The sequence below is a fragment of the Elioraea rosea genome, from assembly GCF_007644105.1.
Taxonomy (GTDB): Bacteria; Pseudomonadota; Alphaproteobacteria; order Acetobacterales; family Acetobacteraceae; genus Elioraea_A; species Elioraea_A rosea.
In genome coordinates, this window is record NZ_VFAC01000002.1 from 113,466 (window position 1) to 171,136 (window position 57,671).

The 57,671-nt window shown below is 68.7% G+C and carries 45 protein-coding genes and 1 pseudogene (2 of these 46 cut by a window edge); 17 read left to right on the top strand and 29 right to left on the bottom strand.

Annotated features, from left to right (window positions below; translation table 11 throughout):
* From FIF60_RS02225 to katG, 5 genes are all read right to left on the bottom strand, one after another.
* Window positions 1–18, bottom strand: the beginning of a protein-coding gene (locus tag FIF60_RS02225) for a monovalent cation/H+ antiporter subunit D (RefSeq protein ID WP_144183408.1). 1,590 nt of this gene lie to the left of the window's left edge; 18 of the gene's 1,608 nt are visible here — the first part of the coding sequence; its start codon is at window positions 16–18; its stop codon lies off the left edge, out of view.
* The gene (locus FIF60_RS02230; protein WP_144183411.1) at window positions 15–359 is read right to left on the bottom strand and encodes a Na+/H+ antiporter subunit C; all 345 of its coding nucleotides are present in this window, start codon (window positions 357–359) and stop codon (window positions 15–17) included. The genes FIF60_RS02225 and FIF60_RS02230 overlap by 4 nt, the downstream gene beginning before the upstream one ends.
* A complete protein-coding gene (locus FIF60_RS02235; RefSeq protein ID WP_144183413.1) occupies window positions 359–3,313 on the bottom strand; it encodes a monovalent cation/H+ antiporter subunit A in 2,955 nt (984 codons plus the stop codon). Before FIF60_RS02235 ends, FIF60_RS02230 begins: the two co-directional genes overlap by 1 nt.
* Before the next feature lie 54 nt (window positions 3,314–3,367).
* Window positions 3,368–3,844, bottom strand: a complete 477-nt coding sequence (locus FIF60_RS02240) for a PTS sugar transporter subunit IIA (protein WP_144183415.1) — start codon at window positions 3,842–3,844, stop codon at window positions 3,368–3,370.
* A 345-nt stretch (window positions 3,845–4,189) separates the two neighbouring features.
* Complete coding sequence (gene katG, locus FIF60_RS02245) at window positions 4,190–6,403, bottom strand: catalase/peroxidase HPI (RefSeq protein WP_144183418.1); 2,214 nt, start codon at window positions 6,401–6,403, stop codon at window positions 4,190–4,192.
* A 250-nt stretch (window positions 6,404–6,653) separates the two neighbouring features.
* Between katG and FIF60_RS02250 the strand changes: the two genes are divergently transcribed.
* The 5 genes from FIF60_RS02250 to FIF60_RS02270 all read left to right on the top strand — a co-directional run bounded on the left by FIF60_RS02250 (window position 6,654) and on the right by FIF60_RS02270 (window position 11,099).
* On the top strand, window positions 6,654–7,556 hold the full coding sequence (locus FIF60_RS02250) for a LysR substrate-binding domain-containing protein (protein WP_144183420.1): 903 nt from the start codon (window positions 6,654–6,656) through the stop codon (window positions 7,554–7,556).
* A gap of 82 nt (window positions 7,557–7,638) precedes the next feature.
* A complete protein-coding gene (locus FIF60_RS02255) occupies window positions 7,639–8,199 on the top strand; it encodes a TetR/AcrR family transcriptional regulator (protein ID WP_158639025.1) in 561 nt (186 codons plus the stop codon).
* Window positions 8,196–9,236 carry an HlyD family efflux transporter periplasmic adaptor subunit gene (locus FIF60_RS02260; RefSeq protein ID WP_144183424.1) on the top strand — a complete coding sequence of 347 codons (1,041 nt, stop codon included), beginning with the start codon at window positions 8,196–8,198 and terminating at the stop codon, window positions 9,234–9,236. The genes FIF60_RS02255 and FIF60_RS02260 overlap by 4 nt, the downstream gene beginning before the upstream one ends.
* Window positions 9,233–10,405: an ABC transporter permease DevC gene (devC, locus tag FIF60_RS02265; RefSeq protein WP_239451458.1), complete on the top strand. Its 1,173-nt coding sequence runs from the start codon at window positions 9,233–9,235 to the stop codon at window positions 10,403–10,405. Before FIF60_RS02260 ends, devC begins: the two co-directional genes overlap by 4 nt.
* A 7-nt stretch (window positions 10,406–10,412) precedes the next feature.
* On the top strand, window positions 10,413–11,099 hold the full coding sequence (locus FIF60_RS02270) for an ATP-binding cassette domain-containing protein (protein WP_144183426.1): 687 nt from the start codon (window positions 10,413–10,415) through the stop codon (window positions 11,097–11,099).
* An 11-nt stretch (window positions 11,100–11,110) separates the two neighbouring features.
* Here FIF60_RS02270 and FIF60_RS02275 read toward each other — a convergent pair whose 3' ends face one another.
* Genes FIF60_RS02275 through FIF60_RS02285 form a run of 3 tightly spaced genes read right to left on the bottom strand, consistent with a single transcriptional unit; the run spans window position 11,111 to window position 14,210 of the window.
* Window positions 11,111–11,893 (bottom strand): N-acyl homoserine lactonase family protein, encoded by a 783-nt coding sequence (locus FIF60_RS02275; protein ID WP_144183428.1) that lies wholly within the window; start codon window positions 11,891–11,893, stop codon window positions 11,111–11,113.
* Window positions 11,890–12,648 carry an SDR family NAD(P)-dependent oxidoreductase gene (locus FIF60_RS02280; protein WP_144183431.1) on the bottom strand — a complete coding sequence of 253 codons (759 nt, stop codon included), beginning with the start codon at window positions 12,646–12,648 and terminating at the stop codon, window positions 11,890–11,892. Before FIF60_RS02280 ends, FIF60_RS02275 begins: the two co-directional genes overlap by 4 nt.
* Window positions 12,648–14,210 (bottom strand): ABC transporter substrate-binding protein, encoded by a 1,563-nt coding sequence (locus tag FIF60_RS02285; RefSeq protein ID WP_158639026.1) that lies wholly within the window; start codon window positions 14,208–14,210, stop codon window positions 12,648–12,650. Before FIF60_RS02285 ends, FIF60_RS02280 begins: the two co-directional genes overlap by 1 nt.
* A gap of 145 nt (window positions 14,211–14,355) precedes the next feature.
* Between FIF60_RS02285 and FIF60_RS02290 the strand changes: the two genes are divergently transcribed.
* From FIF60_RS02290 to FIF60_RS22235, 3 genes and pseudogenes are all read left to right on the top strand, one after another.
* Window positions 14,356–15,309 (top strand): allantoinase PuuE, encoded by a 954-nt coding sequence (locus FIF60_RS02290; protein ID WP_239451459.1) that lies wholly within the window; start codon window positions 14,356–14,358, stop codon window positions 15,307–15,309.
* Window positions 15,310–15,360: 51 nt separating this feature from the next.
* Window positions 15,361–15,867 (top strand): annotated as a pseudogene (locus FIF60_RS22230) (dienelactone hydrolase family protein); the annotation flags it as partial.
* Between the two features lie 106 nt (window positions 15,868–15,973).
* A complete protein-coding gene (locus FIF60_RS22235; protein WP_275426699.1) occupies window positions 15,974–16,258 on the top strand; it encodes a dienelactone hydrolase family protein in 285 nt (94 codons plus the stop codon).
* A gap of 15 nt (window positions 16,259–16,273) precedes the next feature.
* On the opposite strand, the gene FIF60_RS02300 is transcribed toward FIF60_RS22235, so the two are convergent.
* The 6 genes from FIF60_RS02300 to FIF60_RS02325 all read right to left on the bottom strand — a co-directional run bounded on the left by FIF60_RS02300 (window position 16,274) and on the right by FIF60_RS02325 (window position 28,610).
* Window positions 16,274–20,260, bottom strand: a complete 3,987-nt coding sequence (locus tag FIF60_RS02300) for a translocation/assembly module TamB domain-containing protein (RefSeq protein WP_144183435.1) — start codon at window positions 20,258–20,260, stop codon at window positions 16,274–16,276.
* On the bottom strand, window positions 20,260–22,092 hold the full coding sequence (locus FIF60_RS02305; RefSeq protein ID WP_158639027.1) for an autotransporter assembly complex protein TamA: 1,833 nt from the start codon (window positions 22,090–22,092) through the stop codon (window positions 20,260–20,262). The genes FIF60_RS02300 and FIF60_RS02305 overlap by 1 nt, the downstream gene beginning before the upstream one ends.
* A gap of 282 nt (window positions 22,093–22,374) precedes the next feature.
* Window positions 22,375–24,825: a pyrroloquinoline quinone-dependent dehydrogenase gene (locus tag FIF60_RS02310; protein ID WP_144183439.1), complete on the bottom strand. Its 2,451-nt coding sequence runs from the start codon at window positions 24,823–24,825 to the stop codon at window positions 22,375–22,377.
* 100 nt (window positions 24,826–24,925) lie between these two features.
* Window positions 24,926–25,249 carry a hypothetical protein gene (locus tag FIF60_RS02315; RefSeq protein ID WP_144183441.1) on the bottom strand — a complete coding sequence of 108 codons (324 nt, stop codon included), beginning with the start codon at window positions 25,247–25,249 and terminating at the stop codon, window positions 24,926–24,928.
* Entirely contained in the window at window positions 25,246–27,762 is a 2,517-nt protein-coding gene (ctaD, locus tag FIF60_RS02320; protein ID WP_144183443.1) for a cytochrome c oxidase subunit I, read from the bottom strand. The genes FIF60_RS02315 and ctaD overlap by 4 nt, the downstream gene beginning before the upstream one ends.
* On the bottom strand, window positions 27,759–28,610 hold the full coding sequence (locus tag FIF60_RS02325; RefSeq protein WP_239451460.1) for a cytochrome c oxidase subunit II: 852 nt from the start codon (window positions 28,608–28,610) through the stop codon (window positions 27,759–27,761). The genes ctaD and FIF60_RS02325 overlap by 4 nt, the downstream gene beginning before the upstream one ends.
* A 3-nt stretch (window positions 28,611–28,613) precedes the next feature.
* Here FIF60_RS02325 and FIF60_RS02330 point away from each other — a divergent pair, with 3 nt between their 5' ends.
* Complete coding sequence (locus FIF60_RS02330; protein ID WP_239451461.1) at window positions 28,614–29,018, top strand: DUF2231 domain-containing protein; 405 nt, start codon at window positions 28,614–28,616, stop codon at window positions 29,016–29,018.
* Here the strand turns inward: FIF60_RS02330 and FIF60_RS02335 are convergent.
* The 9 genes from FIF60_RS02335 to FIF60_RS02375 all read right to left on the bottom strand — a co-directional run bounded on the left by FIF60_RS02335 (window position 28,988) and on the right by FIF60_RS02375 (window position 41,089).
* On the bottom strand, window positions 28,988–29,485 hold the full coding sequence (locus FIF60_RS02335) for a CopD family protein (protein WP_144183447.1): 498 nt from the start codon (window positions 29,483–29,485) through the stop codon (window positions 28,988–28,990). The two genes, FIF60_RS02330 and FIF60_RS02335, sit on opposite strands and share 31 nt — an antisense overlap.
* Complete coding sequence (locus FIF60_RS02340) at window positions 29,482–30,135, bottom strand: cytochrome c oxidase assembly protein (RefSeq protein WP_239451462.1); 654 nt, start codon at window positions 30,133–30,135, stop codon at window positions 29,482–29,484. The genes FIF60_RS02335 and FIF60_RS02340 overlap by 4 nt, the downstream gene beginning before the upstream one ends.
* A 203-nt stretch (window positions 30,136–30,338) precedes the next feature.
* Window positions 30,339–32,075 carry a hydantoinase B/oxoprolinase family protein gene (locus FIF60_RS02345; protein ID WP_144183449.1) on the bottom strand — a complete coding sequence of 579 codons (1,737 nt, stop codon included), beginning with the start codon at window positions 32,073–32,075 and terminating at the stop codon, window positions 30,339–30,341.
* A gap of 25 nt (window positions 32,076–32,100) precedes the next feature.
* Entirely contained in the window at window positions 32,101–34,146 is a 2,046-nt protein-coding gene (locus tag FIF60_RS02350; protein ID WP_144183451.1) for a hydantoinase/oxoprolinase family protein, read from the bottom strand.
* A 45-nt stretch (window positions 34,147–34,191) separates the two neighbouring features.
* The gene (locus FIF60_RS02355; RefSeq protein WP_204251068.1) at window positions 34,192–35,664 is read right to left on the bottom strand and encodes an NAD(P)/FAD-dependent oxidoreductase; all 1,473 of its coding nucleotides are present in this window, start codon (window positions 35,662–35,664) and stop codon (window positions 34,192–34,194) included.
* Entirely contained in the window at window positions 35,661–37,223 is a 1,563-nt protein-coding gene (locus FIF60_RS02360) for an ABC transporter substrate-binding protein (RefSeq protein ID WP_158639028.1), read from the bottom strand. The genes FIF60_RS02355 and FIF60_RS02360 overlap by 4 nt, the downstream gene beginning before the upstream one ends.
* 76 nt (window positions 37,224–37,299) lie before the next feature.
* Entirely contained in the window at window positions 37,300–38,307 is a 1,008-nt protein-coding gene (locus FIF60_RS02365; RefSeq protein ID WP_144183455.1) for an ABC transporter ATP-binding protein, read from the bottom strand.
* On the bottom strand, window positions 38,304–40,142 hold the full coding sequence (locus FIF60_RS02370; RefSeq protein WP_144183457.1) for a dipeptide/oligopeptide/nickel ABC transporter permease/ATP-binding protein: 1,839 nt from the start codon (window positions 40,140–40,142) through the stop codon (window positions 38,304–38,306). The genes FIF60_RS02365 and FIF60_RS02370 overlap by 4 nt, the downstream gene beginning before the upstream one ends.
* Entirely contained in the window at window positions 40,139–41,089 is a 951-nt protein-coding gene (locus FIF60_RS02375) for an ABC transporter permease (RefSeq protein WP_144183459.1), read from the bottom strand. The genes FIF60_RS02370 and FIF60_RS02375 overlap by 4 nt, the downstream gene beginning before the upstream one ends.
* A gap of 167 nt (window positions 41,090–41,256) precedes the next feature.
* Between FIF60_RS02375 and FIF60_RS02380 the strand changes: the two genes are divergently transcribed.
* Entirely contained in the window at window positions 41,257–42,075 is an 819-nt protein-coding gene (locus FIF60_RS02380) for a creatininase family protein (RefSeq protein WP_144183461.1), read from the top strand.
* A 21-nt stretch (window positions 42,076–42,096) separates the two neighbouring features.
* On the opposite strand, the gene phnE (FIF60_RS02385) is transcribed toward FIF60_RS02380, so the two are convergent.
* From phnE (FIF60_RS02385) to phnD, 4 genes are read right to left on the bottom strand one after another with little or no spacing between them, the layout of a single operon-like run.
* Window positions 42,097–42,939, bottom strand: coding sequence for a phosphonate ABC transporter, permease protein PhnE (gene phnE, locus FIF60_RS02385; protein WP_144183463.1), 843 nt, complete (start codon window positions 42,937–42,939; stop codon window positions 42,097–42,099).
* Window positions 42,936–43,721, bottom strand: coding sequence for a phosphonate ABC transporter, permease protein PhnE (gene phnE, locus FIF60_RS02390; RefSeq protein WP_204251069.1), 786 nt, complete (start codon window positions 43,719–43,721; stop codon window positions 42,936–42,938). The genes phnE (FIF60_RS02385) and phnE (FIF60_RS02390) overlap by 4 nt, the downstream gene beginning before the upstream one ends.
* Window positions 43,718–44,485, bottom strand: a complete 768-nt coding sequence (phnC, locus tag FIF60_RS02395; RefSeq protein WP_144183467.1) for a phosphonate ABC transporter ATP-binding protein — start codon at window positions 44,483–44,485, stop codon at window positions 43,718–43,720. The genes phnE (FIF60_RS02390) and phnC overlap by 4 nt, the downstream gene beginning before the upstream one ends.
* Window positions 44,486–44,501: 16 nt before the next feature.
* Window positions 44,502–45,593, bottom strand: a complete 1,092-nt coding sequence (gene phnD / locus FIF60_RS02400) for a phosphate/phosphite/phosphonate ABC transporter substrate-binding protein (RefSeq protein ID WP_239451463.1) — start codon at window positions 45,591–45,593, stop codon at window positions 44,502–44,504.
* A 268-nt stretch (window positions 45,594–45,861) separates the two neighbouring features.
* Between phnD and FIF60_RS02405 the strand changes: the two genes are divergently transcribed.
* The 7 genes from FIF60_RS02405 to FIF60_RS02435 all read left to right on the top strand — a co-directional run bounded on the left by FIF60_RS02405 (window position 45,862) and on the right by FIF60_RS02435 (window position 55,075).
* Entirely contained in the window at window positions 45,862–47,211 is a 1,350-nt protein-coding gene (locus FIF60_RS02405) for an ABC transporter substrate-binding protein (protein WP_144183470.1), read from the top strand.
* 44 nt (window positions 47,212–47,255) lie between these two features.
* Window positions 47,256–48,974: an ABC transporter permease gene (locus FIF60_RS02410; protein ID WP_144183472.1), complete on the top strand. Its 1,719-nt coding sequence runs from the start codon at window positions 47,256–47,258 to the stop codon at window positions 48,972–48,974.
* Window positions 48,971–50,035 carry an ABC transporter ATP-binding protein gene (locus FIF60_RS02415; protein ID WP_144183474.1) on the top strand — a complete coding sequence of 355 codons (1,065 nt, stop codon included), beginning with the start codon at window positions 48,971–48,973 and terminating at the stop codon, window positions 50,033–50,035. Before FIF60_RS02410 ends, FIF60_RS02415 begins: the two co-directional genes overlap by 4 nt.
* A 17-nt stretch (window positions 50,036–50,052) precedes the next feature.
* Window positions 50,053–51,078, top strand: coding sequence for an ABC transporter substrate-binding protein (locus tag FIF60_RS02420; protein ID WP_144183476.1), 1,026 nt, complete (start codon window positions 50,053–50,055; stop codon window positions 51,076–51,078).
* Between the two features lie 10 nt (window positions 51,079–51,088).
* On the top strand, window positions 51,089–53,281 hold the full coding sequence (locus FIF60_RS02425) for an ABC transporter permease (RefSeq protein WP_144183478.1): 2,193 nt from the start codon (window positions 51,089–51,091) through the stop codon (window positions 53,279–53,281).
* On the top strand, window positions 53,278–54,348 hold the full coding sequence (locus FIF60_RS02430) for an ABC transporter ATP-binding protein (protein ID WP_144183480.1): 1,071 nt from the start codon (window positions 53,278–53,280) through the stop codon (window positions 54,346–54,348). Before FIF60_RS02425 ends, FIF60_RS02430 begins: the two co-directional genes overlap by 4 nt.
* Window positions 54,349–54,478: 130 nt before the next feature.
* Window positions 54,479–55,075, top strand: a complete 597-nt coding sequence (locus FIF60_RS02435) for a GNAT family N-acetyltransferase (protein ID WP_158639029.1) — start codon at window positions 54,479–54,481, stop codon at window positions 55,073–55,075.
* Window positions 55,076–55,088: 13 nt separating this feature from the next.
* Here FIF60_RS02435 and FIF60_RS21865 read toward each other — a convergent pair whose 3' ends face one another.
* Both FIF60_RS21865 and FIF60_RS02440 read right to left on the bottom strand, forming a co-directional pair.
* On the bottom strand, window positions 55,089–56,033 hold the full coding sequence (locus tag FIF60_RS21865) for a hypothetical protein (protein ID WP_162616868.1): 945 nt from the start codon (window positions 56,031–56,033) through the stop codon (window positions 55,089–55,091).
* 544 nt (window positions 56,034–56,577) lie between these two features.
* Window positions 56,578–57,671, bottom strand: the 3' portion of a protein-coding gene (locus FIF60_RS02440) for a prolyl oligopeptidase family serine peptidase (protein WP_204251070.1). It continues 1,081 nt past the right edge of the window; 1,094 of the gene's 2,175 nt are visible here — the last part of the coding sequence; the start codon falls outside the window, past its right edge; its stop codon occupies window positions 56,578–56,580.

A 57,671-nucleotide genomic window follows, 5' to 3' on the forward strand; every position in this document is an offset into this window, starting at 1 on the left:
CGTGGTCCAGTCGCTCACTGGTCGCGCTCTCTGCCGTCGACGTGGTCGGTGCCGGTCAGGCCGCGGGCGGCGAGCAGAACGACCAACAGAAGCGCGGTCGTCGCGAAGCCGATGACGATCGCGGTCAGCACGAGCGCCTGGGGAAGCGGGTCGGCGTACTGGGCGAGGGTTCCCGCCTCGTCGCGGGCGAGCACCGCGGCCGCGCCGCTGCGCAAGCCGCCGGTCGAGAAGATGAACAGGTTGACGGCATAGGACAGCAGCGAGAGACCGATGATCACCTGGAAGGTGCGCGGCCGAAGCAGCAGCCACACCCCCGAGCCCGCCACGATGCCGATGCCGAGCGAGACGACGAGTTCCATCAGCCCCCTCCCCCGACAGCGTCGGCCACGCGCGGCGATGCCTTCGCCTGCGGAAGCGTACGCGGGGTGGACCGCCTGCCGCGGACAGACTGGTGCGCAAGCGCGATCAGCATCAGAAGCGTCGCGCCGACGACGAGCACGAACACCCCGATATCGAAGATCAGCGCGCTCGCCATCGGCACCTTCCCGAGCACCGGCAGGTCAGCGTAGCTGAAGTAGGACGTCATGAAGGGCAGGCCGAAGGCCCAGGCCGCGACGCCGGTGCCGGCTGCAAGCAGGAGCCCGGTGCCGATCCAGGCCGGCGGGCGGAGAAGGCTCAGGCGATCCTCCGTCCACTCCGTGCCGCCGACGATGTACTGCAGGATGATCGCGATCGCGACGACCATGCCGGCAGAGAAGCCGCCGCCAGGCAGGTCGTGCCCCCGCAGGAGCAGGAACGCCGCGGCCACAAGCATCACCGGAAAAAGCAGACGCGTCAGCGTGAAGGGAACCAGCAGCCAATCGGCCACGTGGCGCCCATCGTCCCGCGCGTGCCGGGCCTCGTCCGCCTCCAGCTGGTCGCGCTGCTGCTCCGGAAGCTCGACGCTGTCCGCGGCCGGGCGGAAGCGGCGAAGCAGGGCAAAGGTGGTGAGCGCCACCACGCCGACGACGAAGATCTCCCCGAGCGTGTCGAAGCCGCGGAAATCGACCAGGATCACGTTGACGACGTTCGTGCCGCCGCCCTCGAGGTAGGCGCGCGCCAGGAAGTGCTGCGCGAGCAGCTCCGGCGGCGTGCGCGTCATCACGACATACGCGAGCATCGCCATGCAGCCGCCGGCGGCCGTGGCGATCGCGAGGTCGCGCAGGCGCCTCGTGCGGCCCAGCACCTCTGGTTCGCGTGCGCTCGAGCTCTGCATGCGCTTGGGCAGCCAGCGGAGGCCGAGAAGCAGAAGCACTGTGGTCACGATCTCGACCGTGAGCTGCGTCAGGGCCAGGTCCGGTGCGGAGAACCACACGAAGGTGACGCACACGACCAGCCCGACGCCGCCGAGCAGGATGGTCGCGGCAAGGCGATGGAACTTCGCCTGCCAGGCCGCGCCGAGGGCGCAGGCCGCTCCGACGACCCAGAGCAGCGCGAGAACCGGGTCGATCGGCGCGGGCACCAGGTTTCCGGGGCCGACGCCGCGCACGAATGCCGCCCCCGCCCCGGCGACGATCGCGGCGATCAGGATCAGGCGAAGCTGCGGCTGGAGCCTGCGCGTTCCGGCGATGCGCTCGAGCGTGCGCGCGAGGCGCCAGGAGAGAGTGACCATCGCGCGCTCGAACAGGCGCTGCGCATCGAGGTGGCGGATCAGCGGTGGGCCGTCCATGCCTTCGCGCAGCCTGCGCTGCAGGATCAGATAGATCGTGACCCCCGCGGCCATCGCGACGACGCTCATCAGCAGCGGCAGGTTCACCCCGTGCCAGACGGCGAGGCTGTAATAGGGTGTTGCGTCGCCCAGCACGGCACGGGCGGCGATGTCGAGATAGGGCCCGACCGTGGCAGCCGGCAGCACGCCGACCATGATGCAGGTCAGCACCAGGATCTCGACCGGAAAGCGCATCCACGTCGCGGGCTCATGCGGCGTGCGCGGCAGGTCGGTCGGCGGCGAGCCGAAGAACACGCCATGGATGAAGCGAAGCGAGTAGACGACGCTGAAGGCGCTCGCGAGCATCGCGGCGAGCGGCAGGACGTTCAGCAGCGGGTGAACAGGAGCGGTTGCCGAGAGTGCCTCGGCGAAAAACATCTCCTTGGAGATGAAGCCGTTCAGCAGCGGCACGCCTGCCATCGCCGCGGCGGCGACGAGAGCGAGCCGGGCGGTGAAGGGCATCGGCCCGTTCAGTCCAGAGAGGCGGCGGATGTCTCGCGTGCCGGTCTCGTGGTCGATGATGCCCGCGGCCATGAACAGCGAGCACTTGAAGGCTGCGTGGTTCATGGTGTGAAAGATCGCAGCGATCAGCGCGAGTTCGCTCTTGAGCCCCAGCAGAAGCGTGATCAGGCCGAGATGGCTGATCGTCGAATAGGCGAGCAGCCCCTTCAGGTCGTTCTGGAAGATCGCGATGTAGGCGCCGATCAGCATCGTGATCAGCCCGGCGAGCCCGACCGTCCAGGCCCACGCATCCGTGCCGGCCATGACAGGCCAGAGCCGGGCGAGCAGGAACACCCCCGCCTTCACGAGCGTGGCGGAGTGGAGATAGGCCGACACCGGCGTCGGCGCCGCCATCGCGTGCGGCAGCCAGAAATGGAACGGGAACTGCGCGCTCTTGGTCAGCGCGCCGAGCACGATGAGGATGAGCGCGACGATGTAGAGCGGATGATCGCGGATCGTGTCGCCCGCGGCGAGGACGACATCGAGGTCGTAGCTCCCGACGATATGGCCGAGCACGAGAACGCCGGCGAACAGCGACAGCCCGCCGGTCGCGGTGATGGTCAGCGCCATCCGCGCGCCGTCGCGCGCCGCGGCGGTGTGGTGCCAGTAGCCGATCAGCAGGAAGGAGAGGAAGCTCGTCAGCTCCCAGAACAGGGCGAGTTGAACGAGATGGCCCGACAGGACGAGCCCGGTCATCGCCCCCATGAACGCGAGGAGGAAGGAGAAGAACCTGGGAACGGGGTCTTCGGCCGACATGTAGTAGCGGGCATAGAGCACGACGAGCGCGCCAATGCCCGTGATCAGCCCGGCGAACAACCAGGCGAAGCCGTCCATCCGCAGGACGATCGAGAGGCCGAGCTGCGGCATCCAGGGAAGCTCGGCCCGCAGCACGCCGCCGCCCGAGACGGTACCGTAGGCGCTCCAGACGAGGCCGAGGCAGACGAGGGCGACTGCGCCTGCGAGCATCGAGGCGGTGTCGCGCGCGCGTGTGGGCAGCAGCCCGGCGACGATCGCCGCGACGAACGGAAGGCCGACGAGGCAGGCGAGAACGATCCCGTCAGGCATCGTTTCGGCTGCCCTCCGATCGCTCGGCCCCGCTCGCGTGAGCGCGTGCTGGCATCACTCCCCCTCGCCGGGTGCCGGATGCTCCGCGCCCTGGCCGAACAGCGTGACGACCTCCGCCGGCACAGTCGCCATGCGGAGGCGGTTCAGCGCCTGGGGCTGGCGGAGCGCGCGGCAGGTCTCCGACAACGCCGGCAGGAAGCCTTCCGCATCCGCTTCCGGCCAGAGCACGAGGATGACGAGATCGACGGGCTCATCGTCGCGCGCCTCGTAGTCGATCGGCCGCTGCAGCCGGGCGAACAGCATCATCGGCGGCATGTCGCCCGGAAGCCGCGCGTGCGGCAGCGCCACGCCCCGGCCGAGCGCAGTCGAGCCAAGCGCCTCGCGATCCTGCAGCGCCTTGAGGATCTCCTCCTCAGGCCGGCCGAGGCGCGCCGCTGCGCGTGCAGCGAGCGTCTGCAGTAGGGTACGCTTGCTGGTAGCGGCAAGGCCGAGAACGACGTCCGACGTCGACAGGCGTTCCGAGATCCCCATTCCCTTCCTCCGGCACGCGCAACGCAGCAGGGACTGCCGGCAGCGCGTGCGTCAGCCAGTGATCGCACAACGACGCGGGAAGGACATGCGAAGCCGCGTCGCGCTGGAGCGGCGAGGCAGAGGGAGGTGCATGTCGCCTCGTGTCAGGGTGGGGCTAGCAGCCGGATCACGATCACGCAACTCAGGCATGCGCCAGCAGAGGAGGATCGTCGCCGTGGCCGACCAGAGCAGAAGACCGGCAGCCCAGGCAGAAAAAGAACGGGCGCCCGTTGGGGCGCCCGTGCAGTCAGGAGGAAGCTCGTTCCCAGCCGCTGCCGCGATGCCGTGGTCGGCACACGTGGTCGCTTACCGGGCGAGGTCGAAGCGATCGAGGTTCATCACCTTCGTCCAGGCTGCGACGAAGTTACGCACAAACTGCTCCTTCGCATCGCCCTGCGCATAGACCTCCGACAGCGCGCGGAGCTCGGAGTTGGAGCCGAACACCAGATCGACGCGCGTGCCGGTCCACTTCACCGCACCGGTCGCCCGGTCACGCCCTTCGAACTCCTGCTCGTTCTCCGACGTCGCCTTCCACGCCGTGCCCATGTCGAGCAGGTTGACGAAGAAGTCGTTCGTCAGGGCGCCAGGCTTGTCGGTGAAGACGCCGTGCTTCGAGCCTCCGGCATTCGCCCCCAGCACACGCAGGCCGCCGACGAGAACCGTCATCTCGGGAGCGGTCAGCGTGAGAAGCTGGGCGCGGTCGATCAGAAGCTCCTCGGAGGCCACCGAGTAGGTGGTCCTGAGGTAGTTGCGGAAGCCGTCCGCCGTCGGCTCGAGGACCGAGAAGCTGTCGACGTCGGTCTGCTCCTGCGAGGCGTCGGTCCGGCCCGGCGTGAAGGGAACCTCCACGTCATGGCCGGCCTTCTTGGCCGCCTGCTCGACGCCGACGCAGCCGCCGAGAACGATCAGGTCTGCGAGCGAGACCTTCTTGCCGCCGGCGGCGGAGCCGTTGAACGCCGCTCGGATGCCCTCGAGCACGCCAAGTACCTTCTGAAGCTGGGCAGGCTGGTTCACCGCCCAGTCCTTCTGGGGAGCGAGGCGGATGCGGGCACCATTGGCACCGCCGCGCTTGTCCGAGCCGCGGAAGGTCGAGGCCGACGCCCAGGCCGTGGAGACCAGCTCGGCAACCGAGAGCCCCGAGGCGAGGATCTTCGCCTTCAGGTCACGGATGTCGGCGGCATCGACGAGCGGGTGATCAACCGCCGGGATCGGGTCCTGCCAGATCAGGTCTTCCTTCGGCACCTCGGGCCCGAGATAGCGGACCTTCGGACCCATGTCGCGGTGCGTCAGCTTGAACCAGGCGCGCGCGAAGGCATCGGCGAAGGCAGCCGGGTCCCTGTGGAAGCGGCGCGAGATGGGCTCGTAGATCGGATCCATCCGCATCGCCATGTCGGCCGTCGTCATCATCGGCGGGTGGCGCCTGGACGGGTCATGCGCGTCGGGAACAAGCGTCTGGGCGGCAGGGTCGGTCGGGATCCACTGCCAGGCGCCCGCGGGGCTCTTCGTCAGCTTCCACTCAAAGCCGAACAGCATGTCGAAATAGGCGTTGTCCCACTTCGTCGGCGTCGGCGTCCAAGCCCCCTCGATGCCGCTGGTGATCGTGTCGGCGCCGCGGCCGCTGCCCATGCTGTTGAGCCAGCCGAGGCCCTGCGCCTGGAGCGCCTCGCCTTCCGGCTCGCGCCCGACCTGGGCGACGTCTCCCGCACCGTGGCACTTGCCGAATGTGTGGCCGCCGGCGGTGAGCGCGACCGTCTCCTCGTCGTTCATCGCCATGCGCGCGAAGGTCTCGCGGATGTCGCGCCCCGAGGCGATCGGGTCAGGGTTGCCGTTCGGCCCCTCGGGATTGACGTAGATGAGGCCCATCTGCACCGCCGCGAGCGGGTTCTCGAGCTGGCGGTCGCCGCTGTAGCGCTTGTCGCCGAGCCAGATGTCCTCCGACCCCCAGTAGATGTCCTCCTCCGGCTCCCAGATGTCAGCGCGGCCGGCGCCGAAGCCGAAGGTCTTGAAGCCCATCGACTCGAGCGCGACGTTGCCGGTGAGGATGAAGAGGTCGGCCCAGGAAATCGCGTTGCCGTACTTCTGCTTGATCGGCCAGAGAAGGCGGCGCGCCTTGTCGAGATTGGCGTTGTCGGGCCAGCTGTTCTCGGGCGCGAAGCGCTGCGCGCCGGTCGATGCACCGCCGCGGCCGTCACCAGTGCGGTAGGTGCCCGCCGCGTGCCAGGCCATGCGGATGAAGAACGGGCCGTAATGCCCGAAGTCGGCCGGCCACCAGGCCTGGCTGTCCGTCATCAGCGCGTGGAGGTCCCTCTTCAGGGCTTGGTAGTCGAGCTTCCTGAAGGCCTCGGGATAGTCGAAGCCAGGGCCCATTGGGTTCGACAGCGCGGAATGCTGGCGAAGGATCCTGAGGTTCAGCTGGTTCGGCCACCACTCACGGTTGGTGCGCGACGCGAAGGTCGCGTTCGGCCGTACCCCATGCATCACCGGGCACTTGCCCGCCCCCTGGCCACCCATTCCGTCCATTGCGCTCTCCGTTCCTGGCTGAGTTGCTTCTTGTGGTCAGTGCCGACGACCGAAGTCACGCCGCTGGCGCCATCCGGGCCGACCCGCCGCACGCCAAGCCTCGTCGGCACGGCGACAGGCGCGCCCGCTGCCCTGAGATGGCCGGCCACTGCGTACCGCGCCACGCTACCGTGGTCACGAGAATAAATGGAAGGCCATAGCGGCGAAAGATCTGATAGATATCAACTATCGCTGCAGCGGGCCGACCCTTATGAACCTACGTGATCTGCGCTACATCCTCGCCGTCGCCGAACACCAGCATTTCGGCCGCGCGGCCGAGGCCTGCGGCGTCAGCCAGCCCACGCTGTCGGTCCAGATCCGCAAGATCGAGGACCTGCTCGGCGTGGCGCTGTTCGAGAGGTCGAGCCGCGCCGTCGCCCCGACAGATGCGTGCCAGGCGCTGATCGGTCACGCTCGTACTGCCGTGGCGGAGGCGGACGCGATGCTTGCGGTTGCGTGGACGCTGCGTGACCCGCTGGCCGGCCGCTTCCGCCTCGGCATCATCCCCACACTCGCACCCTATCTTCTGCCGCTCGTCTTCGCACCGCTGCGTGACGCACTGCCCGCGCTCGAGATCGAGCCCTGGGAGGACCAGACGGCCGCGCTTCTCGACCGGCTGCGGGGCCACGAGCTCGACGCGGCCCTGCTCGCGACTGAGGTGGATGGCCCCGAGCTTGCGAGCCGCCCGCTCTTCGCCGAGCCGTTCCTGGCCGCGCTGCCGCCCGAACACCCGCTTGCCGGTCGTGAGCAGGTGGCGGAGGCCGAGCTTGCGAGCGACATGCTCGTCCTCGCGGACGGGCATTGCCTGCGCGACCAGGCACTCGCAGCCTGCGGCCGGGAGGGCACGCTCGGCACACTGCGCGCGGCGAGCCTCGCGACGCTTCTGAACATGGTCGCCGCCGGCTACGGGACGACGCTGATCCCTGGCCTTGCCGCAGGCGCGGCACAGGATGGCGGCATCGTCCTCCGCCCCCTCGCTGCACGAACGGGAAGGACCGTCCGCCTCGTCTGGCGCGCTAGGTTTCCCCGCGGCACGGCCGTCGATGCCGTCGGCGACGTGATCGCGTCACGCCTGCGCGGCTATGCAGAGGGCGCGGCCTCCGACGTGGTGTAGCCCGGCCTGCTCGCGTCACACCATCGCGAGCCGTCCAGCCGGACGGTTGCGGACCGACCGGCTGGACGGTATGTCCAGCCCCATGCTTGCACCAAGAGAGCGTGACGACACGCGCACCCGCCTGCTCGACGCCGCAGAGGCGATCGTTGCCGACCGTGGCGTCGGCGCGCTCACGCTCGATGCCGTGGCCGCGGAGGCCGGCGTGTCGAAGGGTGGGCTCCTGCACCACTACCGATCCAAGGAGGCGCTTCTCACCGCCATCGTCGCGCGGATGACGGAGGAGATGCGGGCGGTGTTCGACAGGCTGCGCGAGGCCGAGCCATCCGGTCCCGGCCGGACGGTACGCGCCTGCATTGCCTGGGCGCTGCAGCCGCGGCCGGAACGGGAGGCGCGCGACCTCCGCATCGCCGCAGCGCTGCTCGCCGCGCACGCCCATCACCCAGCACTCGTCGATCCCGTTCGCGCAGAGCATGCCCGTATCCGCGCCCTGATCGCCGAGGACGGGCTCGACCATGGCCGTGCGCTCGCGGTGCTGACGGCGGCGGACGGGCTGTTCATGGCCAAGATCTTCTCGATCTGGCAGCCAACCGAGGCCGAGGCCGGAGCACTACGCCACGCGCTCGAGGACCTGGCCGTACCATGAAGCGCTCCCTCCTCGCCGCGATGGCGGCACTCGCCGTGGTGCCGCTGGCCGGGCTGTTCCTGATCGGCGAACCGCTTCTCGGCGAGCCGCCGGCACCGGCGCAGGCGGCAGACACGCAGGCCGCGACTGGCGTCGGGGCGCTCGGGCGCGTCGAACCGGCAAGCCGCATCCGCCGCGTCACGCGCGCGGCTGGCGCGGAAGGCGTTCGCATCCTGTCGATCGAGGTCGGCGAGGGCGAAGAGGTCGAGGCCGGCCGCCTGCTCGCGCGGTTCGATGACCTCCCGAAGAAGCAGGCGGCGCTCGAGCGCGCGGAAGCGCAGGTCGCTCTGGCCGATGCGCGTCTCTCGCGCCTCCTCGCCGCCGGGCGTGACACCGAGATCGCCGCCGCCCGCGCGCGTGTCGCGGCAGCGGCGGCTGCCGAGGAAAGCGCGCGCCGCGAGGCCGATCGCGCGGCCAGGCTGCTCCGAAGCGTGGCCGGCAACGAGGCCACATGGGACCGCGCACGCTTCGCAGCCGCCCAGGCCACTGCGGAGCGGACGCGCGCCGAAGCCGACCTCGCGACGCTTCTCTCCCCGCGCGACGAAGACCTTGCCGTGGCCCGCGCCGAACTCACCGCCGCAGAGGCCGCCGCCCGCGAAGCCCGTGCTGACCGCGACACTGCGCAACTGGTCGCCCCGATCGCTGGCCGCGTGCTCAAGGTGCATGCCCGTGCCGGCGAGAAGGTCGGCGAGGACGGCGTGCTCGAGCTTGCCGATCTGGACGCGCTCGACGTCGTTGCGGAAGTGTTCGAAACCGACCTGCCGCGCGTGCGCCAGGGCGCGCGGGCGGAGGTCATCGTTCCCGGCGAGGCGCAGCGCTTCGGCGCGACCGTACGGCAGATCGGCTGGATGGTGGGGCGCAGTGCCGTGGTCTCGGCCGACCCGGTTGCCTCCATCGACGCCCGCGTCGTCGAGGTGCGCCTGGCCCTTGAGCAGCCTGGCATCGAGGCGCTCGCGCGACGAAGCAACATGCAGGTCCAGGTCAGGATCCTGCCGTGAGCACCGCGGCGGCATGGATGCTGCCGATGCGCCTTGCCTGGCGGCAGCTCCGCCACGAACCGGCGCGCTTGCTTGCGGCGCTTTCAGGCGTGCTGTTCGCCTGCCTGCTCATCTTCATGCAGCTCGGCTTCATGGACGCGCTGTTCGACAGCGCGGTGAAGCCGCAGGCCGGCATGCGTGCCGATCTCTACCTGATGCACCGCCAGACGGAAGCGCTGTGGCGAACGCAGCCCTTCCCCCGCGCGCGGCTGATGCAGGCGCTCGGCGTCGAGGGGGTGGACCGCGTCGTCCCCCTCTATGTCGGCAACGCCGCGTGGAAAAACCCCGTCACCAGCCTGAAGCGAACCCTGCTCGTCTTCGGCGCAGCCCCCGAGAGTGGCCTGCTCGACTACGAGGGCCTCGATGACGCCGGGCGAGAGGCCATCCGCCGGGCCGACGTCGTCCTGTTCGACGAACGCAGCAAGCCGGAGTTCGGGCCGATCCCCGCGCTGCTCGCCGAAGGCCCGCTTTTCGTCGAGCTCGCGAACCGCCGCGTCGAGGTGGCCGGCCTGTTCCGGATCGGTGCCACCTTCGGCTCGGAAGGCAATGCGCTGACATCGGAGACGAACTTCCTCCGGCTGTTTCCGAACCGGACCTTCGGGCATGTTGATGTCGGCGCGATCTTCCTCCTCCCGGGTGTCGACGCAGCCGCGGTGAAGGCCCGCATCGCGCCGCTGCTCGCCGAGGACGTCATGCTGATGACGCGCCAGGAGCTCGTCGATTTCGAGCTGCGCTACTGGGCCGAGGCGGCGCCGATCGGGTTCATCTTCGGCATGGGCGTGGTGATCGGCCTCGTCGTCGGCTGCGTGATCGTCTACCAGATCCTGTTCAGCGACATCGCGCGCCATATCGGCGAATACGCGACGCTGAAGGCGATGGGCTACAGTAACGGCTACCTCGCACGCGTGGTGCTCGGCGCCTCGCTGATCCTCGCTGTCGCGGGGTACGTGCCGGGCTGGCTCGCCTCCAAGGCGCTCTACATACTCGCCACCGAGAAGATCTTCATCCCGCTGACGCTCGATCTCGAGAAGAGCATCCTCGTGTTCTGCCTCGTGTTCGGGATGTGCGTCATCTCCGGCCTGCTCGCGATCCGCAAGCTGCGGGACGCGAACCCAGCCGACATGTTCTGAGGCCGGGATGAGCCGCGCGATCGATGCCGAGGGGCTGACGCACCGTTTCGGGGACGGAGAGACGGCCAAGCCCGTCCTGCTCGACCTCACCCTCTCCGTGGAGGCAGGCGAGATCGTGCTGCTCACAGGCCCGTCCGGCTCGGGCAAGACGACGCTGCTGACACTCGTGGGTGGCCTGCGCGCCGTCCAGGACGGGCGTTGCACCGTGCTCGGAACCGAGCTCGCCGGCGCGACGGAAGCCGAGCGCGTGGCCCTGCGTCGCCGCATCGGCTTCATCTTCCAGCACCACAACCTGCTCGGCTTCCTCTCAGCGCGACAGAACGTCGCCATGGCCCTCGAGGTCGATCCGTCGCTGTCGGAGCAGGAGCGGCTGGACCGGGCCGATCTCGCGCTGGACGCTGTCGGCCTGTCGGACAAGCGGGAGGCCTATCCCTCGACGCTCTCCGGCGGGCAGCGCCAGCGCGTGGCGATCGCGCGCGCGCTGGTGCACGAGCCGGGCATCGTGCTCGCCGATGAGCCGACGGCGGCGCTCGACGGGCGTACGGGCGGCGAGGCGATGCGGCTGTTGCGGCGCCTCGCGAAGGACAGGGGCAGGACGATCCTTCTTGTCACGCACGACCCCCGAATCCTCGACATCGCCGACCGTGTGGTCGCGATGGAGGACGGCAGGATCGTCGAGACGGCACGCGCCTGACGGCGCTCGTGTCAGTCGAGCCGGGCGAGCCACCCTTCCGAGCCGGGAGCGGCGGGCGCATGCCCATCGACCACCCATGGGTCATGGCCAGGGATCACCAGCTCCGGCGCGTCGGCAAGCGTGCTTGCCCGGTCGAACGCATCGAGCGCATCGCCGACATGGAACAACACGGGGAACGGCACCCGGCGCTCGAGATTGGCCCGGTGGGCAACCGCATCGGTGGCAAGGCACATCCAGCCTCGGCGCGTCCGCACGCGCGCGATCTGGAGCCCGTCCGTATGGCCGCCGACATGGTGAAGGGTGAGACCAGGCGCGAGCGACACCTCGCCCGCGTGCAGCACGAGCCGCCCCGCATGCAGCAGCGCCGTCGCCGCTGCGATGTCGGCAGGCTCGTAGCCGGCGCGCAGCACCGCGTGCTGCATCGCAGGCCCGTTCACATAGGCAAGCTCGCGCTGCTGGATGTGGAAGCGCGCAGCAGGGAATGCGCCTGGCTGGCCGGCATGATCCCAGTGCAGATGCGTCTGGATCACGGTTCCGACTTCTGCGGCAGAAGTGCCGAGAGCCGACAGCGCTTCGTCGATGCCTCGGATGTCGGCCTTGGCGTACCGCGCGCAGCGCTCCCTGTCCGCCCCCGTATCCATCACCACCACGCCGCCGGGGCCGCGGAGGATGAAGATGTGGTAGGCGACGGGCATCGCACCGTCGCCGCCCGAACCGCCGAGGAAGCACTGTAACGCCCGGCGCGACCGGTCGAGCGCATAGCGGAACGCGAACACCTCCCAGAGATCGCTCATGCGCGGAGCCCCATCAGCGAAAGCCCTCCATCGACCGCGAGCGTCGTGCCGGTGACGTAGCCGGCGAAGTCGCTGCACAGGAAGAGGACGACGCCGGCGACGTCCTCCGGGGTGCCGGTGCGGCCGGCGGGAATGAGGGCGAGCTTCCGCTCGCGCCAAGCAGGGTCCTCGCGCGCCACTCGGTTGAACTCCGTCTCGATCGTTCCCGGTGCGACGGCGTTCACCGAGATGCCCGCTTCTGCAAGCTCGAGCGCCATCTGCCGCGCGAGACCGCCTATGCCAGCCTTCGAACTGCCATAGGCGACGAGCCCTGGGTTCGGCATCCACTGGTTGACCGACGAGGTGAAGACGATGCGCCCCCCCTTCCGCATCAGCCCGGCCGCCTCGCGCGCAAGAGCGAATGCGGCTTGGAGGTTCACGGCATGGATGCGGGCGAACTCGGCGTCCGACGTCTCGGCCAGCGGCTTGCGCAGGAGCATCCCCGCGTTGGCGACGAGGATGTCGAGCCCCCCGAGCGCCTCGGCCGCGCGGTGCGGCAGGCGCGCGGCGGCGGAGACGTCGGCGAAGTCTGCCGCGAGCGCCGGCCCGCCCGTTTCGTCCGCGAGCGCCCCGGCCGCCTCTTCTTCAGAGAGGTGATGGACGGCAACGCGGGCACCAGCCCGGGCAAGCAGCCGCGCCGTCGCGCGGCCGATGCCCTCGGTGCCCGCGCCGGTGACGAGCGCGCGCCGTCCTGCGAGGCTGACCTCGACCGCCATCAGCGCCCAGCGGGCCGAACCTCGATCGCGAGGGTTTCCTCATCCGCGCGTGGCGTGAAGGTCACGCGATCGGCGCGCCCGGCCCAAATGGCCTCGAAGGTGAGGATGGGGACGATGAGGTTCTGCGCGATCATCTTTTCCATCGCCTCCTCGAGGATGCGTCGGCGCTCGGCGTCGTCAAGCGCGCGGCGTCCGCGCTGGATCAGCTCGTCGATCTCCGGCGAGGAGATGCCAGAGTAGTTGATCGCGCCGAGGCCGAGGTCGCGGTTCGGCGTGTGGACCTGGCTCGTCAGGAAGTAGCTGCTCTCGCCGGTGAGGCTGCCCCAGCCGGCAGCGTGCAGCGGCCATTCGCGCCGTGCGCGCTGCGGGAAGAAGGTCGTGCGCGGCTGCGTCGAGAGATCGACGCGGATGCCGATGCGCTGGAGCTGCTGGGCGGCTGCCTCGCAGATCTTGCTGTCGTTGACGAACCGATCGTTCGGGCAGGCGAGGTTCGTCTGGAACCCGTTCGGGTAGCCCGCGTCCCTGAGCAGGGCGCGCGCCCGCTCGGCATCGAAGCGCGCGGGCGGAATGCGCGAGGAATGGCCGAAGAAGCCGGCAGGCACGGCCTGGTTCGCCACGCTCGCTCGACCTTCCATCAGCCGCTCGACGATCGCCTCGCGGTTGATCGCGAGCGACATGGCCTCGCGAACCCGCGGATCGAGCCATGGGTTCTTCGGCAGCGGGTTGCCCTGGACGTCACGCACACCGGGAAGCGGATCCTTACCCACCTCGGGGAACAGCATGTACACGTACGCCGAGGGTCCGCCGAACACGCTCGTCCGCCCGCCTTCGCGCTGAAGCCGCGCGACGTCCTGCAGCGGCACGCCGTTGATGAAGTCCACATCGCCCGACAGAAGTGCCGCGACGCGCGCGCCGTCATTCGTGATGGGCCGGAACGTCACCCTCTGCCATGGCGCCGGCCCGCCGAAATAGCTGTCATTGCGCTCCAGCACGAGCGGCTGGCCAGGCTGCCACGAGGAGTAGCGGTATGGCCCCGTGCCTATCGCGGCATCGCCGCTGTTGAACTCGGAGGTCGAGCGGACGCCCTTCGCTGAGGAGAGGATGAAGATGTTGGAGATGTTGCTCGGCAGAAGTGGCAGCGGGCCGTTGGTGACGAAGCGCACGGTCAGGGGATCGACCACCTGCACTTCCCGGATGCCCTGAATGTAGGTGGCATAGGAATTCGGGTTGTTCGCCACGCGGGTGACGCGCTCGATGGTGAAGCGAACGTCCTCTGCGGTCAGGGGGCTTCCGTCATGGAAGCGCACGCCCTCGCGAAGCTTGAACTCCCACGTCGTCTCGTCGACCGCGCGCCAGCTTTCCGCGAGCGAGGGGCGCACCTGCAGGCTCGGGTCACGCGAGAGAAGCGTGTCGTAGATGTTGCGCAGCGCCGACGTGTTGGAGCCAAGCAGGTTGAACTGCGGGTCCATCGTGCCCGGTTCGGTCTGCATTCCGACCGTGAGGTTCTGCGCGCTGGCGGGAAAGGCGAGCGCGCACGCGAGCAGGGCGGCGGCAAGGCGCATGGTGGATGTCTCCCCTGAGTTCTGGGCCGCGAGTGGGAACCAGCACGGCAGGGCTGTCAACGGTGTTGCCGCACAGGGGCGATGGTCGCGGCAATACGCACTACGCGATAGGGTGACGGCCGGGCTGAGCCGTGCGGAGGCCATGATGGCGTATGAGCTGAAGCGGGATTTCATCGGCTACGGTGCGAACCCGCCCGATCCGCACTGGCCGGGCGATGCCAAGGTCGCGGTCAATTTCGTGATGAACTACGAGGAGGGGTCCGAGCACTCCTTCGAGCTCGGCGATGGCAGGACCGAGACCGGCCTGACCGAGGCGCACGCGGGCAGCCAGGTGAAGCAGGGCCGCGACCTCGCCGCGGAAGGGATGTTCGAGTACGGCAGCCGCGTCGGGGTGTGGCGGCTGATGCGGCTGTTCCAGGAACGCAACCTGCCGATGACCGTGTTCGGCTGCGCCATGGCGCTCGAGCGCAACCCAGAGGCCGCCGAAGCGATCCGCGCCGCGGGGTACGACGTGTGCTCGCATGGCTGGCGCTGGGTGAAACATTTCGAGCTGTCGGAGGAGGAGGAACGGGAGCACATCAGCAAGGCTGTCGCCAGCCTCGAGCGCACGGTCGGCCACCGCCCGGAGGGTTGGTACTGCCGCTACGGCCCCTCGGTTAACACGCGCGGCCTCGTCGTCGAACATGGCGGGTTCCTGTACGACAGCGACTACTACGGCGAGGAACTGCCCTTCTGGGTGACGGTCGAGGGCAAGGGCCACCTCGTCGTTCCGTATTCGCTCGTCAACAACGACGGCAAGTACGCCGGCTGGATGGGAACCTCCGATCAGTGGTTCTCCTTCATCCGCGATGCCTTCGACATGCTGTACGAGGAGGGCGCGAAGGGGCGACCGAAGATGATGTCCGTCGGTCTGCACATGCGCCTGATCGGCCACCCTTCGCGGGCGGTGGGGTTGCAGCGCCTGCTTGACCATATCGGGAGCAGGACCGACGTGTGGGTCACCCGACGCGTCGACATCGCGCGCCATTGGGCAAGGGTCCACCCCTATCCAGGGCGGGGCCTGAACGAAGAGCGCGACACCGCAGCAGCCAAACCGTAGACTTGGGCGACCACGCAGTGTCCGATCGTCCTGTGCATGGGGCCCCAAGCCATGAGCGATTCCCCACCACCCGGCGTGACCCAGGCCGAGATCGACCAGCGCGTATTCGATCTCTACGACGAGTACTGCCATGGACGGATCGACCGGCGGAGCTTCCTCGCCCAGTCCTCCGCGATCGGCGCGACGGGCCTCGCGATGGCAGAGGCGCTCCTGCCGCGCTACGCGCGCGCGCAGACGATCTCCTTCACCGACGAACGCATCCGCGCCCGCTACGTGACGTTCCCTTCACCGGGCGGAACCGCGGAGGAGATCCGCGGCTACCTGGTCCAGCCCGCCGGCAGCGGCCCGTTCCCGGCCGTGCTCGTCATCCACGAGAACCGCGGGCTCAACCCCTATATCGAGGATGTCGCACGCCGTGCGGCCGTCGAAGGGTTCCTGGCGCTCGCGCCGGATGGGCTCTCCTCGCTCGGCGGATATCCAGGCAACGACGATGATGGGCGGGCGCTTCAGGCGCGGCTCGACCAGGCCCAGTTGCGGACCGACATGCTGAACGGCGCGCGCTGGCTGAAGCAGAATGCACTGTCGACGGGCAAGCTCGGCGTGACCGGCTTCTGCTGGGGTGGGCGGCACGACGAACCATCTCGCGACGGTCCTGGGCGCGGACATGCAGGCTGGCGTGCCCTTTTATGGAGCCGCAGCCGAGACATCGGCCGTGCCGAACATCAGGGCGCCGCTGATGATCCACTACGCGGAGCAGGATGCGCGGATCAACGCAATGTGGCCTGGCTTCGAGGCCGCCTTGAAGGCCGCGAACGTGCCGCATGAGATGCATCTCTATCCGGGGACGCAGCACGGGTTTCACAACAACTCGACGCCCCGCTACCACGAGGACTCGGCCAAGCTCGCCTGGGACCGTACGATCGCCTTCTTCCGGACGCATCTCGCCTGAGCGCGGCGAGCGGGTTCAGTACTCGAACCCGATGGACGCGCCCACGCGGTCGCTGCTCTCGCCGCCGATATCCGCCTCGAGCCGTACGCCAGGAAGCACCTCGAGCTGGATCGTCGCCTGGGATGACCCATCGGTCCGCTGACGCGCGCCGACATAGACGCCGTCGGCGACGTAGCGCCCTGCCTCGACCTGGCCACCGCCATCATCGCTCGTCCCCGCTGACAGCCTGTCGAGGCCGAGCTGCTGGCGCGCGCGGTCGAGAATTCCGCCACCAGGCTCGGTGAGGCCCGCCAACTCGGCAGCCGCGGAGGCGAGCTGGACGAGCTGCGATGGCGTCAACGAGTTCTGCGCCCTCCCGAAAAGGATACGCGACAGCACTTCGTCCGACGGAGCCTCGGGATCGGAGGCGAGCGTAACCGTCAGTGCGCTCGGCCGGCCGCCGACGCGGATCAGCGCGGTCATGTCGGAGAGCTGCCGGGCGGCCTCGAAATCGAGCGTCGGGTCATACCCGGCAGCTCCATCGAACACGATGGTTCCGCGTCGGAACCGAAACTCCTGGCCCAGCCGCGACAGCGTGCCGTTGCGCAGGCTCAACGTGCCGTCGAGCCGAGGGGCCGTGGCGGGCCCGGTCGCACGCAGGCTGCCACCAAGCTCGGCATCAAGCCCCTGGCCGCGCACGAACACCGCGCGCGGCGCATCGATCGTGACGTCAAGCGTGATCGGAACCGGCATGTCCGCCGGCGCAGGCGCAGGCGCGGCTGCGGCTTGGCCGACGACCTCGACCGGAAGTGCGACGATGTTGGCGGGCAGCCGCTCGGGCAGACGCGCATCGGCACGCTCGACGTCGATCCGTCCCCTCACGACAAGGCCCTGCGCGACCGCCCCCTCGACACCAACATCGGCGTCGAAGCGCGTGCTCAGCCGGCTGCCGACGACGACCGTCGCGTCATTCGCCGTCAGGCGCAGGTTGACCGGGATGGCCGGATCGAGCGGCGAGACCGTTCCGGCGAGAGCAAGTCGCCCCTCGCCGGCGCGGGCGCCGACATCCAAGCGAAGCCTGTCACGCTCCGCGTCGATCCGCCCCGCGATCCCGTCGAGCCGGAAGCCGAGTTGGGAATCGTTGAAACTCGCATCGGCGATCTGCACCGAGCCGCCGAGCTGGCGGTTCTGCAGCCGCAGGTCGACAAGCAGGCGCCCGCGTGCTTCGCGCCCGGCAGGAGCCAGGATCGGGTCGAGCAGCGCGAGCGCGATCGTTCCCGCAAGGCTGCCGCGGCCGGCCTGCGGGTCGGCGATCGGGGCTGCGACATCGAAACGCAGATCGGCGTTCCTGCCGGACCGGATGCGCCCGGTCGCGCGCGCCTCCGCCCCTGCCAGAGCGAGCTCGGCATCCACGTCCGCACGCGGCGTCCCTGGAAGCCCGGCGCCACGGACGGTCACCCTTGCCGTCCCCTCAGGCGCGCTCTGCGTACCGGTGATGCGCGCGGTCGCATCAAGCGTTCCGGTAACGGACAGCTCGGGTGCGACGAGCGAAGCGAGAGACAGCGGCAGGCGTCGCGCCGAGAGGCTGAGGTCGAGCCGCTCGCCTGCGATTCCGCTCGCCTCCACGCGCCCTCCGCTGCCGAGCGCGAGCGCGAGCCTGTCCACGCCCGGCACGGGGGCGAGCGTGATGGTTGCGGGCGCGACAAGGCGTGCGGTCTCGCCTTTCCACTGGCCGGCAAGCGATGCAAGGCGAAGCGTCGCCGTCGCGGCGGCAAACCGGGCTTCCGCTCGCAGCCGATGGGCCGCACCGTCGAGAGCGACGGTCAGGGCGAGATCGTCCGGCCGCCCCTTGGCTTCGACCCTTGCCGCCGTCGTGATCCCGCCTGCCACGACGCGGCGCGCATCGAGCGTTGCTTCGATGTCAGGCGTGGCAAGCTCGCCCTCTGCGCGCGCACGCAGCGACAGTGCCTCGACGCGCACGCCCGGAGCCGAGACGCCGGCGGCGTCCGCCGACACTATCACAGCAACCCCCGATCTTTCCGGCCGCGCAGTGGCCTCGAGCGTGAGCGAGCCCGCGAGCGGCTGGGCGAGAAGGCGGCCGAGTGGTTCCAATCGAGGCGCGGCAAGCGAGACCGTTCCGTTCGGACGTCCATCCGGAAGGATCGCCCCAGAGGCGTTCGCGCGCATGTCCCCCCAGCTGAAGCGCGCCTCGGGGATGTCCAGCCGCCGATCCGTCTGAGGCAGCACCCGCAATGAAAGTGCAAGTGCATCGCCTGCGAGCGAGCCGGACGCCGATGCCGTGACATCCGGCGCCGTGAGAGCATCGGCGACGGTCGCGTCCACCGTCAGCGTACCCTCCGGGAGACCCGCAACGCCGATGCGCGGCGCAGAAAGGGCAAGCGCGATGGTGGGGTTTGCCATCGCGCCCGATGCAGAGAGGCGTACCGTCGCGTATCCGTGCAGATGCTCGGCGAGCGCGTTGAGGACCGGAAGCTCGATCGTCGCGTCGAGAGCGATCTCTTCGGCGAGCGCGCCGGAACCGCGCGCTTCGATGGCCTGGCCCTGCACGCTGAAGCGGTCAATGCGCGGATGCGGCGCGATATGGCCCGTGGCACTCAGCGTCGCGAGGGGCCCGAGCAATGCGGCAAGCGGCTCGGGCCCTGCCGCGTCGCGAAGCGTTGCATCGATGGCAAGGGCACCATCTGCCGCGGTCGCGACACGTGCGTCGAGCGATCCGTCGATTCCGAACGTCGGCAGAAGCGCACCGAGTGCGTCGATGGAAACGTGCCCCGTCCCCGATGGCTTGCCGCCAGGGGCCAGCATTCCTTCAGCGGTCAAGCTTGCCTTCTGCGAGGCGAGCTGAAGGGCTTGCACGGTCACAGCGCCATCGCCCTCAAGCCGAACGGAGGCGGTCAGACGCGTCTCGCCAAGTGGTGCGACGGGATCGGGTGGCACGATCTCCGCCGCCGTCGCATCCACCTCGATGCGCCGCGCAGCCCCCTCAGGCCGCATCGACAGAGCGGCATGGAGACTCGAGAGCCGTGCACCGCCGGCGCCAATGCTCGGCGCGGTCAGGGTTCCCTCGACGGACGGCGAGGAGAGCGCGCCAGTGAGCCGGAACGCTGCATCGACCGCCTCGACAGTCGCCGCCTGGCCGAGCGCCGCTGCGAGAGCAGTCGCCTCGGCCCGCGCCCACACGGAGATGTCGTTGCCTGAGCCGACCGTATCGAGAACGCCCGATGCCGTCACCGAGAGGCCTGCGCCGAAGCCCAGCCTTGCATCGAGGGTTGCGCCATCCACAGCGCCATCGAGGCTCGCCTGCACCTCGAGCGCACCGAGTGCAGGCAGGCCGGCAAGACGCGCGACGAAGCCATCTTGCGGCTCCGCGACGGTCAACCGTGCCGTGATCGTGTCGGCCCGGCTTGCCTCCAGCGCGACGCGCCCCTCCCCGATACCCGAGAGCGCGATGGATGCGCTGGCTCTGCCGCGAAGGTCCCGGTCGACGGCAAGCCGCGCCTCGCCATCGAGAAGGGCATCGGCCTCGGCATCGAGAAGTGCGGCGGCAACGCGCGCGCCAACGACGCGAAGCTCGCCCACGCGCACGGACACTGGCAGCGCGTCGCTCCCCGCCGTGGCGGGCGCGGGCGTTACGTCGTCGCTCTCCGCTGTCGTGCGGGGCATGCGCAGAAGCGCCAGCCCGGCAATCTCAACCATGTCGATGCTCACCGTCCTTTGGAACAGTGCCGTCGGGCTCCACGCCAGCGCGACGCGGTCGATGCTCAGCCAGGGGCCATCCTCGTCGCGCAGGACGAGGCCGGAGAGCGTCGTCCGCCGCAGCGGCGAGCCTTCCAGGCCCGCAAGCTCGATCCCCGCCGTCCGCACGATGGCCGCGCGAAGAAGCGACTGGCCTGGCGTGGTTTCCAACGCTGCGACGAGAAGAAGTGCCAGCGCCAGAAGTGCAACCGGGATGGCCAGAACGACGCGAAGGAGGATTCGCGCCGCGCGGCGGATATCGGGGCGCATCAGAAGGCCTGCCCTATGCCGAAATAGACCTGCCAGCCCGCATCGCCCTCCCGCTTCCCCGATACGGGAATGGCGATATCGGCGCGGAGCGGGCCGATTGCGGTGTAGTAGCGCACGCCTACTCCGACGCCTGTGGCGATCCGGTCCGGCCATTCTGGGGCGCGATTGCCGCCAACGCCGCCGCTGTCGACGAAGCCGACGACGCCCCACTGCTCGGTTATGCGCTGGCGAACCTCGATCGTTCCCGCGAGGAGGGTGGAACCGCCGAGGGGCCGGCCACTGTCATCGAGTGGACCGATGGACTGGTAGGCGAAGCCGCGGATCGTTCCGCTGCCGCCAGCGTAGAGGCGAAGGTCGGCAGGCAGGTCGTCGGTCGATGCGCCGAATGCAGCACCAAACTGGGCGCGAAGCGCAAGCAGCGTGCGCGCCTCCGATGCAAGGGAGGCGTAGTGCGAGGCATCGACGCGAAGAGTGGTCAGGCCGCTGACCGAGCCGATGGCGACGGGATAAGGCGTCAATGTCGCTTCTGCCCGGGTGCCGCGTGTTCGGTTGAGCCCGTCATTGGTGTCGTTCCACAGCACTGTGGCCGGCAGGCCGAGCAGCGTGTAGTCGTTCGTCACACCGGCTTCCGTGATCCGGCTCTGGGAAAGCGTGGCGCCGAGGCCGCCCGTGAGGAACGGGATGAGCGGCCGGCGGATCATCACGCCCCCGCCCACGCTCTCCTTCCGATACGCGTCCGTCACCTCGCGGAGCACCGCGGCGTTGAACGAGAAGGTCTGGTTGAGCCGGAACGTATCCGGCTTGGTGAAGATGAGCCCGAGCCGGTAGCCCAGATCCTCGAAGCCGCGCTCGGCAAGGCCGCTGACCTCGCCGCTCACTTCCAGCCGCTCGGCACGGCCGAACAGGTTCCGATGTGCCCAGCTCGCACCGACCGAGGCGCCCTCGCTGCTCGCATAGGCGCCGCGAAGGCTGACGACGCGCGGCAGCCGCTCCGTGACGGTAAAGGTGACATCGGCAACGCCATCCGCCCGACGCTCCGGGGCGACGCGCGCGCGAACGACCGCGAAGGTTCCGAGCGCCAGAAGCGATCGCCGGGTCGCCTCGATCTCCGCGGGCGTCAGCAGCTTGCCCTCGCTCGGTGCGACGCGTGCGGCGACGAGGGAGGGCTCGACACGATCGAGCCCCTCGACGGTGATGCGCCCGATGCGTACGCGCGAGCCAGGATCGAACCGGAAGGTCACCGAAAGCGTTGCCGTCGCCGGGTCGCGCACCAGGCTGCGCGGCAGCGTCTCGGCATGGGCGAAGCCGCGTTGGCGCAAGGCTGCAAGGACCCTGTTCTCCGCAGCAAGGAGATCGGCGCCGCGCGCGGGGGCACCTTCTGTCAGATCGACGACCTCGGCCAGACGTTCGGCGGTGAAGCCGGCCTCGAGCGGCCTCTCATCCTGGCCGAGCACGGCAACACGGGCGATGCGGGTGCGTTGGCCCGAGGTGATCGTCATCACCACCGGAATCGGCCCGGAGGCGCCTGCGAGGCGCGCCGGAAGCGAGACGTCGTCGAGCGGCGTCCCCGCCAACGTGACACGCACCGACCCGTCGAAATAGCCGAGTGCGCGAAGCACCGTTGCCGCGCGTTCGGCATCTGCTCGTGCGCGGGCGATCAGGATCGCGGCAGACGGGATGGGCTCCGCCTGAAGGCTGACCAGAAGCGAGGACGCCGTGATGGCGTCATCGATCTCCGAATCGCCTGTGTCCACGATCTCGGTCGTGTACCGCTCGATGCCCTGGGCCAATGCAGCCACCTGTGCAACGCAGACGAGGAGCGCGGCGACCATGAAAGCGACCAACAAAGGCCGCACCAGGCGCAACAGGGACGGGGAACATCGCACAGGCATCAGGCGATGAGTGTGCAACGTGGTCTGGGCACGTGGGAAATCCCTTCAGGCCGGGTCGTGGCCGATGATGGAAACCGCGGGACGATCACCGTCAATCCACCACCATGTGCGGGATTGCGGCCCAGTACGCGCCCTCGCGACGGCGCCAGTGCCTGCGCTCGTACCCCGCCTTACCTTGTGGCGAATGCGCGGGCGATCCACACAAGAGCTTGTGAACGCCGCTCAGCGTGCCTCGGCGTCGAGCGCGAAGGCGACGAGGTGATCGCCGGTCGTCGTCTCGAACCGCTGATGCCCGGTCGCAACCATCGCCACATACTGCCGCCCCTCGTGCATGTAGGTCATCGGAGACGCCTGCCCGCCCGCCGGCAGCCGCGCAGACCAGAGGAGACGCCCGGTTTCCGTCTGGAATGCACGAAGGTAGTTGTCCTGCGCGGCCGCGATGAACGTTACCCCCGTCGCCGTCATCAGAGGGCCGCCGAGGTTCGGCGTGCCGACGCGAATGCGCAGCATCGTCGGAATGCCAAGCGGCCCGGTGTCGAACCCGGTTCCGAGCGGCTGCGTCCACAGGAGCCTCCCCGAGACCAGATCGGTAGCCGAGACATAGCCCCAGGGCGGCGCGATGCAGGGAACGTCGAGCGGCGACAGCCACATCGGCCGCTGCACGCCGTAGGGCGTCCCGGCCTGGGGTGCCGTCTTCTGGTCGGGCCGTGCACCGCCGTCGCCAACGGCGACATCCTCCACCTGCGCCCGCGGCACCATGAGCACCTGGTTGGGCAGGCGGCTGTTGTTGGTGATGACGACGAGGCGAGACGGATCAACCCCGATCCCGCCCCAGTTCAGGCCGCCGACGGTTCCGGGAAACAGCAGCATGCCGAGGCCCTCGGTCGTCGGTGGGGTGAAGATCCCCTCATAGCGCATGCGATGGAACTGGATGCGGCACCAGGCAGCATCGATCGGCGTGACACCGAAGGCATGGCGCGCATCGATCGTCTCCGGCCCGGCGCCAGGGTGCCCGGCAAAGTTCGGGTAGAACGTCGAGTGTGGCTGGGTGGCCGCGATGCGCTCGCCGGTGAGGAGGTCGCCCTGCGGCGCCGGCCGGCGCTCGATCGGCCGAAGCGCCTCGCCCGTTGCGGCGTCGAACACGAATAGCGAACCGGTCTTGGTCGCGACGACCACGGCGCGGCGCGTCGTCCCATCGATGGGAAGGTCGACGACGGTCGGCTGCGCGCCGACATCGTAGTCCCAGAGATCGTGGTCGACGGTGGCGAAGGACCAGCGCGTCCGCCCGGTCTCGAGCTCCACGGCGACGATCGCGGCGGTGAAACGATCCTCATCTTCCGTACGGTCACCGCCCCAGTGGTCCGCACCGGGATTGCCTGTCGCGAGGAACACGAGGCCGAGCGAGGGGTCGGCGGAAATCACCGTCCACACATTCGGCGTACCACGCGGATAGATCTCGCCAGGCGCGAGCGGCGCCTGCGGATCGGCCCGATGCGCATCCCAGGCCCAGACGAGCTCACCGCTGCGCGCATCAAAGGCGCGGACGACGCCGGAGGGAGCATCGCGGCGCTGGTTGTCGCTGACCTGCTGGCCGATGATCGCCAGATCCCCGACGACGGTCGGGCCCGAGGTGTTCGAGGCAAAGCCCGGCTCGCGAAGCCCCATGCCTTCGGTCAAGTTGACGATGCCGTTCTGGCCGAAGCCCTGGCACCGCGAACCGGTGCGCGCATCGAGGCCGAACAGCCTGCCGTCGGCCGTCGCGACGAACACGCGCTCACTGCACGGATCCGGCCCCGGCGCGCCATGATGGCCGATGGCGCGACAGGCGACGCTGAAGAGCGATTCCATCGTCTCTGCTGGCGTCTCGGGATTGAAGTGCCACTTCTGCGAACCGGAGGCTGGATCGAGCGCGAAAACCTGCGCGCTGCTGGTGCAGAGATAGAGCGTGTCGCCAATCTTGAGCGGCGTGTTCTGCGAGGAGAAGAAGACGCGCTCGTTCGGCGGCAGATCGCCCGAGCGGTGGCGCCAGACCTCGCGAAGACGATGCACGTTGCCAGGCGTGATCTGCGTCGCGGCGGAAAAGCTCTGCCCGAGCGGCGAGCCGGCATAGGCGCGCCATTCTTCCGCAACGGGCGCATCGCCGGACGGCGCTGCGCCGTTGGAGCCCGCCATCGTGCCCGCGGGCGCCTGAGGCCTCTCCCACAGCAGGGCGACGAGGACGGCTACGCCGGTGAGCGACAGCGCGGCGCCGATGCCGACACCCCATCGAAGCGGGTGCCGGGCGGGGTAGCGTGCCATGATGGACGCGCCGAAGGCTGCGGCAAGCAGTGCGAGAACCAGGCCCACGCGGCCGGCGAGATCGAAGCCCCAGCTCGGCATCCATCCCTTGCCGGCGATCTCAACCAGGGCCCACGCGATCGCGACTATCGCGGCAACGGCCAAGGCAATGAAGGGGGCGGGACCTCGGCGTTGCCAGCCGAGACATGCGGCGAGCACAAGCAGGAGCCCGCACACAAGATGCATCGGCATACCGCCGAGCCAGAGAAGCCACGCTCCAAGCGCTGCCTGTGCCGTACCAAGCAGGCCGATCAGCACCAGGATGATGCCGTGCACGACAGACCAGAAGCGCGATCCCGTGGTCGTGCTTGTTCGATCACCCTGGCGTGCTGACATCTCCGGCCTCCCGCAATGCGCAGTTCATCTCAATGCCCAACGCGCCTCTGGCGAAGGCGTTGCAGGAGTGTGGAGAAAACCGGAGCGGAGTGGCGATGTGTCAGACGCAGGCGGAGGGAAACGTGAGTGGCAGGCCGGTGATGAAGATGGCAAGGAGCGCGGCCATCCAGCTCGCCCGCAGCAGCCTCCGCGGCACGCCACCCGGTGCCGCTTCCGCGCCGCGCCACAGAGCGAGCACGATGCCGGCCGAGCCGGCCAAGGCGGCGATCCAGACCACGCCCATCATGACCTGGAGCTGCGTCAATGGCCCGACGCTTCGCTCATCTGCGCCGATCGCGCAGCCAAGCCCGTGCAGCGCGTAGAGTGCCGCGAAGGCCGCGGCCCAGACGAGCCAGGCGGCGGACAAGGCGAAAACGGCACTCACCGGCACGCTCCCGACAGAAGCAGGATTACGAGCACGATTGCAGCGACCACGGCGGCATAGCGCGTCCACTGCTCGACGATCGCGAGTTCGTGCATGCGCAGGGCCGACATATAGCCCGCGCGCAGCCTCGCCGCCGCAAAACCGAGCATCACGAAGGCGATGACGAGGTGCAGCGCCAGATAGGCAAGCATGGCGCCGGCCACCGCCGCATAGGCATGGGCCGTCACGTCCGGCAGCTTGCCAAGCACGGGGATGGCAGCAACGCCCGCGGCGGCCACGAAGACGAGCACCCCCGCCGCCATGCAGGCCCCCATGGCACGCGCCAGCGCACCCCTTCGAAGGGCGGCGCGGGCAAAGGAGACAGCGACGACGGCGAGCATCGGCGCGGCAATGCCGATCGCGGCTTCCACTGAGATCGAGCCGATGCAGGCCGGCGGCGGCCAGTTCGGTGCAACGACCCAGAGAAAGGCGAAGCCGAACACGAGCGATGCGAAGAACGTCGCGTCCGCGCAGAGGGTGAACACGCTTCCCCACCAGCCGGGCGTCGATGTCGTCTCGGGGTGGGGTGGCGCCCGCTCGCCGCGGCCGATCTGCAGTGGCCCGACGTCCGCGCGCGCACCACCCTGCCAGGCCCACCGGCACGCAAGTACCACCACGCCCAGGACGGGGGCTGGAGCGATCCAGTAGAGGCCGGCCAGCATCGACAGGAAGAACCCTCCCGTCACCAGTGCCATGATGAAGGGCAGCGCGGAATTGCCGGGCAGCACCACGATCTGCTCGATGCGACCGGTCGATGTCTCGACGCCAAGTGTCTCCCGCAGGCCCTCGCGCACCCGCGCAAGGTACCCCTCGCCTCGCTTCAGCTGCTGCGTCAGCCCTGGTTCATCGGCGAGCGGGTCGCGGCTGCGTACGCTCGGCAGGCTGACGAAATTGTAGGCACGCGGTGGTATCGCCATGGCCCATTCGAGGGTCGTCGCTCCCCACGGGTCGGCGGCCGCCCGGCGCTTGACGAACCTCTGCATCAGGCAGTCGCCCAGGAACAGCGCAAAGCCGAACGCCATCACATAGCTGCCGACTGAGGACAGCGCGTTGATCAGCGTCCAGCCCGTCTCGGCGTGATAGGTGTCGATGCGCCGGCGCATGCCCATCAGCCCGACGATGTGCATGAAGAAGAACGTGGCGTGGAAGCCGACGAAGATCAGCCAGAACGCCGCCTCGCCCAGCCGCGGCAGGCGTTGCCGCCCGGTGACGTGCGGAAGCCAGTATGCGATGGCGGCAAGCATTGGGAATACGAACCCGCCGACGAGGACGTAGTGCAGGTGGGCCGTGACGAAGGCCGTGTCGTGCGCCTGCCAGTTGAATGGAACGACCGCGAGCATCACGCCCGTGAGCCCGCCCATCACGAACACCACGAACATGCCGAGCAGGTAGAGCATCGGCAGCTTCAGCTCCGGCCGCCCCTGCCAGAGCGTTGCAAGCCAGGCGAAGACCTGGATCCCTGTGGGGATGGCGACGAGCGTCGAAGCTGCCGAGAAGAAGGCAAGCGCCATATGCGGAATGCCCACCGTGAACATGTGGTGCACCCACAGCCCAAAGGAGAGGATGGCCAGCGCGAAGATGGCCGCTACGATCCAGCCATAGCCGACAATGCGGGTTCGCGCCATGACCGGAATGATCGTCGAGATCACGCCCGCCGCAGGCAGGAAGATGATGTAGACTTCCGGGTGGCCGAACAGCCAGAAGAGATGCTGCCAGAGCAGCGCGTCACCCCCGCGCGCCGGGTCGAAGAATGGCCAGCCGAAGGCGCGTTCGACCTCGAGCAGCACGGAGCCGAGGATCAGCGGCGGGAAGCCGAACACCATCATCAGGGCGGTCACGAGCAGGTACCAGGCAACCAGCGGCATTTTGTCGAGCGACATGCCGGGCGCACGCAGCTTCAGGATGGTGACGGTGATCTCGACCGCGGCGCACACGGCGGAAATCTCGACGAAGGTGACGCCGAGCAGCCAGATATCGGCATTGATGCCAGGCGTGTAGGTTCGCGAGGAGAGCGGCGTATACATGAACCAGCCGCCATCCGGCGCCTTGCCCACGAGCATCGAGGCAAGCAGGATCATTCCGCCGAACACGTAGCACCACCAGCCATAGGCGGTGAGCCGTGGGAAGGCCATGTCGCGCGCGCCGAGCATCTTCGGAAGGAGGTAGAGCGCCAGACCTTCGAACATCGGTATGGCAAACATGAACATCATCAGCGTGCCGTGCATGGTGAAGATCTGGTTGTAGATCTCCGGGCCGACGAAGGCGCTGCGCGGACTCGCGAGCTGCGCACGGATGAGCATCGAGAGAATGCCGGCGACGCAGAAGTAGAAGGCGGCCGCGGCCATGAACCGCTTGCCGAGATCGGTGTGGTTTACGTTGACGATGACGCCCCACCACCCCTGGGGCGTCGACCAGGTTCGCGCGAGCTCCAGCCTCAAATCGGGCTGCGCGGCTGGCTCAGCGTCCCCGCTCATCGCAGCGTCCAGGGAGAGAGCTCGTCGGGGTCGGTGCCCGAAACGAAAGCATTCCATCCCGGCTCATCGAGCGCGAGCACCATGAAGCCATGCGAGCGGTGGCCGATACCGCAGAACTCGGCGCAGACACCTGCGTACTCCCCGGGAGCTGCGGCCTGCAACCGGAGGCGGTTCACATGGCCGGGGATGGCATCGATCTTTCCCGCAAGCCTCGGCACCCAGAAGCTGTGGATCACATCCCTCGCCGTCACCTGCACGACAACGGGCCGCCCGGCGGGGAGAACCATGATGGCTTCGGTTCCTCCTGACCGAAGTGGGCCGTAATCGAAGCGCCAGCGCCACTGCTCTGCTGTCGCAGTGATCGTCACACCGCCTGGGCTGGCGGTCGGCGCGAGGCGCAACCCGACGGTGAATGCGTAGGCCAGCAAGGCGAGCAGGACTGTCGATACGAAGCCGACACCGCCCCAGCCGAGCCAGGCGCCGACCGATACCGGCGCCCCCCCACCCGGGCGGAGAAAGCCTGCCGCAAGCAGGACCATCACCAGAGCGAACGCGCCGGTTGCACCGATCAGCATCACGCGCCACATCATGGCGATCGACGCCGCAGCCGGACCGGAGGGATCGAGCGTGGACAACGCACCGCCGCACGCCGCGAGAGACAGCAAGGCCAGCGCAGCGAGGAGGCGGCTGGCCGCGCCTGCAAGGGCGCGCCTCCGATGACGGACGACCGGCGGCGCGACAGCGGAAACGGGCCGCCCCGGCGCGGACGGCTGCAGGATCCCATCGCGCTGATCCCGCACTACAGCATCACAGAATCCCGCATTGCCATAGCGGGGCACCCCATTCACGCGATGCTCGTGGCCTTTCCTGTGGCGCTTGCGTTCTGCACCTTCGGGACTGATGCTCTCTACCTGTGGACGGGCGATGCATTCTGGGCGCGGGCAGCGATCTGGGCCGCCGGCGCGGCGTTCCTGATCGGGCTGCTCGCAGGCTTGGTCGGAACGGTCGAGCTCCTCATGGTGCCTGGAATCAGGCTGCGCGCTGCGAGCTGGACCCATTTCGTCATCGCGATGACGCTGCTCTCCATCCTCGGCCTCAACTGGGGCTACAGGCTGCATTCCGGAGCAGACGAGGCCGTGCTTCCCTACGGGCTGCTGATCTCTGCTCTCGCGATGGGGATGACCGCTTTGACGGGGTGGCATGGCGGGAAGCTCGTGTTCGAATATCAGGTCGGCAGTTCGAAGCCGAGCGGATAGCCGAGCGGCGTGCGGAGCCACTGCGGAAGCAGCGTTTCGTCCATCTCGGGCTTCAGGAGCACCAGCGTCAGGATAGCTGTCATGACCGCGACGTTGGCGGCCGCCAGCAGACTTCCATGCGGCGATCGATGCTTCTCGCGATGCTCGCCGATCTGCGCCACAAGATGGCCCGTCCACGCATGCAGAGCGACGAGGAGCGACACGAACACGATCTTGGCGAAGAACCAGTGCGCGAAGACGCCGCGGAGGAAGATGAGCGCGATGCCTGCTCCGACAGCGATGACGGCAGCCGGCGTCAGCAGCTGGGTGTAGCCTGCATGAGTGAGGACGCGCACGCGGTTGAACCGGTCCTGGTCCGCCCCTGGCCTGTGCAGGGAGAGGACGAGCGGCAGCATCACGAGCCCCGCACACCAGACGATCAGGGCAGCGATGTGCACCACCTTGGTGCCGACCATCAGCGCGGTCATGCCGCCGGCTCGGCGGCGAGATTACGGAACCGCGCACGCGCGAGCAGAAGCCCCGCCGCGGCGAACGGCAGCAGGCCCGGCACCCACATCAGCAGCCCGCCCAGCTGCTGATCCTCCAGGGCCGTGAGGCCGAAGGCTTCGGTCGTTGCGACATGCGGCGGATAGATCGGCGCGGGAGCGAAGGCAAGAAGCGCCCCGAGCATGCCCATCGCTGCCGACACCGCAACGAGGGCGACGAGGTTCGTCAGCACGTCGGCGCCCGGGGCGAGCAGCGCGCGCCAGAGCCAGATCGAAGCGGCCAGAAGCATCACCTGCATGGCCCAGTAGCCTGCCACGGTGTCGTAGGCAGCGACGTAGGCCGCAGGCCAGTGCCACCCCCACATCGTCATTGTGAAGGCTGCGGCGGCAGCCGCCACGCTACGCGATCTCTCCGCAGGGAAGGCGAGTGCCAGAAGCGGCGCGGCCCCAAGCACCAGGACGAAGTGGTGCACGACGCGGGCACTGAACAGGGCGGCCGTCAGCGCGCAGAGGGGCGAGACGAAGGCGATGACCAGCGCGACCCAGGCCCCCGAGAACGTCACGTATCGCCCGCTGACTGCCCCCCGCGTGGAGAGCCGCCAGAAGCCAAAGCCGAGCATCAAGGCAAGCATGACGGCCTGCGCGGGATCAGTGTTCCACCGCGCAAGCCAATCGGACAATGCTGGTGGCGCCCCGCACCACGCCATCTCCGCTCCCTCGAAATCGCCCTGCGCCCGGATCCGGGGCCTGAACTGGATCACCAAACACGTCGCAAACGCCAGTTGGTGCGCAAGGTTGCACGACCCGCGTCAATTCTGCCGCGGCAAGCCCAGCTTCAGGCTCCGGAGCGCGCCTCGAGGATGCGCTCGGCCTCGGTGACCTTCTGCGACCCGTAATCGCGCTCCGCCTTCTCGCGAGAGATCAGGTCATCACGCAGGTCACGCGCGAGCGCCTCGGCCGGCCGCTCCGCGGGGGGCCCATATCCTCCGCCGCCCGGCGTCTCGAGGCGGATCGCGTCGCCTGCAGCGAGTTCGATGAATGCGGCCTTCGAATGCAGCAGCTTCGTGCCCGGGCGACCGGGGTTCTTCCAGAGCTTCGCGGTTCCGCCCGGGCCGCCGCCGGCAAGTCCGTCCGCCGGAACGACATGGCCTTCGCTGCGGACGGAGAAGATCGTGCCGTCCCGCGTGGCCCGGATCTGCCGGCCGATGCCAAGCCCGCCGCGGCGACGGCCCGAGCCGCCCGAGTCGCGTACGATGCCATACTCCTCGACGAGCAGGCTGTACTCGATCTCGAGCGCCTCGGCAGGCAGGTTCTGCGTGTTGGTGATGTGGACGTGGATGGCATGCATCCCATCCTGCTCGAGCGATGCGCCCGCACCGCCCCCGAGCGTCTCGAGATAGACGTATCGGCCCGGCCGGTCTCCGCGAGGTCCGGAGAAGGTCAGGGCAGGACAGGCGTTGTTGTGCTGCGCGTAGCGCTTGTGTTCCGGCAGGAGATCGTGGAACGCGCCGAAGATCGCGCCGGCAACGCGCTGGCAGCTCGAGGCACGCGCGCCCACCGCGCCGCCCGGATCGGCGTTCACGATCGTTCCCGACGGCGCGGTCACCTTGATCGGGGCGAACATGCCGTTGTTCGGCATCAGCCCGGGGTCGAGCAGCGCCTTCACGGCGTAGTAGACGACCGCCTCGAGGGCGCTGAAGGTGAGGTTCACCGCGCCTTTCGCCTGCGGTCCTGAGCCAGCAAAGTCGAAATGCAGGTCCTCGCCCTCGACATGCACGGAAACCCTGATGGGCACGGGGTCGGCCACGCCGGAGCCGTCGTCGTCGAGATAGCCTGTGTAGCTGTAGCTGCCTGGCGCGAGTTCCCGGATCCGGTTGCGCAGGCGCCGGGCGGTGTAGTCGAGGATGTCCTCGATCGCGGCCTGGACGGCCGCGAACCCCATCTGTTCGACCAGTTCCAGAACGGCCGCAGCCCCGCGCTCGTTCGTCGCGATCTGCACCTTGAGATCGAGCAGCCGCTCCTCCGGCTCGCGGGTGTTCTGCACGATGAGGTTCAGCAGATCTTCATCGAGCTCGCCTGCACGGACGATCCGGATGACAGGGATGCGGATCCCTTCGGAGAAGATCGATCGCGCGCCACCGTCGATCGAACCAGGGACGGATCCGCCGACATCGGAATGATGGCCGACATTCGCCGTGAAGAAGGCGAGCCGGCCTGCATGGAACACCGGCGTGACGATGGTGATGTCCGGCAGGTGCGTGCCATTGGCGAGGTAGGGATCATTGCAGATGAACGCATCCCCCTCGTGGATCGTATCGGCGCTGTATCGCGCGAGGACGGCCGTGACGCTTCCCTGCAGCGAGCCGAGATGCAGCGGGATATGTGTGGCCTGGCAGACGAGCCTGCCGAGCGCGTCGAAAAGCCCGACCGAACAGTCGCGCCGCTCCTTGATGTTCGTCGAGAAGGAGGAGCGGATCAGGTTGTTGCCCATGTCCTCGGTGATGGAGAGTAGCCTGTTGCTGAACACCTCCATCGCGATCGGGTCAAACTTCCGCGCGACCGGCCCGGTCATCGGCCTCTCCTCGACGGGTGGCGCATCACGAGTGCTTCCTCACATGGATGTTGCCGGCCGTATCGAGCGCAGCCATCTGTCCGGGCAGCACGAGCAGCGTCGAGCTCATCTCCTCGATGATCGCAGGGCCTGACAGCGTCGCGTCCTGGGGCAGCGTGTCGCGGTCGTAGATCGGCGTCCTGAGGAAGCCGTCCACGCCGCCGAAATAGACGTCACGCCGGTCGATCAGCGCCGCCTCGAGCGTGCCACCACCGGCCGGCGGCTTCAGCGGGGCCTGCGGAACATCACCGATCGCCTGGAGGCGGCAGTTCACGATCTCCACCGTCCGCCCTGCGATGGCATAGCCGTATTCCTGCTCGTGTGCCTGGCGAAAGCGGGCGAGGAAATCGTCGAGTCCATCGGCCGAGACGGCAGGCATCGGCACGACGACTTCGTGATTCTGGCCAAGATAGCGTGCATCGAGGAAAAGGCGGAAGGCGCGCCGCTCGGCGGGAACGCGCTCGCCGTCAAGCCACGCGCTGCCCTCTGCCCACATGTCGCGGAAGATCTCGCACACGCGGCGCCAGGCCTCCTCGCCGGCGGGCATGATCTCGCTCCGCACATAGTCGAAGCTGAGGGGAGAGAGCAGCACCCCGCGTGCGCACATCGTTCCTGGCTCCTGAGGCACGATCATGGAGCCGATGCCGCATTCGCGCGCCACTTCCGCGCCGTGAAGCGCGCCTGCGCCGCCGAACGCGAAGAGCGCGAACTTCGAGAGATCGTGGCCGCGCTCCGTCGAGACAGAGCGGATCGCGCGGCTCATGTTCGCGTTGGCGATGCGCACCATGCCATGCGCCGCCGCCTCGACGGAGATGCCGAGCGGGCGCGCGATCCGGTCCTCGATCACGGCATGCGCCCTGGCGTAGCTGATCGGCATCCTGCCGCGCAGCAGGGCCTCGGGGTTCAGCCTGCGCATCACGATGTTCGCATCCGTCAGCGTCGCTTCCGTGCCGCCACGGTCATAGGCGGCAGGCCCCGGAACGGCACCCGCGCTCCGCGGCCCCACCTTCAGCGCACCCGCATCATCAAGCCAGCCGATGCTGCCCCCGCCCGCACCGATCACATGGATGTCGATCATCGGGCTCTTCACAGGATACTCGGCAACGGTGCGGTTCGACGTGAAGAGGGGCCGCCCGTCCTTGATCAGCGATACATCCGTCGAGGTGCCGCCGACATCGAAGGTGACGAGATCGCGTGCCCCGACGGCGGCACCGATCACTGCAGCCCCCACCACGCCGGCTGCGGGGCCGGAAAGGCATGTCCTCACGGGGAATGCGGCAACTGTCCTCGCCGAGAGGAGCCCGCCGTTGGAGTGGATCGTATACGGTTCCGCGGCGATGCCGAGGTCGCGCATGCGGGCGAGGAACTGGTCGAGATAGGTCCGCATCCGTGGGCCGACATAGGCGTTCAGAACCGTCGTCGACATCCGCTCATACTCGCGGAACTCGGGCAGAACCTCAGACGAGACGCTGACGAACGCATCGGGCATCAGCCGCTGCACTGCCTCCTTCGCCACCGCCTCGTGCGCGGGATTGCGATAGGAGTGCATGAAGCAGATCGCGACAGACTGCACGCCGTTCCGCCGCAGCGTCGCGACGGCCCCGTCGAGCTGGACACGGTCGAGCGGGTCGACGACCTCTCCACGCGCGCCGATCCGCTCGTTCACCTCGAGCCTGTTGAAGCGATCGACCAGCGGCTCTGGCTTGCGCTGACCATAATCGTAGAGATTGGGTCGAACCTGCCTGGCCACTTCCAGCGCGTCGCGAAATCCCTTCGTCGTGAGTAACCCCGTCGGTACCCCGCGGCGCTCGATGATCATGTTGGTCGCGACCGTGGTGCCGTGGCCGAGATGGGTGATGCTCTTCGGGTCGAGGGCAAGCGCGTCGATGATCTGCCTGACGCCGAGCTGGATCGCCTCGGAAGGATCATGCGGCGTCGACGGAACCTTGAAGAACCAGACCCTGCCCTCCGCCTCGCCGAAAACCGTGAAGTCCGTGAACGTTCCGCCGACGTCTACCCCGATCCGATACATCAACACCCCTCGTCGTGACGGAAACGATTGCGCGGCCGCGCCGATTCACCGAACGCCGATGCGCATGCCAAGCGCACGCGGCAGCGCGGCCAGCGCGCGGGCGGGAAGCGACCCGCGCTGGCCTCTCTCTTTAGCGATCTCGCAATTCATGATTCCCCAGCGGATCGCGTTGCCACCGAGATAGCGGAACGGCTCAGGCGGAAGGCGTGGCCTCGTTCGGGTGCAGAGTGGAAGGCTCGTCCACTCATCGCGGAGGCCAAGAACGAGGGAGGCAAGACATTGGCCGCCGATATAGGTCGGGTTCACGCCATGGCCGGAATAGCCGCACCCGAAATGCACGCGCGTTCCGGGAACAGTTCCGAAGTACGGCAGCCGATCGGACGCGACGTCAATCGCCCCGCCCCACACCGAAGCGACGCGGACATGCCCGAAGCCCGGCAGCAAGCGTCGCAGCCCCGCCTCGGCGCGAGCGGCGGAGGCGCGATCGTAGCGCGCGGAGTCGCTCCCGATCCGGTCGCCGTAGAGGATCGGGCCGGAGCCGGAGCCCATCAGGATCCGCCCGTCCGGCGTCTTGCGGAAGTAGTGGACGAACATCCTCAGGTCGGAGATTCCCTCCTCGCCAGGCCAGAACCGGGAGAGGCAGTCCGGGTCCGCGTCGGTCATCAGCGCGTAGCTCGAGAAAACCGTCATGTGCTCGCGCACGCCGGGGCGATCGATCAGAGCGACGTTGGTTGCGAGCACGACATCCCGCGCGATCACTTGCCCGCCCGCCGTGCGGACGCGCATTGGCACGCCAGGGTCGAGCCCGACCATGCGCGCGTCCTCGTAGATCCGGACCCCGCGCGCGAGGGCGGCCGCGCGCAGCGCACGCACCAGCCTGCCTGGATGGACCGTCGCACCCTCCTCGAAGAACACGCCGCCGCGCATCACGGGCGAGGCGCACCGGGCCTGAACCTCGGCTTCCGAGAGCGCGACGGCGGAGTCCGGTACGCCGAGGCGCTGCGCCGTCGCAACATAGCCGGCGAGCTTCTGGTCCTGCGCCGGCGAAGCGGAGACGCGGATGCTGCCGCCCTCGCGCCACCACACATCCTGCGCGCACTGTCGGACGAACGCCCTGAGCCCGTCCTGCGCCCGTGCGCCGGCCCGGGCGACGGCAAGCGCGCCGTCCGGCCCGATCTGCGCGGCCATGCCGCCGAGCGAGGCCCAGTACCCGTGAACCTTCCCGCCATTCATGCCGCTCGCGCCGGCGCCGCACGTCTCCGCCTCGAGGATCACGACATCGAGGCCGGGATTGCGGTCCTTCAGCGCGAGCGCCGTCCAGAGCCCGGTGAACCCGCCACCGACGATTGCCACGTCGGCCTGCGCCTCACCGCGCAATGCGGGACAGGGCGGCACGTCTCCCTCCGCCGCGAGGGCTTCGGCGAACCACCACGCCGGCCTCATCGGCGGCACCGTCGGATATCGTTCGGCCGCGGCTTCCCGGTGCGAGGCGGTGCCGGCCGCGAGCGTTGCTGTCACGTCTTGACCGTATCCTCGAGCGAGATCGGCGAATGGAAGGTCAGCGCACCGGGGAAGTTCCGGAAGCCCTCGAGGCCACGCTGCATGCCGTAGGCCTGCGAACGCCAGGTGAGCCCCACGATCGGCATCTCCTCGAAGGCGGCCTTCTGCAGCTCGTCGTAGATCGCCATGCGCTTTGCCTCGTCGAGCTCGGTGCGGCCGCGCGTCAGAAGCTCATCGATCCGAGTGCTCGAGAAGCCGAACGACCGTGCATAGGCGCTCGGCCCGCTGCCAATGAAGGTCGTCACTGAATCGGGGTCGTTGTAGGCGCCGACGGTGCCGGCAACCGAGAACTCGTACCGCCCCTGATTGCCCATCGTCGTCCGCGTCGCCCATTCGGTCAGCGCCAGCTCGACCTGGATGCCCACCTCGGCGAGATTCTGCTGCACCACCTCGGCGGTGGTCTGGTGCAGCGTCGGGCTGGTGGTGGAGAGAAGGCGGCACTGGAAGCCGTTCGGGAATCCCGCTTCCCGCAACAGTTTCCGCGCCATGTCGGGGTCATGCCGATACTGGTCGTTGGCAGGCGTCTCGGAGAACGGCTTGCCGGGATAGGGAAGCCCGTTCAGCGGCCGCCCTCGCCCGAAATGCGCCGCCTTCACGACATCGTCGCGCTTGCAGGCGAAGGCGACGGCCTGGCGCAGCTTCACGTTCGTGAACGGGCCGCTGCGCGTGTTGAAGGTGAGGTACATGAACGGCCCCACCGTCGAATCCATCTTCAGGCGCGGATTGCGCTCGACGCCATCCATCGCCTGCCACGGCAACGTCTCCGTCACGTCGATGTCGCCCGATTCCAGCGCCGCGACGCGCAGGTTCTCATCCGGATAGTTCACGAAGCGGATGCGCGGCGTCTTCGGCTTGCCGGGGCGATAGTAGTCGGCGAAGCGCTCGACCTCGACGGCAACGCCCCGCTCCATCGACTTCAGCATATATGGCCCGGCACCGATCGGCTTCGCTGCATCGGGCTCTCCCGCGGCCTTGCTGAGTATCGGCGCGTGATAGCTCGCAAGCAGATGCGGGAACGGCGCGCTCGGCGCCTTGAGGACGATCCGCACCATTTTCGGATCGACGATCTCGACGCGCTCGACGATCTGGAAATCGGCACGCAGGAAGGCCGTGTATTTCGGGTCCTGGATAAGGCCGATGGTGAAGGCGACATCCTCGGCCATGACCGGCGCGCCGTTGTGGAACCGGGCGTTGTCGCGAAGCTTGAAGACATGCGCGGTCGTCCCGTCCGGCGTCCAGCGTTCGGCGAGCTCCGGCTGGAGGACACCGTCGGCATTGTACGACAAGAGCCCGCGGAAGATCGCGAGCTTCACCGCACCGCTGCTGCTTCCGGTGTTCTCGAGCGGCTTGATGTTCGGTGGATAGTTGACGAGCCCCATCACGATCGTGTCGCGCGCGCCCTGCGCGAAGCCGCGACGCGCGCCGAGCAGCGTCGCCGTTGCGGCCGCGCCGAGCAGGACGCCGCGACGGTTGATAAATGGCATCGGAATGCCTGCGAAGCCGCTGGTTCTCGTCATCCTCTCCCCCTTGACCGGGTTGCGACGGCGTCCTCTTCCGGGTGTTCCTTCCGCTCCAGGAACTACATGACCATTCCTACACGCTGTCAACCACCGCACTCGGCATTGCGGACACATCGATGTCGTCACGGATGCACGCCTTGCGCTGGCCCGTGCGCCCGGCAGGCCGAAGTGGCGGAACGCCATCGGCACAGGCAGAGATCGCGAAGGGACAGCGCGTTCGGAACACGCAGCCCGAGGGTGGGTTGATCGGGCTCGGCGGTTCCCCGCGAAGCAGGATGCGCGTTCGTCGGCGCGTCGGGTCGAGGCTCGGCGCGGCCGACAGGAGCGCCACGGTGTAGGGGTGCTGCGGCGAGGCGAACACAGCGTCGGCCGGCCCCTCCTCCATCACGCGGCCGAGATACATCACCACGACTCGGTCACAGAGATGCCGCACCGCCGGAAGGTCATGGCTGATGAACAGCATCGCGAGGCCGAGGCGCGGCCTGAGCTCCGCGAGAAGGGCGAGCACCTGGGCCTGGATCGAGACATCGAGCGCCGAGACGGGTTCGTCCGCCACGAGGAAGTCGGGCTCGGTCGCGAGCGCCCGCGCGATGCCGATCCTCTGCCGCTGGCCGCCCGAGAACTCATGCGGATACCGCTCGGCATACGCGGCGGGCAGGCCGACCTGGTCGAGCAAGGCGGCCACGCGGCGGGGCCGTTCCGATGCCGGGACGAGATCATGGATGGCCAGACCGTCCGCGATCTGCGCCCCGACGCGCCGGCGTGGATCGAGGCTGGAATAGGGGTCCTGGAACACGAGCTGCATCCGGCGCCGAAGCAGGCGCAACTCGGCCGTGGCAAGCGTCGCGAGGTCGCACCCGTCGAAGCGCACGCTCCCTGCCGTCGGCTTGAGAAGGCCGAGCAACAGGCGGCCGACCGTGCTCTTGCCCGAGCCGCTTTCGCCGACGAGCCCCACCGCCTCTCCGCGCGACACGGCGATGTCCACGCCGCTCACGGCACGCACGGTGGGGCCTCGCCGGAACAGCGCCGTCGACCGGAAGTGGCAGGTGAGGCCCTCGGCCTCGACGAGGGGGGCGCTCATCGCTCGGCCCACCGGATGCAGCGCGTGGCCCGGCCCGGCTCGGGCGTCATCAGCGCCGGCGGCGCGGCCTCGCAGGCCGGAATGCGGTACCCGCAGCGCGGCGCGAAACGGCAGCCGGAAGGCAGCGCGTTGGGCGGCGGCACCGTTCCCGGAATGCCCGTCGGCGGCGGCCCATCCTCCGCTGGCGCGCTTGCGATCAGCGCCTCCGTGTAGGGATGCAGCGGCCGGGAGAACACATCCACGACGCGCCCCTCCTCGACGATCTGCCCGGCATACATCACCGCGACACGATCAGCGATCTCGGCCACCACAGGCAGGCTGTGCGTGATGAAGATCATTGCGAGCCCGCTCTCCCGTTTGAGGTCGGCGAGAAGCTGGAGCACCTGCGCCTGGATGGTCACGTCCAGCGCCGTCGTCGGCTCGTCGGCGATCAGCAGGCGCGGCCCGTTGGCGACGGCCATGGCGATCATCACGCGCTGCTGCATGCCGCCGGACAGCTCATAGGGGAAGGAGCGTGCCCGCCGCGCGGCATCGGGAATACCGACCTTCGCGAGCAGCATCACCGCCTGCCGGTGCGCCTCCCCCCACGACGCCGTCTGATGCGCGCGGATGGCCTCGGCGATCTGCCTGCCCACCCGATGCACGGGGTTGAGGCTGCTCATCGGGTCCTGGAAGATCATCGCCATCGGGCCGCCGCGAAGCGCGCGAAGCGTGGCTTCCTCCGCGCGGGCGAGATCGGTGCCCTCGAAGAGCACGGCCCCCCCGGCGACGCGGGCGGCGGAGGGAAGCAGCCCCATGGCCGCAAGACCGGTCAGGGATTTGCCCGACCCGCTCTCACCGACGATCGCGAGCGTCTCCCCGGCGGCGACGGAAACCGACACATCCTGGACGGGCTGGATCGATCCGCCCGGCGTCTCGATCTCGACGGTCAGGCCGCGCACATCGAGCACGGCCTCGCCGGCCTGCGCGGTTCGCGGCGGCGGAAGGAGGCCGGGCGCCAGAAGGTCCGCCACACGCCGCGCGCGCGCCCGCGGGGTGCGTGCATGCGGGTCGAAGCTGTCGCGCAATGCATCGCAGAGCGCGTTCATCGCGAAGATCGTCAGCGTCAACGCGATGCAGGGAAACAGCAGGAGAAGCGGCGCGCGGTCCATCACCGCGCGAGCGGCGCGGATCATCACGCCCCAGGACGGGGCGGGCGGAACCACGCCGAGGCCGAGGAAGGACAGGCCCGATTCGAGAACGATCGCCGCGGCGACGGCAAGGCTGAGCTGGACTAGCAGCGGCCCCGCGATGTTCGGCAGGATCGTCCTCAGCATGATGCGCCCGCGCGAAGCGCCGAGCACGCGTTGCGCCTCGACATACTCATTGCTGCGCACGGAGAGGACGCCGGCATAGGCGACGCGGACGAAGCCAGGCAGGAACAGCACGGAGAGGACGAGGATCAGCGTGCCGATGCCCGGTCCGAGCAGCGTCACGATCAGGAGCGCGAGCAGGATGGGAGGGAAGCAGAGCACGACATCCATGCTCCGCATCGTCAGCACCTCGACGAAGCCGCGCATGAACCCGCCCAGCACGCCGAGCGCGGTACCGATGCAGAGCGCGACGCCCGCCGAGACGGCGGCGACGAACAGCGACGCGCGCGCGCCCCAGATCAGGCGTGCGAGAACATCCCGCCCGAACTCGTCCTGGCCTAGCCAGTAGGTCTCGCTCGGCGGCGCGAGACGCTGGCCGATCGCCATCTGAAGCGGGTCGTGGATCGGCAGGATGGGAGCGGCAAGGGCGAGGAGAAGAATCAACCCCACGCCGGAAAGGGAAACCGCCAGGCGACGGTTCATCGCCGGCGCACGCGCGGATCGAGCGCCCCGTATAGCAGATCGATCACCAGGTTGAGGCCGACGAAGAGGATGGAGATCGTCAGGACGATCGCCACGACCTCCGGATAGTCGCGGCTCGATACGGATTCCACGAGCAGGCCGGAGAGGCCGGGCCAGTTGAACACGAACTCCACGAGCACGGTTCCGCCGAGCAGGCCGCCGAGCTGCAGCCCGACGACGGTGACGACCGGCATCAGCGCGTTCCGCACCACGTGATGGACCAGCACCCGAGGCGGGCCGACGCCCTTGGCGCGCGCCGTTCGTACGTAGTCGCGTGAGGTGACGTCGAGTACCGCTGCGCGGGTGACGCGGAACACCACGGGCGCGAGATGCAGGCCGATCGTGAGGGCCGGCATCGCAAGCATCGTCAGGTGCTGCCAGGGATCCCGGTCGAACGCGACATAGCCGCCGGCAGGAACCCAGCGAAGTGTCTGCGCGAAGAGCAGGACGATCAGCGTGCCCATCACGAAGACGGGTACCGCAAGACCGAGGGCGGATAAGGCCGAGGCGACTCTGTCGAACAGGCCGCCGCGGCGGATCGCCGCATAGGTACCAGCCGGAACGCCGATCAGGATGCCCATCAGCCCGGCCGCAACGATGAGCTCGAGTGTTCTCGGCAGGCGCCGGGCGATGGCATCGATGATCGGGCTGTCGTCCTTCATCGAGCGGCCGAGATCGCCGCTCAGCAGACGCTGGAAGTCGTTGACGTACTGTACGAGCACCGGCTGGTCGAGGCCGAGCCTGCGGCGCAGCTCCTCGACGGCGACGGGGTCGGGTGCGAAGCCGCTCGTGGACAGCAGGAGCTCGGCCGGGTCGCCCGGGACGAAGTGGATCGCCAGGAACACGATCGAGGCGACGATCCACACCAGAAGGATCGACAAGCCGATGCGTTTCAGGAACCAGCTCACACGGCACGACCTCCCGGCGGGACGCGGTCAGAGTGGGCGAAGATGTCCGCCCTGCCAAGAAGCGATCGCGCGGCCGCGTGGCTCCCCCTGGACAACAGCGACGGTTGATGGCCGCAATTGCACGGGCAGCAGCGTGCCGGTACGGGAATGTTTCGGGAGGTCGCAGGATGACGACGAAGCCGACCAAGGTCAGGATGGCCGAGCTGACCGGTGGCGAGGCGCGCGAGGCCTATGCGCGACGCCCGATCATCCTGCTGCCAATGGGCAGCCACGAGGATCAGGGTCCGCACGCGCCGATGGGCGACTTCCTTCTCGCTGACAGGATGGCGGAGCTGATCGCCCGTCGCGCGACAGAGGACGGCACCGAAACCTACGTGGCCCCCACGCTTCCCTTCGGCGGCGCCGATTATTTCGGCCACATGCCAGGCGGCATGGCGATGTCACAGGCGACGCTACGCGCGGTGATCAGGGACCTGCTCGATTGCCTGCTCCGCCATGGGCTCGACCGGCTGATCGTGCTGAACGGGCATGGCGGCAATGTCCAGGCCGTCCATGACGAGTGCCAGGCGGTCTACCGCGCGCGCAAGGTGCTGATCCCGAGCCTCTATCTCTGGCGCGTCACGAACGCCCCGCTCGTGCGCATCCTCGGCGCGGAGAAGGCGAAGCAGACGATGGGCCACGGGGCCGACCCGCTATCGAGCCTCTACATGCATTTCTTCCCCGATCTCGTCCGTCACGACATGATCCCGGCACCGCAGCCGCTTCCGAGCGTTCTCGGCATGCCGGTGACGGGCTTTCCGACGGCGAGCTTCGAGGGTACCGACATCCACGTTCCCGTCGAGCTCGACGAGCTCGCCCCCAACGGCGTGAGGGCAGGTGACCCGCGGCTCTGCTCGGCCGAGACGGGCCGGCAGCTTGCCGAGGAGCTCGCCGCCTTCGGTGCGCGTTTCGTCAGGCACTTCGCCGAGCAGACCGCGCGGCAATGAGGGCCCGCAGGGCGCCGCGGATCAGATCAGCCGAGCGCGGACGCGCGTGACGAAGATCTCGGCGACGATGACCACGGCGAAGATCGCGAGCAGGACGGTCGCGGCCTTGTCCCACTGGAAGAAGTTGAGCGCATCGTCGAGCACGACGCCGATGCCGCCGGCGCCGACGAGGCCGAGCACCGCGCTCTCCCGCACGTTGATGTCCCACCGGAACAGCGCGATGCCCCAGAACGCGGGCTGGACCTGGGGCCAATAGCCCTTGAGCACCACCGAGCCCCAGGGCGCGCCCGCCGCACGCAGCGCCTCGACAGGCCCGGAGGCGGTTTCGTCGAGCGCCTCGGCAAGAAGCTTTCCAACGAAGCCGATCGAGCGGAACGCCACCGCCATCACGCCTGCCGCGGCGCCCGGCCCAAACACGGCGACGAACACGAGCGCCCAGACCAGCGTGTTGACCGAACGCGACGCGACCAGCAGAAGCTGCGCGAACCCGTTCAGCACGGCGAACGGCGTGATCACGCGCGAGGCGAGAAGCGCCAGAGGCACCGCCATCCCAAAGCTCAGGATGGTTCCGAGCGTGGCGATGTGGATGGTTTCGATCAGCGCCGCGTGGACCGCGTCGGGATAGTAGCGGAGGTCGGGCGGCCACATGCGCACGAGCAGGTCGGCCATCTGCTCGGGCGCATCCCACAGGAACTCGGGGATGATCTCGATGCTCCTGACCGACCAGACGAGGGCGGCAACGATCGCGAGCCAGACGGTGTATCGGGCAAGCCTCTGGCGCGGCGAGAATCGCGTCCATTCGCGCATGAGTGGCGCGGTCGGTCCACGCAGCTCGCGGGCGATCGGTCCTGCGATGCCGGTCATCGCAAGGCGGCCCGCACGCGCGTCGCGACCAGCTCTGCGGCGAAGATGAGCGCGATGATGACGAGCAGGATGGCGGCGACGAAATCGTAGTCGAAACGCTTGAAGGCGGCGAACAGCGTGCCGCCGATGCCGCCCGCGCCGACGATGCCCACCATGGTCGAGTTCCTGAGGTTGGAATCGATCTGGTAGATGCAGAACCCGACGAAGCGGGAGGCCACCTGCGGCAGCACGCCATAGAGCAGGACGGCAGCGAACCCCGCGCCCGTCGCCCGGACGGCCTCGACCTGCTTGGGCGAGATCTCCTCGATCGCCTCCGCGAACAGCTTGGAGATGAACCCGATCGAGGCGACCACAAGTGCGCAGATGCCGGCCAGGACGCCGAAGCCGATCGCCTTGACGAACAGGATGGCAACGATCACGTAGTGCAACGACCGGCAGAACCCGATGAACGCCCGCGCGGGGGCCGAGACCCACCACGGCATCAGGTTGCGCGCGGCAAGCAGCGCGATGGGGAGCGACAGCACGATGCCGACGGCGGAGGAGATGAAGGCGATCTGCAGGCTTTCGAGCATGCCGTCGAGCAGCAGCTGCCAACGCGTGAAGTTCGGCGGCACCATGCGGCCGAGGAACGCCCCTGCCTCGCTGAAGCCGTGCCAGATCCGCTCGAGCCCGATATCGAGCTGCGAGGCCGCGTAGACGCTGTAGATCGCGAGGGCCGCGAGGGCAGCGCGCCCCTGCCAGTTCGGCGCGAACGCGCGGCGAGCAGCCTCGGCACCGCTCACAGCCACTCCTCTCCGCCGTAGATATCGACGAGATGGCTGTCCTCGAGCGCCTCCGGCGGGCCGTCGAACACGATCCTGCCCCCCGCCATGCCGACAATGCGGCGCGCGAAGCGCCTGGCGAGCGCGACGTTGTGGATGTTCACGATCACGGGGATGCCCGCCTCGGAACAGAGCGTGGCGATGAGCTCCATGATCTCGACCGACGTCTTCGGGTCGAGAGACGAGGTCGGCTCATCGGCAAGCAGCAGCTCCGGCTCCTGCATCAGCGCGCGGGCGATGCCGACGCGCTGCCGCTGCCCGCCGGACAGCGCATCGGCCCTGCGCGTCGCATGCTCGGGCAGCCCTACCGCGTCGAGCAGCGTGAAGGCGCGGGCAACATCCTCCGACGGATAGCGGCGCAGCCAGGCCCGCCACAGCGGCACGTAGCCGAGGCGGCCGGAGAGCACGTTCTCCATCACGGTCAGCCGCTCGACGAGATTGTACTCCTGGAACACCATGCCGATGCGGCGCCGCGCGAGCCGGAGCGACCGGCCGCGCAGCCGGGCGAGATCCTGGCCATGCAGCCTGATCTCGCCCGCCGATGGTTCCACGAGCCGGTTGATGCAGCGGATCAGCGTCGATTTCCCGGTGCCGGAGGGGCCGATCACCGCGGTGATTCCCTGCCCCTCCACCTCGAGGTCGATGCCGTGCAGAACCGGCTTTCCGGCGACGTACGCCTTGCTCAGCCCCCTGATCTCGAGGGCCGCGCCTGTGTGCCCAGTCATGCGGGCAATCGGCCGGTCACTGCGTCCGGCCCGGCTGCTGCTGTTGCTGCTGGCGCTGCTGCTGCTCGCGTGCCGCACGCCTCCGTGCCTCGGCCTCCGCCTCGCGCCGCGCCTCGACGTCGAACGCCGCGCGGGTGTAGGGCGCGTTCACCTTGTCGGCGACGAAGCGCACCGGCTCCCAGTCCTTGAGGTAGGTCGCGGGAACGAAACGGTCATTGCCGCCGAGGTCGCGCTTCATGTCTTCGGGGAACCGGAAATCGTAGAAGCACTGCTTGATCTTCTCGACGAGCTCCGGCCGCAGGTCATGCGCATGGGCGAAGGAGGAGGTGGGGAACGGCGCGCTTTCCCAGATGATGCGGAAATTGTCGCCGCGCACCTGGCCGCGCGCGACCATTCGGTTGTAGACGTCGGAGGCGACTGGCGCGGCATCGTAGTCGCCGCTGTTGACGCCCATCACCGAGCGGTCATGCCCGCCAGAGTAGATGACGCGATAGTCCTGATCCGGCACCAGGCCGAGATCCGGGAAATAGGCGCGGGGTGCGAGATTGCCCGAGTTCGAGGTGGCCGAGGTGTGAGCCACGCGCTTGCCCTTCAGGTCCGACATCTGGCGGATGTCGCTGTCGGCGCGCACGATGACCGCGAGCTTGTAACTCTCATAGCCATCCTCCTTGCCCTTCACCGCAAACGGAACCGCGCCCGCGAGATTGACGGCGAACGCGGTGGGGCCGGTCGAGAAGCCCGCGATATGCAGCCGCCCCGAGCGCATCGCCTCGACCTGCGCGGCATTCGACGTCACCGGGAAGTAGACGGCCCGCTTGCCTGTGCACTGCGTCAGATAGTCCATGAACGGCTTGAACTGGCTCGCGTAGAGCGCAGGGTCCTCGACAGGCGTGTAGGCGAAGACGAGCGCCGAGGGGTCACGGAACTGACGCTCCTCCTTCGGCGGATCGGCCACGAGATCGCGGTTGTCGTCGCAATAGGCGTCATCGAGTGCGCCACGGTTCGAGCACGCAGCGGCCTGCGCTGCCACCGGTGCGTGGCTTGCGACCGCAGCGACACCGAGCGCGATCAGCCCGGCTCCGCACATGGCAATGGAAAGTCTGGCCATGATGGTCCTCCCCCTTCTTGCTTGCCCCGGCAACCGAACCCGGCATGCCGCTCTGCAAACGCAGGGAGCGTCATCGCCGAGGCGTGTTACAGTTATATTGCGCTTTTATGACGCCGCGGCTACGAAAGCCAGAGGCGTCGCTCTCCCATCCCGAGGATGGCAGGTGTGTGCTCGCGCGGCCTCTCCACCGCAGCGGGCGGGGGCATTCCTGCCACGCGAGATCAGGTCGGCGAACGCTGCCAAAAGTTGCCTGCCAGGGAGGGAAACGATGATCAAGACCGCATTGCACGGACGACGGAGTGTGCTCGCAGGCGGTGCCGCCGCAGCGCTCGTCGGCGCTGGCCGCGCCACGGCGCAGGGGCTCGAGGAGCGGCTCGTCGTCGTCACCTCCTTCCCGCGTGACCTGACGACGCCTGTCGTACAGGCGTTCGAGAGGAAGCATCCGGGAACGAAGGTCGAGATCCAGAACCGCAACACGACCGCCGCGGTCGCCTTCATCCGCGAGACGCGCTCGAGCCCGCCGGACATGATGTGGGCATCGGCGCCGGATGCCTTCGAGGTGCTCAAGAAGGGCGAGCTCCTGCAGCGCTACCGCCCGCAGGCCACAGGCATCGCCGAGAAGATCGGCGCCTATCCGGTGAACGATCCGGATGGCTACTTCTTCGGCTTCGCGGCCTCGGGCTACGGCATCATGTACAACACGCGCTACGTGCGCGCGAACAACCTGCCGGTGCCGAAGGAGTGGGACGACCTCGCCAAGCCCGTGTATGCCGGACATGTCGGCATCTCCGCCCCCTCCCGCTCCGGCACCACGCACCTGACGGTCGAGACCATCCTGCAGGGCGAGGGCTGGGAGAAGGGCTGGGCGCTTCTGCTGGCGATGGCGGGCAACTTCGCCTCCGTTTCCGACCGGTCCTTCGGCGTTCCCGACGCGGTCAACAGCGGGCAGTACGGTCTCGGCATCGTCATCGACTTCTTCGGCCTCGCTGCGAAGGCATCGGGCTTCCCCGTCGAGTTCGTCTACCCCTCGGTCACGACGCTGGTGCCGGCCAATATCGGCATCGTCGCCGGCGCGAAGAACCCACGCGCCGCGGCGGCCTTCATCGAGTTCCTGCTCTCGCCAGAGGGGCAGGAGATCATGCTCGACCCGAAGATCATGCGCCTTCCGGTGCGCGCCGAAACCTATGCCAAGGCGCCGGCCGGCTTCCCCAACCCGTTCACCGACAGCTCGCTCGGCGCGCGGCTCACCTTCGATTCCGAGAAATCCGAGCAGCGCTACGAGCTCATCAACTCGTTGTTCGACCGGATGATCACCTTCCGCCTGAACGAGCTGCGCGAGGCGTGGAAGGCGATCCACGCCGCGGAGGCACAGCTTGCGCGGCGCGACAATGCCGAGGGCCGCAGGCTCGTCGCCGAGGCGCGCGCGAAGGCGAGCGCGGTGCCGGTCACGGAGGAGCAGTCGCTCGACCCGCAGCTCGCCGGCGCCTTCCAGCCCGTTCGGCCCGACCGTCCCGTTCCCGCCCGCCAGGCGCAGGTGGAGGAGCAGTGGGACGCGTTCGCGCGGGCGAACTACGCCGAGGCGCGGCGCCTCGCCGAGCAGGCAGCCCGGGCACGCTGACCGCGACCGCACCCGCGGGGGCCTGAGGAATGGCGGCGACGGCCATGGCAACGACCGGCCGGCTCGGAGGGCTGCGTTCGTTCGGCGCGAGCCCGGCGCAGGTCGTGCTTGCGCTTGCCGTCGCGGCGTTCCTCGTTGCGTTCCTGCTCGTGCCCGTGCTGCGCGTCGCCTGGGTCGCGTTCCAGGGGCCGAACGGGTTTACGCTCGTCCATTTCGGCGACTTCTTCGCGAGCACGCTGTTCCGGGAGTCGCTCTACAACTCGACCTATGTCGCGGCGATGACGGTGGTGCTTGCCACCATCATCGCTGTGCCGCTTGCCTATTTCATCGCGCGGTTCGACTTCCCTGGTGCCGGCATCATCCACACGCTCGGCGTCATCCCGCTCGTGATGCCGCCCTTCGTCGGCGCCATCGCGATGCAGCTCATCTACGGCCGAAACGGCACGGTGAACCTGCTGCTGAACGACGCGTTCGGCTTCCGCATCCCGTTCATGGAGGGGCTGAACGGGGTCATCTTCGTCGAGGGCATCCACTATTTCCCCTTCATCCTGCTGAACCTCTCCGCCGCACTGTCCAACATCGACAGTGCCATGGAGGAAAGCGCGCAAAATCTCGGCGCGCGCGGCTGGACGCTGTTCCGAACGATCGTGTTCCCCCTCGCCTTCCCCGGCTACATCGCCGGTGCCTCGCTCGTCTTCGTGAAAGTGTTCGACGACCTAGCCACGCCGCTTCTCCTCAACGTCACCGCAATGCTCGCCCCCCAGGCCTATCTGCGGATCACCTCGGTGGGGCTGGCTGACCCGGTGGGCTACGTCATCTCGGTCATCATGGTGGTCGTCTCGCTCGCGGCGATGGGCGGCGCGGCGCTGCTTCTGCGCGGGCGCGACTACGCCACCCAGCAGCGCGGCGGCGGCGGGCTGCAGCGGCGGCGGATGAGCAGCGGCGAGGCGGCCGTCGCCTGGGGCTTCATCGGGCTGACCCTGCTCATCGTGCTGTCGCCGCATGTCGGCATCCTGCTTCTCTCGCTCGGCACGGTCTGGTCGTTCAGCCCGCTGCCTGATGCCTTCACCCTGGCGCATTACGGCACCGTCTTGCGCGAGAGCACGCAGTATCTCGTCAACACGCTTCTCTATTGCGGCGGGGCGGGGCTGCTCGACGTCGTGCTCGGTGTCGCGATCGCCTATCTCGTCCAGCGCACCTCGCTCCCGGGCCGGCGGCTGCTCGACCAGGCGGCGACGGCCTCGCTCGCGGTGCCGGGGCTCGTGCTCGGCATCGGCATCCTGCGCACCTATTTCGAGGTGAGCATCCCGGGCATCGAGGGCTCGTTCGCAACATCGGGGCTGATGCTCACCATCGTCTATGCCGTCCGCCGCCTGCCCTATGCGCTGCGTGCATGCGACGCGGCGATGCGGCAGCTCCATGTCAGCATCGAGGAGGCGGCCGAGATGCTCGGCGCGGGCAAGATGCTGACGCTGACGCGCATCGTCGTGCCGCTCATGATCGGCGGCATCGCGGCCGGGTTCGTGACGTCCTTCGCCACTGCCGCGGTCGAGCTCTCCGCCACGCTTCTGCTCGTGACGCGGGACGTGAACGCGCCGCTCTCCTACGCGATTTACGTCTACATGCAGTCTCCGGCCGGCCGCGGCCCCGGCGCCGCGCTCGGCGTCATCGCCGTCGCCGTCGTTGCCGTCGGCACCTGGCTTTCCCACAGCTTGGCGGAGCGCGACCGTGCCCGCCGCTCGCGCGAGGTCATCGCCGCATGAATGCGCCCCCGAACGGCGTCGAGGTCGATGCCGTCAGTTTCGCCTACGGCGCGAACGTCATTCTCGACGATGTCAGCCTCGCCGTGCCGCGGGGCGAGTTCTTCGCCTTCCTCGGGCCCTCCGGCTCGGGCAAGACCACCCTTCTGCGGCTCATCGCGGGCTTCGGGCGGCCCGAGCGAGGTGCCATCCGCGTCGGCGGGCGTGACGTCACAGGCGCGCCGCCGTGGGACCGGAATGTCGGCATGGTGTTCCAGAACTACGCGCTCTGGCCGCACATGACGGTGGCGGAGAACGTCGCATTCGGCCTGCATCGCCGCCGTGTGCCGCGGGCAGAGGTCGCGCGCCGGGTCGAGCAGGCGCTCGACCTCGTCGGCCTCGAGGGATATGGCGGGCGCCGCCCTGCACAGCTCTCGGGCGGGCAGCAGCAGCGCGTGGCGCTGGCGCGAACGGTCGTCATCGAACCCGAGGTGCTCCTGCTCGACGAGCCGCTGTCGAACCTCGATGCGCAGCTTCGCGTCGAGATGCGCGGCGAACTGCGCGCGCTCCAGCGCAAGACAGGGCTGACGACCATCTTCGTGACGCACGACCAGGAGGAGGCGAACGCCATCTCCGACCGCATGGCCGTGCTCGATGGCGGCCGAATCCAGCAGATCGGCAGGCCTGTCGATCTCTACGATCGACCGGCCAACCGCTTCGTCGCCGGCTTCCTCGGCACGGCCAACCTCGTCGAGGGCGAGGTGGCGCGGCAGCAGGAGGGCCTGGTGTTCCGGAGCGCGGAGGGCATCGTGCTTCCTGCACCGGACGACGTCGCACCGGGCCGCGCGCTCGTCGCTCTTCGCCCCCAGGCGCTCAGCATCAGCGAGAACGGCCGAGCGCCGTCGATCGCGGGCGAGGTGCGGCGCACGGAGTTCCTCGGCGGCCATGTCCGCTACGCGATCGAGGCGCATGGCCTCACCTTCTATGTCGACGAGCCGCATCTGCGGGGGCGCGAGGCACTCGCCCCCGGCACGCGGGTGCAGCTCGCAGCCGATCCCGAACAGCTGACTTTCCTCAGACCGTGACGTAGGGAGACGTGACAATGACCACACGCCCACTCCTGGCCGCGCTGGTCGCGGCCGGTGTCGCAGCAAGCGGCGGGGCATCCGCGCAGGGCTCGCTGAACGTCTATTGCAGCGCGCAGGTGGAGTGGTGCCAGGCGGTCGCGAACGCGTTCCAGCGCGAGACCGGCGTGCGCGTGGCGATGACCCAGAAGGGCTCTGGCGAGGTGCTCGCGCAGATCCGCGCCGAGGCGCAGAACCCGCGCGGCGACATCTGGTTCGGCGGCACCGGCGACCCGCACCTGCAGGCGGCGGAGGACAACCTGTCGGCCGAGTACCGCTCGCCGAACATGGAGCAGCTTCACCCCTGGGCGCAGAAGCAGGCGGCAGACAGCCGCTACCGCACCGTCGGCATCTATGCCGGAGCGCTGGGCTTCGGCTTCAACACCGAGCTTCTCGCGCGCCGCAACATCACCGCGCCCGCGTGCTGGGCCGATCTGTTGAAACCGGAGTTCCGCAACGAGATCCAGATGGCGAACCCGAACAGCTCGGGCACCGCCTATGTGATGATCGCGACGATGGTGCAGCTGATGGGGGAGGAGGAGGCCTTCACCTACCTCAAGGCCCTCCACCGCAACATCAACGCCTATCCACGCAGCGGCACGGGGCCGATCAAGGCCGTCGCGCGCGGCGAAACGGCCGTCTCGATCAGCTTCGTGCATGACGCGGTAACCGAGCGCGTGGCCGGCTTCCCGGTCGGAAATGCGACGCCATGCGAAGGCACGGGCTACGAGATCGGCTCGATGAGCATCATCCGCGGCTCGCGCAACGAGCGGAACGCGCGGCGCTTCTATGACTGGGCGCTGACGCCGGACGCGCAGAAGCTCGGTGCGGACACGAAGCAGTTCCAGATCCCCTCCAACCGCAACGCTCCCATTCCCGAAGGCGCGCCGCGCTTCGAGAACATCAAGCTGATCGAGTACGACTTCGCCCGCTACGGCCAGAGCGCGGAGCGCCGCCGCCTGATCGAGCGGTGGGACCGCGAGGTGAACAGCCTGCCGCGCTGAGCCCGGCGCCATGCGGCGCGCCGCGCTGTGGCTCGCGGCCCTGGCTCTCGCCGGGGTCGTGCTGCCGCCCTGGTACCTGGTCCAGGACAGGCTCGCCGACATCGACTGGTCGGGCGGATGGCTCACCGAGCCCGACCACGCACCGGCGGTGAGCCAGGCGCTTCTGTTCGGGCGCTGGTGGCTCTGGCCGGTGCTGGCGACGGCTGCCGCTGCCGCGGCGTCGCTTCTGCTGCCTGCCAGGCGCTCCCTCGCACGCGCGCTTGCCGCGTGCGGCACGCTCGGACTGCTCGCGCTGATCATCCAGGGCTACGCGATCGGTCTCGGGGGGTGGCGCTTCGCGGTGCTCGAGGCCGTGTTCGGGCCGCTGGGCGATCGGCAGTTCGGCATCGGCACCGGCGCGACGCTCGCCGCTCTCGCCTTCCTCTGGATGGCAACGACGGGCCTTGCCGGACTCGGTTTTTTCAGGGGTGACCCGTTCACCGCAGGCGCCGTCGGCACCGTCGCGCTCGCTGTCATCCTCTTCACCTTCCTTCCGATCGCGAGCCTGCTTTCGGATGCGTTCCGCACGAGCGAGGGGACCTACACACTCGGCGCGCTGTTCGGCCGCCTCGGCGATGACCGGACCTGGGGGCTCGCCTGCCTCGCCGGCGCGCCGCGCTGCGGCGTGGCCTGGAACACGCTGATGCTTGCGCTGATGACGGCAGGCGGCACGACCGCGCTCGGCCTCGCCTTCGCCCTTCTCGTCACGCGCGGCGGCATACGCTTTCCCCGCGCGCTGCGTACGCTGACGATCCTGCCGATCATCACGCCGAGCTTCGTGATCGGGCTCGGCCTGATCCTGATCTTCGGCCGGTCGGGCATCGTCAACCAGCTTCTCTACGGCGCCTTCGGCATCGAGGGCGGGCGGTGGATCTATGGGCTGCAGGGCGTGTGGCTCGCGCAGATGTTCGCCTTCACGCCAACCGTGTTCCTCGTCCTCATCGGCGTCGTCGAAGGCGTGAGCCCGACGATGGAGGAAGCGGCGCAGACGCTTCGCGCCAATCGCTGGCACACCTTCGCGACCGTCTCGCTGCCGCTGATGCGGCCGGGCATCGCGAACGCGTTCCTCGTCGCCTTCGTCGAGAGCATCGCCGATTTCGGCAACCCCATCGTGCTCGGCGGTAATTTCGGCGTGCTCTCGACCGAGATCTTCTTCGCCGTCGTGGGCGCGCAGGCCGATGCTGGCCGGGCGGCGACGCTCGCGCTCGTGCTCCTGGTCTTCGCACTGGGCGCGTTCTGGGCGCAGGCTCGCATCACCGGCAGCCGGAGCTACGTCTCGATCGCAGGCAAGGGCGATGGCGGCGTGCACCCGCCCCTTCCCGCCTGGGTGCGCCGGCTCTGCCTCGGCGTCGCCCTACCCTGGGCGGGGTTGACCATCCTGCTCTACGCGATGGCGCTGACGGGCGGCTTCGTCGAGACCTGGGGGCGCGACTACACGCCGACGCTGCGCCACCTCGTGCGCGCGTTCGACCTCGAATGGTCGGCGCGTGGGCTCATCTGGTCCGGCGTCGCGTGGAACAGCGTCTGGACGACGGTGAAGCTCGCCGCCGTCGCGGCCCCCCTCACCGCGGCGCTTGGCATCATCGCGGCGTGGCTGTTCACGCGCCAGAGCTTCGTCGGTCGCCGCGCGCTCGAGTTCGCGACGATGCTGTCCTTCGCCGTTCCCGGAACGGTCATCGGCGTGGCCTACATCTACGCCTTCAACGTGCCGCCGCTGGAGCTCACCGGCACGGGCATCATCATCGTTCTCTGCTTCATGTTCCGAAACCTCTCCGTCGGCCTACGCTCCGGCATGGCCGCGATGAGCCAGATCGACCGCAGCCTTGACGAGGCCTCCTTCACCCTCGGCGGCGGCGGACTCGATGCGCTCAGGCGCGTGATCCTGCCGCTTCTCCGGCCCGCCATCATCGCCGCGCTCGCCTATTCCTTCGTCCGCGCGGTGACGACGGTGAGTGCGGTGATCTTCCTCGTCTCCGCCGAGTACGAGCTCGCGACCGTCTTCATCATCAACCGCGTGATCAACGGCGACTATGGTGTCGCGATCACCACTTCCACGGCGCTGATCGTGACGATGGGCGCCGTGCTTGCCCTCATCCAGGTGGTGGTTGGCTCCCGCAGGATACGACGCCGCGCCCCCGCCCTCGCTGCCGGAGCCCGCGCATGACGGAGGCCCGCAAGGCTCTCGATGTCCGTTTCGAGAACGTCACAAAGCGCTACGGCGAGGCTGTCGCGGTGCGCGACGTCTCGTTCTCCGTCGCACCCGGCACGCTCGTGACCCTTCTCGGCCCATCCGGCTGCGGCAAGACAACGACGCTGAGGATGATCGCCGGCCTCGAGCAGCCGAGCGAGGGGAGGGTCCTGATCGGCGGCCGCGACGTAACGGGCATGCCGCCTGCCGAGCGCGACGTGTCGATGGTGTTCCAGTCCTACGCGCTCTTCCCGCACATGACGGTGCTCGAGAACGTGCGCTATGGCCTCGTCGTCTCCGGCCGGCGCAAGCGCGACGCCAATGAGGCCGCGCTCGCCGCGCTCGCCCAGGTCGGCCTCGAAGGCTTCGGCAACAGGCTGCCGAGCGAGCTCTCGGGCGGGCAGCAGCAGCGCGTCGCCGTTGCGCGGGCGCTCGTGCTGCAGCCAGGCGTGATGCTGTTCGACGAGCCGCTCTCCAACCTCGATGCACGGCTTCGGCGGCACATGCGCGAGGAGATCCGCGCGCTGCAGCAGCGCCTCGGCCTCACGGTCGTCTACGTCACGCATGACCAGAGCGAGGCGCTCGCGATCAGCGACGAGATCATCGTGATGAACAATGCGGTGATCGCCCAGCAGGGCGGGCCGCGCGACCTCTATGAGCGCCCCGCGAGCGCCTTCGTTGCCGGGTTCATCGGCGAGTCGAACCGCCTTGCCGCACGGCTCGAGCAGCGCGGGCCGGAAGAGGGCACGGTGGTGCTCGGCTCCGCGCGCGTCGTGCTGCCGCATCACGGTGCGGCCGAAGGCGCGATCACGCTGGCCGTACGGCCGGAAGCGGTCCGCCTCGTTCCAGTCGCCGACCCTGCCGCGGCACTCGCCGGCACCGTGACGGCGGCGGCCTATCTCGGCGCGACGATGGAATACCTGGTCGATAGCGAGGCGGGCGAGGTGTTCATCGTCTGCCCCGAGACCGGTTCTCCGCGGAAGGTGGGGGACCAGGTCGCCCTCGCCGTGAGGCCGCAGGGGCTGTGCGTGCTCGCCGCCTGAGACCCGGTGGCCCCCGCCGCGAGGCCTCGTCGTTTCACACAGGCGTCAACACCACCGCTTGGCCATGCTGCGGCATCATCCAGGTTCCGCACACCACCATGCGCCGCGAGCCCGGGAGCGACAGGAGAGAATGAGCGGACCAATCACCCTGCGTGGCGCGACACCTGAAGATGCCCTCGCGCTTGCGGAGCTGATCACCATTGCCGGTGCCGGCATTCCGGAATGGCTCTGGTTGGGCATGGCGGAACCGGGGGAATCCGTCCTCGATGTCGGCGCCCGCCGGGCACGGCGCGATGTCGGCGGCTTCTCGTGGACCAACGCCATCGTCGCAGAGGAAAGCGGCCGCACGATCGGCATGATCCTCGGCTACCGGCTCAAGGAGGACGATACCGACCTCGCGACAATAGGACCCGTTCTGCGTCCCTTCCTGGAACTGGAGCGGGTCGTTCCGGGAAGCTGGTACATCAACGCCTTCGCTCTCTACGAGGCGTGGCGGTGCCGGGGCATCGGCGCGCGGCTACTCTCCGCGGCGGAACGGAGGGCGCGCAAGGCAGGTTGCTCGGGCATGAGCGTGCAAACCTTCTCCGCCACGCCGCGTGCGGAGGCTTTCTACCTCCGGCACGGTTTCCACCGCATCGACGCTCGCCCCCTGCCGGATCCCTCCCCTTGCAAGTACCGCGGCGACACCGTGCTTCTGGTGCGCGACCTCCCGTCGGGCGAAGGCTGAGTGCGCGACGCCCTCACCCAATCGCGGTCCGCACCCGGCGAACCATGGCAAGGCCGAACAGCGCAACGGCGAACACGGCAAGGCCGCCTGGAGCCGGCACCGCCGTGCCGCCGCCGCGCCCGAGGAACTCGATGGTCACGGAGCCAGCCCCGAACGTGTCGACCAGCGAGAGCGACTGGCTGCCCGGGATGTAGCCGCCGAAAAGGCTATTGACATAGGAGCCACCGCCACCGCCCGGCCCGCCGCCGAGTTGAGAGCTGCCACCACCGCCGCCACCACTGAAGCCACCGCCGCCGCCGCCCGACCCGAAGCCGCCGCCGCCGGCGCCGCCGCCATAACCGCCGTTGCCGCCACTCGTTCCGCTGCTGCCGCCCGCCGCGGTCCCTGTCGCCGCGCCGCCGCCCCAATTATTGCCACCTACCCCGATGCCAGCGCCAAGAAAGCCGCCACCCCCGCCGCCGAAGGCGCCGCTCTCGCCCGAGGTTCCGCCGAAGCCCGCGGTGCCGCCCGCGCCACCGGCGTTCCCGCCGGCGGTGCCGTTCAGCGTCAGCGACGCATTGAGGCCTGTCTGGGAGATCACCGTGGAACTCCCATTGGCCCCGCCGCCACCACCTGCCACGACCAGCGGAGTCGCCGGGCTGCCCAGCAGGAACACGAAGCTGCCTCCACCACCGCCACCGCCGCCAAAGCCAAGGCCACCGTTCCGCCCGACGATGATGTTCAGCGTCTCAGTGCCGTTGAACGTGAAGATGCCCTCGGCGAGGGCGCCGAACCCGCCGTCCTTTACGTTGGTGGGGCCGCCCGACGCACCGGCGGCGGTAATCCGGTAATCGCCGGGGTCCAGCAACGCGTAGATTTGAAGCGAGCCGGTGTAGCTGAAGATGATCGGCGCGGCGAGCGCCGGCGCCGTGGCTGTGACGAAACCGGCAATCACCGCGGCGAACGTGCAGACGCGCATCTGGAACTCTCCCCCCATGGTCGGACAATCACATCGGGACCGTTGCAAGTGTGCAAGGCGGAATCGGCTGCAACCGAGCTCAACCCGCCACTTTGCATACGACCGTCCGTTGAAAGCCGCCGGCTGCCGGGCGGTGACTGCCCGCCCGGGCGCTTCTGGGCGCGTAGGGGAAGATGGCATGAGCGTGCACGCAGCCAGCGCGTGGTCGCGCTCGCACGTTCTGCCGCGCACGATACAAGGGGAGAGAGATTGGTGGACCCGATACGATTCGAACGTACGACCTCTGCCTTCGGAGCGCTACCGGAACGATTTCGCCAGGCTTTCTCTTTCTACGCTGCGACCCTCTAAGACCTCGAGTTGTCCGAGACCGCTCCGTGACCCAGCGCGCGGCGCGACGGGCGCGCTGGCCGCTGTCGCCGCAGTCCCGGCGATCATTGTCCTGCGCGTGATCATCGTGCGGCCTCGGTGCGCCAAGCCGATGCGTGAGCGATATGGGTCATGAGCAGTCTCCTTGCTTGAACACGATCGGCGTCGATCACCATGGTCAGGCCAGCCCCGTCCATCGTGCGGCGAAGGCCCACATGTCGGTGATCTCCCCGATCAACTGAGGGATCGGCTTGCCGGTGCCGTGGCCGGCGCGCGTATCGATGCGCAGCAGACGAGGACGGTCGCCGAGATCGGCGGCCTGCAAGGCGGCGACGTATTTGAAGCTGTGGGCGGGCACGACGCGGTCATCGGCGTCGGCGGTCGTGACGAGGATCGCGGGGTAGGCCGCGCCGGAACGGATGGTGTGGTAAGGCGAGTAGCCCAGCAGGTTACGGAAGTCCGCTTCATCGGCAGGATCGCCAAACTCACTGACCCACAGTCGACCGCCGGTGAACCGGTCGAAGCGCAGCATATCCATCACGCCGACGCCGGGCAGCGCGACGGCGAAGAGGTCGGGCCGCTGGTTGACCGTGGCACCGACGATCAATCCGCCATTGGACGAGCCCTGGATCGCGAGACCATCCGGCGGGGCGATGCCTTCGGCCTTCAGGTATTCGCCCGCGGCGATGACATCGTCGAAGCTGTTCTGCTTGGCGAGCAGACGGCCGGCATCGTGCCACGCCTTGCCGTATTCCCCGCCGCCGCGGATGTTGGCGACCGCGACGACACCACCCCGCTCGACCCATGCCAGGAGCGCAGGCGAGTACATCGGGACGACGCTGATCCCATATCCGCCGTAGACATGCAGCATGGTCGGCGCCGGGCCGGCGATGTCGGCACGGCGGACGAGGAACATCGGCACCCGTGTGCCGTCCTTCGAGGCGTAGAAGCGCTGCTCCACGACGATGCGCGGGTCGATCGTCACGTCAGCCTTCGCCCACGTCGTGCTGGCCTTGGCGGAAACGTCGTAGCGGTGGATCGTGGTCGGTGAATTGAAGCTGGTGAAGGTGAAGAACGCCTCGTTGTCGGAGAGGCGGCCGCGGAACCCGCCGGCGGTTCCGATGCCGGGCAGCGCCACCGCACCGTCGGGTGTGCCGTCGAGCCGATACCGTCTCACTTCGGTTTGCGCGTCGACCAGGTAGGAGACGATGAGCCTGCCGCCGAGAAGGACCGCATCGCTCAGCGTGGCGTCCTGCTCGGGGACGAGCTCCA

Excerpts from the sequence above, each read along its gene's own strand:
- FIF60_RS02240 (WP_144183415.1), bottom strand. The coding sequence starts at position 3,844 with ATGGGGATCTCGGAACGCCTGTCGACGTCGGACGTCGTTCTCGGCCTT.
- FIF60_RS02415 (WP_144183474.1), top strand. The coding sequence starts at position 48,971 with ATGAATGCGCCCCCGAACGGCGTCGAGGTCGATGCCGTCAGTTTCGCC.
- FIF60_RS02345 (WP_144183449.1), bottom strand. The coding sequence starts at position 32,075 with ATGACCGGGCCGGTCGCGCGGAAGTTTGACCCGATCGCGATGGAGGTG.
- FIF60_RS02285 (WP_158639026.1), bottom strand. The coding sequence starts at position 14,210 with ATGCGCCTTGCCGCCGCCCTGCTCGCGTGCGCGCTCGCCTTTCCCGCC.
- FIF60_RS02405 (WP_144183470.1), top strand. The coding sequence starts at position 45,862 with ATGATCAAGACCGCATTGCACGGACGACGGAGTGTGCTCGCAGGCGGT.
- FIF60_RS02230 (WP_144183411.1), bottom strand. The coding sequence starts at position 359 with ATGGAACTCGTCGTCTCGCTCGGCATCGGCATCGTGGCGGGCTCGGGG.
- FIF60_RS02330 (WP_239451461.1), top strand. The coding sequence starts at position 28,614 with ATGCTCGTGGCCTTTCCTGTGGCGCTTGCGTTCTGCACCTTCGGGACT.
- FIF60_RS02305 (WP_158639027.1), bottom strand. The coding sequence starts at position 22,092 with ATGGTCGCCGCGCTCCTCGTCTGCGTTGCACAGGTGGCTGCATTGGCC.
- FIF60_RS02350 (WP_144183451.1), bottom strand. The coding sequence starts at position 34,146 with ATGTATCGGATCGGGGTAGACGTCGGCGGAACGTTCACGGACTTCACG.
- FIF60_RS02255 (WP_158639025.1), top strand. The coding sequence starts at position 7,639 with ATGCTTGCACCAAGAGAGCGTGACGACACGCGCACCCGCCTGCTCGAC.
- FIF60_RS02420 (WP_144183476.1), top strand. The coding sequence starts at position 50,053 with ATGACCACACGCCCACTCCTGGCCGCGCTGGTCGCGGCCGGTGTCGCA.
- FIF60_RS02335 (WP_144183447.1), bottom strand. The coding sequence starts at position 29,485 with ATGACCGCGCTGATGGTCGGCACCAAGGTGGTGCACATCGCTGCCCTG.
- phnE (WP_144183463.1), bottom strand. The coding sequence starts at position 42,939 with ATGACCGGCATCGCAGGACCGATCGCCCGCGAGCTGCGTGGACCGACC.
- FIF60_RS02425 (WP_144183478.1), top strand. The coding sequence starts at position 51,089 with ATGCGGCGCGCCGCGCTGTGGCTCGCGGCCCTGGCTCTCGCCGGGGTC.
- FIF60_RS22235 (WP_275426699.1), top strand. The coding sequence starts at position 15,974 with ATGCAGGCTGGCGTGCCCTTTTATGGAGCCGCAGCCGAGACATCGGCC.
- FIF60_RS02270 (WP_144183426.1), top strand. The coding sequence starts at position 10,413 with ATGAGCCGCGCGATCGATGCCGAGGGGCTGACGCACCGTTTCGGGGAC.
- FIF60_RS02380 (WP_144183461.1), top strand. The coding sequence starts at position 41,257 with ATGACGACGAAGCCGACCAAGGTCAGGATGGCCGAGCTGACCGGTGGC.
- FIF60_RS02340 (WP_239451462.1), bottom strand. The coding sequence starts at position 30,135 with ATGCTTGCCTTGATGCTCGGCTTTGGCTTCTGGCGGCTCTCCACGCGG.
- FIF60_RS02290 (WP_239451459.1), top strand. The coding sequence starts at position 14,356 with ATGGCGTATGAGCTGAAGCGGGATTTCATCGGCTACGGTGCGAACCCG.
- FIF60_RS02410 (WP_144183472.1), top strand. The coding sequence starts at position 47,256 with ATGGCAACGACCGGCCGGCTCGGAGGGCTGCGTTCGTTCGGCGCGAGC.
- FIF60_RS02435 (WP_158639029.1), top strand. The coding sequence starts at position 54,479 with ATGAGCGGACCAATCACCCTGCGTGGCGCGACACCTGAAGATGCCCTC.
- FIF60_RS02310 (WP_144183439.1), bottom strand. The coding sequence starts at position 24,825 with ATGTCAGCACGCCAGGGTGATCGAACAAGCACGACCACGGGATCGCGC.
- FIF60_RS02260 (WP_144183424.1), top strand. The coding sequence starts at position 8,196 with ATGAAGCGCTCCCTCCTCGCCGCGATGGCGGCACTCGCCGTGGTGCCG.
- FIF60_RS02360 (WP_158639028.1), bottom strand. The coding sequence starts at position 37,223 with ATGACGAGAACCAGCGGCTTCGCAGGCATTCCGATGCCATTTATCAAC.
- FIF60_RS02250 (WP_144183420.1), top strand. The coding sequence starts at position 6,654 with ATGAACCTACGTGATCTGCGCTACATCCTCGCCGTCGCCGAACACCAG.
- FIF60_RS02235 (WP_144183413.1), bottom strand. The coding sequence starts at position 3,313 with ATGCCTGACGGGATCGTTCTCGCCTGCCTCGTCGGCCTTCCGTTCGTC.
- FIF60_RS02300 (WP_144183435.1), bottom strand. The coding sequence starts at position 20,260 with ATGCGCCCCGATATCCGCCGCGCGGCGCGAATCCTCCTTCGCGTCGTT.
- FIF60_RS02275 (WP_144183428.1), bottom strand. The coding sequence starts at position 11,893 with ATGAGCGATCTCTGGGAGGTGTTCGCGTTCCGCTATGCGCTCGACCGG.
- FIF60_RS02430 (WP_144183480.1), top strand. The coding sequence starts at position 53,278 with ATGACGGAGGCCCGCAAGGCTCTCGATGTCCGTTTCGAGAACGTCACA.
- phnC (WP_144183467.1), bottom strand. The coding sequence starts at position 44,485 with ATGACTGGGCACACAGGCGCGGCCCTCGAGATCAGGGGGCTGAGCAAG.
- FIF60_RS02280 (WP_144183431.1), bottom strand. The coding sequence starts at position 12,648 with ATGGCGGTCGAGGTCAGCCTCGCAGGACGGCGCGCGCTCGTCACCGGC.
- katG (WP_144183418.1), bottom strand. The coding sequence starts at position 6,403 with ATGGACGGAATGGGTGGCCAGGGGGCGGGCAAGTGCCCGGTGATGCAT.
- FIF60_RS21865 (WP_162616868.1), bottom strand. The coding sequence starts at position 56,033 with ATGCGCGTCTGCACGTTCGCCGCGGTGATTGCCGGTTTCGTCACAGCC.
- phnD (WP_239451463.1), bottom strand. The coding sequence starts at position 45,593 with ATGGCCAGACTTTCCATTGCCATGTGCGGAGCCGGGCTGATCGCGCTC.
- FIF60_RS02365 (WP_144183455.1), bottom strand. The coding sequence starts at position 38,307 with ATGAGCGCCCCCCTCGTCGAGGCCGAGGGCCTCACCTGCCACTTCCGG.
- ctaD (WP_144183443.1), bottom strand. The coding sequence starts at position 27,762 with ATGAGCGGGGACGCTGAGCCAGCCGCGCAGCCCGATTTGAGGCTGGAG.
- FIF60_RS02370 (WP_144183457.1), bottom strand. The coding sequence starts at position 40,142 with ATGAACCGTCGCCTGGCGGTTTCCCTTTCCGGCGTGGGGTTGATTCTT.